General features: G+C 69.3%; 53 protein-coding genes and 1 tRNA gene (1 of these 54 running past the window's edge). 36 read left to right on the top strand and 18 right to left on the bottom strand.

Features of this window, described 5'->3' with window-relative positions; genetic code table 11:
• Positions 1–466: 466 nt before the first annotated feature.
• From ACFWN2_RS25070 to ACFWN2_RS25050, 5 genes are all read right to left on the bottom strand, one after another.
• Complete coding sequence (locus ACFWN2_RS25070; RefSeq protein ID WP_382431173.1) at positions 467–1,702, bottom strand: beta-ketoacyl-[acyl-carrier-protein] synthase family protein; 1,236 nt, start codon at positions 1,700–1,702, stop codon at positions 467–469.
• Positions 1,699–1,935 (bottom strand): acyl carrier protein, encoded by a 237-nt coding sequence (locus ACFWN2_RS25065; protein ID WP_030465146.1) that lies wholly within the window; start codon positions 1,933–1,935, stop codon positions 1,699–1,701. The genes ACFWN2_RS25070 and ACFWN2_RS25065 overlap by 4 nt, the downstream gene beginning before the upstream one ends.
• Positions 1,936–1,981: 46 nt before the next feature.
• Positions 1,982–2,959, bottom strand: coding sequence for a beta-ketoacyl-ACP synthase III (locus tag ACFWN2_RS25060; RefSeq protein WP_382431171.1), 978 nt, complete (start codon positions 2,957–2,959; stop codon positions 1,982–1,984).
• Positions 2,956–3,885, bottom strand: coding sequence for an ACP S-malonyltransferase (locus ACFWN2_RS25055; protein ID WP_382431169.1), 930 nt, complete (start codon positions 3,883–3,885; stop codon positions 2,956–2,958). The genes ACFWN2_RS25060 and ACFWN2_RS25055 overlap by 4 nt, the downstream gene beginning before the upstream one ends.
• Positions 3,886–4,079: 194 nt before the next feature.
• The gene (locus ACFWN2_RS25050) at positions 4,080–5,279 is read right to left on the bottom strand and encodes a PucR family transcriptional regulator (protein ID WP_382431167.1); all 1,200 of its coding nucleotides are present in this window, start codon (positions 5,277–5,279) and stop codon (positions 4,080–4,082) included.
• A 121-nt stretch (positions 5,280–5,400) separates the two neighbouring features.
• Here ACFWN2_RS25050 and ACFWN2_RS25045 point away from each other — a divergent pair, with 121 nt between their 5' ends.
• The 4 genes from ACFWN2_RS25045 to rfbB all read left to right on the top strand — a co-directional run bounded on the left by ACFWN2_RS25045 (position 5,401) and on the right by rfbB (position 10,104).
• Positions 5,401–6,957, top strand: coding sequence for an alpha/beta hydrolase (locus ACFWN2_RS25045; protein WP_382431165.1), 1,557 nt, complete (start codon positions 5,401–5,403; stop codon positions 6,955–6,957).
• A gap of 220 nt (positions 6,958–7,177) precedes the next feature.
• On the top strand, positions 7,178–7,948 hold the full coding sequence (locus ACFWN2_RS25040) for a hypothetical protein (RefSeq protein ID WP_382431163.1): 771 nt from the start codon (positions 7,178–7,180) through the stop codon (positions 7,946–7,948).
• Positions 7,949–8,077: 129 nt separating this feature from the next.
• Positions 8,078–9,133, top strand: coding sequence for a glucose-1-phosphate thymidylyltransferase (locus tag ACFWN2_RS25035; protein WP_382431161.1), 1,056 nt, complete (start codon positions 8,078–8,080; stop codon positions 9,131–9,133).
• On the top strand, positions 9,130–10,104 hold the full coding sequence (gene rfbB / locus ACFWN2_RS25030; RefSeq protein ID WP_382431159.1) for a dTDP-glucose 4,6-dehydratase: 975 nt from the start codon (positions 9,130–9,132) through the stop codon (positions 10,102–10,104). The genes ACFWN2_RS25035 and rfbB overlap by 4 nt, the downstream gene beginning before the upstream one ends.
• Here the strand turns inward: rfbB and ACFWN2_RS25025 are convergent.
• Together ACFWN2_RS25025 and ACFWN2_RS25020 are read right to left on the bottom strand one after the other, a co-directional pair.
• Positions 10,094–11,134: a winged helix DNA-binding domain-containing protein gene (locus ACFWN2_RS25025; protein WP_382431157.1), complete on the bottom strand. Its 1,041-nt coding sequence runs from the start codon at positions 11,132–11,134 to the stop codon at positions 10,094–10,096. The genes rfbB and ACFWN2_RS25025 overlap by 11 nt on opposite strands.
• 9 nt (positions 11,135–11,143) lie before the next feature.
• Positions 11,144–12,226 (bottom strand): phytase, encoded by a 1,083-nt coding sequence (locus tag ACFWN2_RS25020; RefSeq protein WP_382431155.1) that lies wholly within the window; start codon positions 12,224–12,226, stop codon positions 11,144–11,146.
• Between the two features lie 54 nt (positions 12,227–12,280).
• Between ACFWN2_RS25020 and pnuC the strand changes: the two genes are divergently transcribed.
• The 3 genes from pnuC to ACFWN2_RS25005 are packed head-to-tail and all read left to right on the top strand — an operon-like array spanning position 12,281 to position 14,856.
• Positions 12,281–12,904, top strand: coding sequence for a nicotinamide riboside transporter PnuC (gene pnuC, locus ACFWN2_RS25015; protein WP_382431153.1), 624 nt, complete (start codon positions 12,281–12,283; stop codon positions 12,902–12,904).
• Positions 12,901–14,070 (top strand): M14 family zinc carboxypeptidase, encoded by a 1,170-nt coding sequence (locus tag ACFWN2_RS25010; RefSeq protein ID WP_382431151.1) that lies wholly within the window; start codon positions 12,901–12,903, stop codon positions 14,068–14,070. Before pnuC ends, ACFWN2_RS25010 begins: the two co-directional genes overlap by 4 nt.
• 21 nt (positions 14,071–14,091) lie before the next feature.
• A complete protein-coding gene (locus ACFWN2_RS25005; protein WP_382431149.1) occupies positions 14,092–14,856 on the top strand; it encodes a GNAT family N-acetyltransferase in 765 nt (254 codons plus the stop codon).
• Here ACFWN2_RS25005 and ACFWN2_RS25000 read toward each other — a convergent pair.
• The 3 genes from ACFWN2_RS25000 to aceE all read right to left on the bottom strand — a co-directional run bounded on the left by ACFWN2_RS25000 (position 14,841) and on the right by aceE (position 20,389).
• On the bottom strand, positions 14,841–16,121 hold the full coding sequence (locus ACFWN2_RS25000; protein ID WP_382431147.1) for a helix-turn-helix domain-containing protein: 1,281 nt from the start codon (positions 16,119–16,121) through the stop codon (positions 14,841–14,843). The two genes, ACFWN2_RS25005 and ACFWN2_RS25000, sit on opposite strands and share 16 nt — an antisense overlap.
• Positions 16,064–17,209: a TIR domain-containing protein gene (locus ACFWN2_RS24995; protein ID WP_382431145.1), complete on the bottom strand. Its 1,146-nt coding sequence runs from the start codon at positions 17,207–17,209 to the stop codon at positions 16,064–16,066. The genes ACFWN2_RS25000 and ACFWN2_RS24995 overlap by 58 nt, the downstream gene beginning before the upstream one ends.
• A gap of 420 nt (positions 17,210–17,629) precedes the next feature.
• On the bottom strand, positions 17,630–20,389 hold the full coding sequence (gene aceE / locus ACFWN2_RS24990) for a pyruvate dehydrogenase (acetyl-transferring), homodimeric type (protein WP_382431143.1): 2,760 nt from the start codon (positions 20,387–20,389) through the stop codon (positions 17,630–17,632).
• 320 nt (positions 20,390–20,709) lie between these two features.
• Here aceE and ACFWN2_RS24985 point away from each other — a divergent pair, with 320 nt between their 5' ends.
• The 3 genes from ACFWN2_RS24985 (at position 20,710) to ACFWN2_RS24975 (ending at position 21,790) form a co-directional block, all read left to right on the top strand.
• A complete protein-coding gene (locus tag ACFWN2_RS24985) occupies positions 20,710–21,141 on the top strand; it encodes a DUF3052 domain-containing protein (protein ID WP_191305365.1) in 432 nt (143 codons plus the stop codon).
• Between the two features lie 72 nt (positions 21,142–21,213).
• Positions 21,214–21,678 (top strand): peroxiredoxin, encoded by a 465-nt coding sequence (locus ACFWN2_RS24980; protein WP_382431141.1) that lies wholly within the window; start codon positions 21,214–21,216, stop codon positions 21,676–21,678.
• A gap of 37 nt (positions 21,679–21,715) precedes the next feature.
• Positions 21,716–21,790, top strand: a tRNA-Val gene (locus ACFWN2_RS24975).
• 20 nt (positions 21,791–21,810) lie between these two features.
• On the opposite strand, the gene ACFWN2_RS24970 is transcribed toward ACFWN2_RS24975, so the two are convergent.
• Complete coding sequence (locus ACFWN2_RS24970) at positions 21,811–21,993, bottom strand: GNAT family N-acetyltransferase (protein ID WP_382431139.1); 183 nt, start codon at positions 21,991–21,993, stop codon at positions 21,811–21,813.
• Between the two features lie 91 nt (positions 21,994–22,084).
• Between ACFWN2_RS24970 and ACFWN2_RS24965 the strand changes: the two genes are divergently transcribed.
• The 6 genes from ACFWN2_RS24965 (at position 22,085) to ACFWN2_RS24940 (ending at position 26,524) form a co-directional block, all read left to right on the top strand.
• A complete protein-coding gene (locus ACFWN2_RS24965) occupies positions 22,085–22,930 on the top strand; it encodes a hypothetical protein (protein WP_382431137.1) in 846 nt (281 codons plus the stop codon).
• 71 nt (positions 22,931–23,001) lie between these two features.
• Positions 23,002–23,364 (top strand): hypothetical protein, encoded by a 363-nt coding sequence (locus ACFWN2_RS24960; protein ID WP_382431135.1) that lies wholly within the window; start codon positions 23,002–23,004, stop codon positions 23,362–23,364.
• 47 nt (positions 23,365–23,411) lie between these two features.
• The gene (locus ACFWN2_RS24955; RefSeq protein WP_382431133.1) at positions 23,412–24,614 is read left to right on the top strand and encodes a cytochrome P450; all 1,203 of its coding nucleotides are present in this window, start codon (positions 23,412–23,414) and stop codon (positions 24,612–24,614) included.
• 13 nt (positions 24,615–24,627) lie between these two features.
• Positions 24,628–25,095, top strand: coding sequence for a GNAT family N-acetyltransferase (locus ACFWN2_RS24950; RefSeq protein WP_382431131.1), 468 nt, complete (start codon positions 24,628–24,630; stop codon positions 25,093–25,095).
• Between the two features lie 99 nt (positions 25,096–25,194).
• Positions 25,195–25,488: a hypothetical protein gene (locus ACFWN2_RS24945; protein ID WP_382431129.1), complete on the top strand. Its 294-nt coding sequence runs from the start codon at positions 25,195–25,197 to the stop codon at positions 25,486–25,488.
• 10 nt (positions 25,489–25,498) lie between these two features.
• Positions 25,499–26,524: a saccharopine dehydrogenase family protein gene (locus ACFWN2_RS24940; RefSeq protein ID WP_382431127.1), complete on the top strand. Its 1,026-nt coding sequence runs from the start codon at positions 25,499–25,501 to the stop codon at positions 26,522–26,524.
• 97 nt (positions 26,525–26,621) lie between these two features.
• On the opposite strand, the gene ACFWN2_RS24935 is transcribed toward ACFWN2_RS24940, so the two are convergent.
• Positions 26,622–26,828 (bottom strand): CsbD family protein, encoded by a 207-nt coding sequence (locus tag ACFWN2_RS24935; protein WP_089922531.1) that lies wholly within the window; start codon positions 26,826–26,828, stop codon positions 26,622–26,624.
• Between the two features lie 199 nt (positions 26,829–27,027).
• Here ACFWN2_RS24935 and ACFWN2_RS24930 point away from each other — a divergent pair, with 199 nt between their 5' ends.
• From ACFWN2_RS24930 to ACFWN2_RS24890, 9 genes are read left to right on the top strand one after another with little or no spacing between them, the layout of a single operon-like run.
• Entirely contained in the window at positions 27,028–27,585 is a 558-nt protein-coding gene (locus ACFWN2_RS24930; protein ID WP_382431124.1) for an RNA polymerase sigma factor, read from the top strand.
• On the top strand, positions 27,576–28,118 hold the full coding sequence (locus tag ACFWN2_RS24925) for an Asp23/Gls24 family envelope stress response protein (RefSeq protein ID WP_382431122.1): 543 nt from the start codon (positions 27,576–27,578) through the stop codon (positions 28,116–28,118). The genes ACFWN2_RS24930 and ACFWN2_RS24925 overlap by 10 nt, the downstream gene beginning before the upstream one ends.
• A 4-nt stretch (positions 28,119–28,122) precedes the next feature.
• On the top strand, positions 28,123–28,470 hold the full coding sequence (locus tag ACFWN2_RS24920; RefSeq protein ID WP_253320815.1) for an Asp23/Gls24 family envelope stress response protein: 348 nt from the start codon (positions 28,123–28,125) through the stop codon (positions 28,468–28,470).
• Entirely contained in the window at positions 28,464–28,763 is a 300-nt protein-coding gene (locus ACFWN2_RS24915; RefSeq protein WP_382431120.1) for a hypothetical protein, read from the top strand. Before ACFWN2_RS24920 ends, ACFWN2_RS24915 begins: the two co-directional genes overlap by 7 nt.
• A gap of 57 nt (positions 28,764–28,820) precedes the next feature.
• The gene (locus ACFWN2_RS24910; RefSeq protein WP_382431118.1) at positions 28,821–29,264 is read left to right on the top strand and encodes an Asp23/Gls24 family envelope stress response protein; all 444 of its coding nucleotides are present in this window, start codon (positions 28,821–28,823) and stop codon (positions 29,262–29,264) included.
• An 11-nt stretch (positions 29,265–29,275) separates the two neighbouring features.
• A complete protein-coding gene (locus ACFWN2_RS24905) occupies positions 29,276–29,452 on the top strand; it encodes a hypothetical protein (RefSeq protein ID WP_089922533.1) in 177 nt (58 codons plus the stop codon).
• 2 nt (positions 29,453–29,454) lie between these two features.
• On the top strand, positions 29,455–29,823 hold the full coding sequence (locus tag ACFWN2_RS24900; RefSeq protein ID WP_382431116.1) for an Asp23/Gls24 family envelope stress response protein: 369 nt from the start codon (positions 29,455–29,457) through the stop codon (positions 29,821–29,823).
• Complete coding sequence (locus ACFWN2_RS24895; RefSeq protein ID WP_382431114.1) at positions 29,820–30,338, top strand: DUF6286 domain-containing protein; 519 nt, start codon at positions 29,820–29,822, stop codon at positions 30,336–30,338. The genes ACFWN2_RS24900 and ACFWN2_RS24895 overlap by 4 nt, the downstream gene beginning before the upstream one ends.
• The gene (locus tag ACFWN2_RS24890; RefSeq protein ID WP_382431112.1) at positions 30,335–30,874 is read left to right on the top strand and encodes an alkaline shock response membrane anchor protein AmaP; all 540 of its coding nucleotides are present in this window, start codon (positions 30,335–30,337) and stop codon (positions 30,872–30,874) included. Before ACFWN2_RS24895 ends, ACFWN2_RS24890 begins: the two co-directional genes overlap by 4 nt.
• 54 nt (positions 30,875–30,928) lie before the next feature.
• Here the strand turns inward: ACFWN2_RS24890 and lipA are convergent, their stop codons facing one another.
• The 3 genes from lipA to ACFWN2_RS24875 all read right to left on the bottom strand — a co-directional run bounded on the left by lipA (position 30,929) and on the right by ACFWN2_RS24875 (position 33,207).
• Positions 30,929–31,930, bottom strand: coding sequence for a lipoyl synthase (gene lipA, locus ACFWN2_RS24885; RefSeq protein WP_382431110.1), 1,002 nt, complete (start codon positions 31,928–31,930; stop codon positions 30,929–30,931).
• Between the two features lie 81 nt (positions 31,931–32,011).
• Positions 32,012–32,902, bottom strand: a complete 891-nt coding sequence (locus ACFWN2_RS24880; protein ID WP_382431108.1) for an oxidoreductase — start codon at positions 32,900–32,902, stop codon at positions 32,012–32,014.
• Positions 32,899–33,207: a hypothetical protein gene (locus ACFWN2_RS24875; protein ID WP_382431106.1), complete on the bottom strand. Its 309-nt coding sequence runs from the start codon at positions 33,205–33,207 to the stop codon at positions 32,899–32,901. The genes ACFWN2_RS24880 and ACFWN2_RS24875 overlap by 4 nt, the downstream gene beginning before the upstream one ends.
• 89 nt (positions 33,208–33,296) lie before the next feature.
• Between ACFWN2_RS24875 and ACFWN2_RS24870 the strand changes: the two genes are divergently transcribed.
• The 3 genes from ACFWN2_RS24870 to ACFWN2_RS24860 all read left to right on the top strand — a co-directional run bounded on the left by ACFWN2_RS24870 (position 33,297) and on the right by ACFWN2_RS24860 (position 35,545).
• Positions 33,297–33,887, top strand: coding sequence for a TetR/AcrR family transcriptional regulator (locus tag ACFWN2_RS24870; protein ID WP_089922434.1), 591 nt, complete (start codon positions 33,297–33,299; stop codon positions 33,885–33,887).
• A 66-nt stretch (positions 33,888–33,953) separates the two neighbouring features.
• A complete protein-coding gene (locus ACFWN2_RS24865; RefSeq protein ID WP_382431103.1) occupies positions 33,954–34,634 on the top strand; it encodes an SDR family NAD(P)-dependent oxidoreductase in 681 nt (226 codons plus the stop codon).
• Between the two features lie 305 nt (positions 34,635–34,939).
• The gene (locus ACFWN2_RS24860; protein WP_382431196.1) at positions 34,940–35,545 is read left to right on the top strand and encodes a DNA-binding response regulator; all 606 of its coding nucleotides are present in this window, start codon (positions 34,940–34,942) and stop codon (positions 35,543–35,545) included.
• A gap of 11 nt (positions 35,546–35,556) precedes the next feature.
• Here the strand turns inward: ACFWN2_RS24860 and ACFWN2_RS24855 are convergent, their stop codons facing one another.
• Complete coding sequence (locus ACFWN2_RS24855; protein ID WP_382431101.1) at positions 35,557–36,417, bottom strand: sensor histidine kinase; 861 nt, start codon at positions 36,415–36,417, stop codon at positions 35,557–35,559.
• 616 nt (positions 36,418–37,033) lie between these two features.
• Here ACFWN2_RS24855 and ACFWN2_RS24850 point away from each other — a divergent pair.
• The 3 genes from ACFWN2_RS24850 to ilvN are packed head-to-tail and all read left to right on the top strand — an operon-like array spanning position 37,034 to position 39,857.
• Positions 37,034–37,849, top strand: coding sequence for a BTAD domain-containing putative transcriptional regulator (locus ACFWN2_RS24850; RefSeq protein WP_382431099.1), 816 nt, complete (start codon positions 37,034–37,036; stop codon positions 37,847–37,849).
• A 29-nt stretch (positions 37,850–37,878) separates the two neighbouring features.
• On the top strand, positions 37,879–39,591 hold the full coding sequence (locus tag ACFWN2_RS24845) for an acetolactate synthase large subunit (RefSeq protein WP_382431097.1): 1,713 nt from the start codon (positions 37,879–37,881) through the stop codon (positions 39,589–39,591).
• On the top strand, positions 39,591–39,857 hold the full coding sequence (gene ilvN, locus ACFWN2_RS24840; RefSeq protein ID WP_382431095.1) for an acetolactate synthase small subunit: 267 nt from the start codon (positions 39,591–39,593) through the stop codon (positions 39,855–39,857). Before ACFWN2_RS24845 ends, ilvN begins: the two co-directional genes overlap by 1 nt.
• 197 nt (positions 39,858–40,054) lie before the next feature.
• Here ilvN and ACFWN2_RS24835 read toward each other — a convergent pair whose 3' ends face one another.
• Positions 40,055–40,543 carry an SRPBCC family protein gene (locus ACFWN2_RS24835; RefSeq protein WP_382431093.1) on the bottom strand — a complete coding sequence of 163 codons (489 nt, stop codon included), beginning with the start codon at positions 40,541–40,543 and terminating at the stop codon, positions 40,055–40,057.
• 152 nt (positions 40,544–40,695) lie between these two features.
• Between ACFWN2_RS24835 and ACFWN2_RS24830 the strand changes: the two genes are divergently transcribed.
• Genes ACFWN2_RS24830 through ACFWN2_RS24820 form a run of 3 tightly spaced genes read left to right on the top strand, consistent with a single transcriptional unit; the run spans position 40,696 to position 43,168 of the window.
• The gene (locus ACFWN2_RS24830) at positions 40,696–41,151 is read left to right on the top strand and encodes a nuclear transport factor 2 family protein (protein WP_382431091.1); all 456 of its coding nucleotides are present in this window, start codon (positions 40,696–40,698) and stop codon (positions 41,149–41,151) included.
• A complete protein-coding gene (locus ACFWN2_RS24825; protein ID WP_382431089.1) occupies positions 41,148–42,239 on the top strand; it encodes an acyl-CoA dehydrogenase family protein in 1,092 nt (363 codons plus the stop codon). Before ACFWN2_RS24830 ends, ACFWN2_RS24825 begins: the two co-directional genes overlap by 4 nt.
• Positions 42,236–43,168 (top strand): Gfo/Idh/MocA family protein, encoded by a 933-nt coding sequence (locus ACFWN2_RS24820; RefSeq protein WP_382431087.1) that lies wholly within the window; start codon positions 42,236–42,238, stop codon positions 43,166–43,168. Before ACFWN2_RS24825 ends, ACFWN2_RS24820 begins: the two co-directional genes overlap by 4 nt.
• Positions 43,169–43,218: 50 nt before the next feature.
• On the opposite strand, the gene ACFWN2_RS24815 is transcribed toward ACFWN2_RS24820, so the two are convergent.
• The gene (locus tag ACFWN2_RS24815; protein ID WP_382431085.1) at positions 43,219–44,637 is read right to left on the bottom strand and encodes an alpha/beta fold hydrolase; all 1,419 of its coding nucleotides are present in this window, start codon (positions 44,635–44,637) and stop codon (positions 43,219–43,221) included.
• 157 nt (positions 44,638–44,794) lie between these two features.
• On the opposite strand from ACFWN2_RS24815, the gene ACFWN2_RS24810 reads away from it, so the two are divergent.
• Together ACFWN2_RS24810 and ACFWN2_RS24805 are read left to right on the top strand one after the other, a co-directional pair.
• Positions 44,795–45,118 carry a 2Fe-2S iron-sulfur cluster-binding protein gene (locus tag ACFWN2_RS24810; RefSeq protein ID WP_253320801.1) on the top strand — a complete coding sequence of 108 codons (324 nt, stop codon included), beginning with the start codon at positions 44,795–44,797 and terminating at the stop codon, positions 45,116–45,118.
• Between the two features lie 13 nt (positions 45,119–45,131).
• A protein-coding gene (locus ACFWN2_RS24805; protein WP_382431082.1) for an SDR family NAD(P)-dependent oxidoreductase crosses the window boundary here: on the top strand, positions 45,132–45,199 show its beginning. It continues 709 nt past the right edge of the window; 68 of the gene's 777 nt are visible here — the first part of the coding sequence; the start codon lies at positions 45,132–45,134; the stop codon falls past the right edge of the window.

Genomic DNA, 45,199 nt, shown 5'->3' with positions numbered 1-45,199 from the left:
TTTTTTACTCCCCCCCCCCTCGCGGGGCCAACTTGGGTGTTGGGGTGACACGGGGACGAAGAGCGTGTCCGCTTGACACCCCTACTCGCATGCAGCAAGAGCTATGGCGCGACTCGTGACGGGACCCCACCGCCGGTTCCTCTTGGTAAGGGACGGCTCGCCTGCGGCATCGCGGATGAGCCGGTGGGCCCAGGCGCCGTCGCTTGGCGCTTCGCGCCGCCCCGCTTCGCGCCGCCCCGCTTCGCGCCGCCCGCCGCCCGCCCCGCCTCGCGCCGCCCGCCTCACCTCACCTCGCGCCGCCCCGCCCGCCTCACCTCGCGCCGCCCGCACTCCGTTCCCGCGTCCCGCCTCCCCCGCCGCGCGCCCGCTCATCCCGCCTGCCGCCTCGCGTGCGCGGCCCCGCCCCCGCACAGCACAACGCCCCGGTCCGCGATGCGGACCGGGGCGTCGGTGGAGCGGTGTGGGGCTAGGCCGGGGTGAAGGCCAGCGCCACGTTGTGGCCGCCGAAGCCGAACGAGTCGTTCACGGCCGCCTCCAGCTTGATCTTGCGGGGTTCGCCCGCCACCACGTCCAGCGTGACGGCCGGGTCGAGGTTCTCCAGGTTGAGCGTCTGGGGAACGATGCCGTCGCGGATCGAGAGGACGGTGACGATTGCCTCGACCGCGCCCGCTGCGCCCAGCAGGTGGCCCAGTGCGCCCTTCGGTGCGGTCAGGACCGGGTGGTCGCCGATCGCCTTGCGGATCGCCACGGTTTCCGCGACGTCGCCCACCGGGGTGGAGGTGGCGTGGCAGTTCACGTGGCCCACGTCTGCCGGGTCGATGCCGCCCGAACGCAGGGATGCTGCGATCGCGCGGGACTGGCCCACGCCCTCGGGGTCCGGGGCGGTGATGTGGTAGCCGTCGGCCGAGGTGCCGATGCCTGCCAGGCGGCCGTAGATCTTAGCGCCACGGGCCTCGGCGAACTCGCGGCGTTCCAGGACCATGACGCCCGCGCCCTCGCCGAGGACGAAGCCGTCGCGGCCCGTGTCGAACGGGCGTGAGGCCTTCTCCGGCTCGTCGTTGCGGGTGCTCATGGTGCGGGCCTGCGAGAAGCCCGCCACCGGGATGGCCGTGATGCACGCTTCGGCGCCGCCCGCGACGACCACGTCGGCTTCGCCGGACATGATCATGCGGTAGGCCCAGGCGATGGCCTCTGCGCCCGACGCGCAGGCGGAGACCGGGGCGTGCACGCCCGCCTGTGCCTTGAGCTCCAGGCCCACGTGGGCTGCGGGGCCGTTCGGCATCAGCATCGGGACGGTCAGCGGCGACACCTTGCGCAGGCCCTGCTGCTCCAGGAGGTCGTCCTGGGTCAGGAGGGTGATCGCGCCGCCGATGCCCGTGCCGATGATGACGGCGAGGCGCTGGCGGTCGACGGTGTCGTCGTTGTGGCCCGCGTCGGACCACGCCTGGCGGGACGCCACGATGGCGACCTGCTCGGAGCGGTCCAGGCGGCGTGCCTCGACTCGGGGGAGCACCTCGGTCGGGTCCACCACCAGCTGGGACGCGATCTTGACCGGCAGGTCGTACTTCTCGACCCAGTCGTGGGTCATGGGGCGAACCCCGCTCTTGCCGGCCAGAAGGGCGTCCCAGGTGGACGTGACATCACCACCGAGCGGGGTGGTGGCACCCAGCCCGGTGATGACGACCTCGATGCCCGAAGTCACTTGTTGCTGGTGATGTAGTTCACCGCGTCACCAACGGTCTTGAGGTTGGCCAGCTCGTCGTCCGGGATCTTCACGCCGAACTTGTCCTCAGCCTGGACGGCGATCTCGACCATCGACAGCGAGTCGATGTCGAGGTCGTCCACGAAGGACTTCTCAGCGGTGACGTCGTCGGCGGCAACGCCGGCGACCTCTTCGACGATCTCGGCAAGACCGGACAGGACGTTGTCGCTCACTGAAGTTCCCTTTCGATTGACACAGCGGAAAAACTCGGGGTGGGGCTCAGGGGCACCGGACCACCTGGCCCGCGTAGGACAGACCCGCGCCGAAACCGACCATCAGCACGACGTCTCCTGAGGAGATCTCGCCGGCCGACCTCATGTGGTCCAGTGCCATGGGCACCGAGGCCGAGGAGGTGTTGCCGGACTCGACGATGTCTCGAGCGATCTTCAGGTCCTCGCGCGCACCATTCTTGCGCAGGCGCTTCGCGATCGCCTCGATGATCCTCAGGTTCGCCTGGTGCGGGACGAACGCGTCCACGTCGGACAGTTCGACGCCCGCCAGTTCGGCCGCGCGGATCGCCACCGGGGCGACCTGCGTGGTCGCCCACCGGAAGACCGCCTGGCCCTCCTGGTGGATGAACGAGTCGCGGTCGTCGATCCTGATGACCTCGGACATCGAGCCGTCCGAGCCCCAGGCGACGGGGCCGATCTCGTTCGTGTCGCTGGCACCGACCACGACGGCACCCGCGCCGTCCGCGAAGATGATCGCGGTCGAGCGGTCGTCCTGGTGGGTCCAGTCGGTGAGCTTCTCGGCACCGACGACGAGGACGTTCTTCACGGTGCCCGCGCGGACGATGTCCGCGGCGGTCGCGACGGCGTAGCAGAAGCCCGCGCACGCGGCGTTCAGGTCGAACGCGGCCGCGGCCTTGATGCCGAGGCGGGTGGCGACCTGCGCGGCGGCGTTCGGGATGGTCGACGGCATCGTGCACGTCGCCACGATCACTCCGCCGATGTCCTCGGGGGTGAGGCCCGCGTCCTCGATCGCCTTCGTACCGGCGAGGACGGACATGTCGACGACGCCCTCGTCCTTCGCGGCCACGCGGCGGTTGACGATGCCGACGCGCTCGCGGATCCACTCGTCCGAGGTGTCCATGCGCTGGGCGAGGTCGTGGTTGCTCACCACGGTCTCGGGCTGGTAGCTGCCGAGACCGAGGATGCGGCTACCCGCGGATGCCTGCGGGGCCTGGAATGTCGTCACTTAGAAGCTCCAACGGTCTCGAAGAGTTCCGAGACCTTCTCAAGCTGGTCGGGGGTCTTCAGGGCGAGGGTCGAGGTGCCCTTCATCGCGCGCTTGGCGAGACCCGTCAGCACGCCGGCGGGCGGCAGCTCGACCGAGCCCGCGATGCCCTTCTCGACGAAGGTGGCCTGGCACAGGTCCCAGCGAACGGGGCTCGTGACCTGGGAGACCAGGCGCGACAGCACCTCGGCGCCCTCGGTGACGAGCTGACCGTCCTTGTTGGACACCAGCGGCAGCGACGGGTCGTGCGTGGCCACTTCGGCGGCACGCGCGCGCACCGCGTCCTCGGCAGGCGCCATGTACCTGGTGTGGAACGCGCCGGCGACGGCCAGCTTGCGGATCTTCGCCGGGCCGGGCGGGTTCTCCACGAGCGCGTCGAGCGCGGAGTGCGGACCGGCCGCGACGATCTGGCCGGCGCCGTTGCGGTTCGCGGGCACGAGACCGAGCTCTTCGAGGCGCGCGAGCACCTCCGGCTCGTCGCCGCCGAGCACCGCGGCCATGCCGGTCGGCTCCAGCGCGCACGCCTCGGCCATCGCGGCACCGCGCACGGCGGCCAGTGCGACGGCGTCGTCGGCGCTGATGACGCCCGCGACGGCGGCCGCGGCGAGCTCGCCGACGGAGTGACCGCCGACGATCACGGCGGAGGGCAGTTCGACGCGCTTGCGCAGCTCACCGAACGCGAGGACGGCGAGGGCCACGACCAGAGGCTGGGTGATCGCGGTGTCGACGATCTCGTCGGCCTCCGCGGTGGTGCCGAGACGCACCAGGTCGAGCCCCGTGATCTCCGACCACGTCCGGACCTGCTTCTCCGCCCCCTCCAGTTCGAGCCAGGGGGTGAGCATGCCGGGCGTCTGGGACCCTTGTCCGGGCGCGAGGAGTGCGATCACGCCGATTACTAAAGCTGGTGAACCCACCGGTACCCCATGCTGTAAAGAACGAAGTACGGCGATCGTATTTGTAGAGACCCTACAAAAGTGTCGGCGAGATGAACGCTCCGCGACGTAACCCCAGCTCAGCGCGATGCAGGGTCGTTTGGCTCTCACCCCAACGGCTGTGTGCGAAGTCCGTCACAGGCCGTTCGCTACCACAGGCCCCGGGAGCGCGCTAGGCGTCCTACAGACAATGCGACGCGAAGCACAAGGGCGTCTCGAGCGTCATGTGCATTTCTTCCCGTCATTTCCTGAACGCGCCGAAGGCGATATCTGACCGTGTTCGGGTGCACGAACAGTCTTTTCGCGCACGTCTCCAGCACGCCCCCGACCTCCAGGAAGGCGTCCACGGTCTCCAGCAGCGCGCCGCCCGCGTCCTCCAGCGGACGGGCGACCCTGTCCACCAGTTGCCACTCCGCTTCCGGGTCACCGGCCAGCGCACGTTCCGGCAGCAGGTCCAGCGACCGGACGGGCCTGGGCGCCGCGGGCCAGCCGACGACCGCGCGCAGTCCGCTCAACGAGTCGCTGGCGCTGCGGTGGGCCTCGGACAGGCTGGCGACCGTCGGCCCTGCCACGACCGGCCCCTCGCCGAAGCCCTCTGCGATGCGTCCCAGCACGTCTTCCCCGGTCTCCGTCGGCCCGCCGAGCACGACGACCAGCCGCGAGCCCTGCACGGACAGCAGCACCGGGCGGCCCGCGCGGGCGGCCTTGCTGCGCACCGAGTAGATGATCGCGGGCGGGTCCTCACCGCCGGGGTTGCCGACCAGCACGGTCGCCTCCAGCGCGGGGTCCCAGCCCAGCGCGGCCGCACGGGAGAGCAGCGACTCCTCGGGGTCGCCACGCACGATGCCGTCCACGACCAGCGCTTCCAGCCTGGCGTCCCACGCGCCGCGCGCCTCGGCGGCCGCCGCGTAGGAGGTGGCGGCGGAGAAGGCGATCTCCCGCCCGTACCGCAGCACGCCCTCCATCAGCAGCGCGCGCTCGGCCTCGTCGGCCGCCATCTCCGGCAGTTGCCCCTCGAACAGCTCCAGCGCGATCCGGACGAGCTCCACGGTCTGGCGCAGGCTCACCCAGCGGGAGATGTCCTTGGGGGCGCTGCGGAACGCGTCCGCGGTCAGCCGGATCGCCTGCTGCCGGTCGTGCAGCCACTCGCAGAACCCCGCGACGCCGTTCTGGATCAGCAGCAGCACGCTCGCCCGCTGGTCCGCGGGCATCCTGGCGAACCACGGCAGCCGCCGCTCCATCTCGGCCACGCTGGCGGTCGCGAGCGAGCCCGACGCGCGTTCGATCTTGCGCATGGTGCGGGCGGAGAGCTGCGGCGGGTGCTCCTCCTTCGCCTTGCTGCTGGTCATACCCGCAGCTTAGGGCCACCGGGCCGGCGTCACCGGGATGGGTGACAGAACCCATGGGCCTGTGTGAAGCGCCATACCTTCGGGCAGCAGAGGTCTTTCGGTCCGGCGCGGAGGTTCGATCTTGCACAGGTTCCCGGCCCTTGCCCTGAGCGCGATGATGCTGCTGACGTCGAGCGGGACCGCCTCCGCCGATCCACCCGACCCGCTCGCCGACTTCCACTCCCAACCGGCCAAGTGGGCGCCGTGCAGCGGAAAGCTCGCCGAGCTGGAGTGCACGACGCTCGTCGCGCCCCTCGACTACGCCAAGCCCGGCGGCGACAGGATCAACCTGACCGTCAGCCGCAGGAAGGCCGCGGCCGCCGACCGCAGGCGTGGTGTGCTCTTCACCAATCCGGGTGGACCTGGCGGTTCCGGGCTGGGACTGCCCCTGTTCCTGACGAAGTCGGAGCTCGCGCAGGTCTACGACGTGATCGGCATCGACCCGCGCGGCGTGGGCGGGTCGACGGCGCTGAACTGCCGCAGCGCGCCCGCGATCGCCGCGCCCGAGTCCCGGCCCGCGGACAGCGAGTTCGGCAAGTGGGCCGCCGAGGCGCGTGAGGCGGAGGAGGCGTGCCAGAAGTCGGGCGGCGGGATCCGGCAGTTCATCAGCACCGCGAACACCGCGCGGGACATGGACGTCGTGCGAGCTGTGCTGGGCGAGCCGAAGATCAACTACCTGGGCTACTCCTACGGCACGTACCTGGGCGCCGTGTACGGGACGATGTTCCCGAGCCGGCTCGACCGCAGCGTGCTCGACTCCGCGGTGCACCCGGAGTGGATCTGGCACGAGCAGTTCCGCCAGCAGGCCATCGCCTACCGCCAGGACGTCGAGGCGTGGGCGGCCTGGGTGGGGGAGCGCGGTGAGAAGTTCGGGCTCGGCAAGTCGCGGGACGAGGTGCTGGCCGAGGTCGAGAAGGTCGCGGCCAAGCTGCAGGCCGCGCCGGTCGGCGAGCACACCCGCTCGTCGTTCGACGGCGCCATGGGGGTCGGCGCCCGCTACCGTCCACTGTGGTCGGACCTGGCGTCGATCGTGACCAAGCTGCGGTCGGGGGAGAAGCCCGCGAACGCCGAGGGCGCCAAGGCCGGTCAGGTGCTCACGAGGACCGGGCTGGAGGAACTGCGCTCCGGCGTGTTCGACACGGTCACCTGCGAGTCGGACTGGCCGACCGACGTGAGCGTCTACTACGAGGACATGCGGATGTTCCGCGAGCGCTACCCGTACGGCTTCGGGATCGTGCGCGCCGCGCCGATGACGTGCACGTTCCGCTCGTTCACGCCGCCGGAGGCACCGGTCAGGCTCGCGCGCGCCGGCTACCCGATCGGTGTCGTCGTGCAGTCCGAGGGCGACACGCAGACGCAGTACGCGGGCGGCCCGGCGATGGCGCAACGGCTGGGGCACAACCTGATCACCGTCACCGACGAGGGCAAGCACGGCCTCTACAACGGCGGCAACAAGTGCGTCGACGAGAAGGTCAACCGGTACCTGATCGACGGGGCGCTGCCGGGCAGCAGTTCCGAGTGCACCGGCGACCCGCGGCCGGACGTGCCGAAGGACGGGCAGGGCGGGGCCGCGCCGACCCTGTCACCGGAGGGCATCCAGGCCTACCTGGACGGGCGCGGGTTCTCCGCCCGGCCGTAGCGATCGACGGGGGAAATGTGGAAGGGCCCGCCACGGAGCGTGGCGAGCCCTTCCCTCTCCCCGGTCCCCACCGGTCCTTCCACTCTGGACTGTATTGAGACAAAAATCCACGTCAGCCACCCTTTCGTGTAGCAGTGTCGAAGTTGTGGAGCGGTGTGATCCGCGAAACGATCAGCGCGTCTGATCTTCACTCACCGCAACTTTTGTTCTAGGAGGGCCCGTGGGCTCGCAAATCACCGAGGGCCTGGGCCAGGCGTGGGCGATGATCGCCACGTTCGTGCCGAAGCTGCTCGGCTTCCTGGTCGTGCTGCTCATCGGCTGGTTCATCGCCAAGGCGCTGGCCAAGGGTGTCCAGTTCCTGCTCAAGCGCGTCGGCTTCGAGAAGCTGGTCGACAAGTCGGGCCTCAACGGCGCGATGCGCCAGTCGTCGATGGACGCCTCCGGGCTGATCTCCAAGATCGTGTACTACTTCGTGCTGCTCATCGCGCTGCAGCTGGCGTTCGGCGTCTTCGGCGCCTCGAACCCCGTGAGCACGCTGCTCAACGAGGTCATCGCGTACCTGCCGCGCATCGTCGTCGCACTGGTGCTCGTGATCGTCGCGTCGGCGATCGGCACGGCGCTCAAGGGCCTCGTGACCGGCGCGCTCGGCCAGCGCTCGTACACGAAGCTCATGGGCAACATCACCTACGGCTTCGTGATGGCGCTCGGCGTCATTGCCGCCCTCAACCAGTTGGGCATCGCGATCTCGGTGACCATGCCGGTTCTGATCGCCGTGCTCGCGACCATCGCCGGCGTCGTCATCATCGGCGTGGGCGGAGGCCTGGTCCGCCCGATGCAGCAGCGCTGGGAGGGCTGGCTGACCCGCGTGCAGGACGAGGCGCAGGTCCAGTCCCCGATGCCGCGCGCGTCGCAGGAGATGCCCCAGAACGTGGGCGCTCGCATGAGTGACGCGCCGACGCCGCCGTCGGGCATGCCGATGACCGACCGGTAGGTCTGATCTCGACGGAAGGGCCCGTGCTGGTGCAGCGCGGGCCCTTCTTCGCGTCTGAGGTCGTTCTCCAGTTGCGGTCTACCGAGGGCGGCGAACCTCGGTTCCACGTGACGGTGGAGGAGACGTTCCATGAAAGCCCTGGTGCTGTCCGGAGGCGCGGGAACACGCCTGCGACCATTCAGCTACTCGATGCCGAAACAACTGATCCCGATCGCCAACAAGCCCGTCCTCGAGTACGTGGTGGACAACCTGCGCGAGATCGGGATCACCGAGATCGGCATCATCGTCGGCGACCGCGCTCACGAGATCTCCGACGTGCTGGGCGACGGATCCGCCCTGGGCGTGGCGATCACGTACATCCCGCAGGACGCGCCGCTGGGACTCGCGCACTGCGTGAAGATCGCGCGGCCGTTCCTCGGTGACGACGACTTCGTGATGTACCTGGGGGACAACATGCTCGTCGAGGGGATCTCCGAGATCGCCGACGAGTTCGCGGCGGTGCGGCCGTCCGCCCAGGTCGTCGTCTACAAGGTGCCGGACCCGCGTGCGTTCGGCGTCGCCGAGGTGGACGAGAACTCGCGCGTGACGCGGCTGGTGGAGAAGCCGCAGGAGCCGCGCAGCGACCTCGCCATGATCGGCGTGTACTTCTTCACCCCGCGCATCCACGAGGCCGTGGACGCGATCGAGCCGTCGTGGCGCGGCGAGCTGGAGATCACCGACGCGTTGCAGTGGCTGGTGACGAACGACCGCGACGTGCGCGCGCGGATCTACTCGGGGTTCTGGAAGGACACCGGGAAGGTCGAGGACGTGCTGGAGTGCAACCGCGAGGTGCTGCAACGGCTGCGCACCGACGTCCAGGGCATCGTCGACGAGGAGAGCACGCTCATCGGCGACGTCGTGGTCGAGGAGGGCGCCCGCGTCGTCCGGTCGTGCATCGTCGGGCCCGCGATCATCGGCGCCGGGACCCTGGTCGAGGAGTCGATCATCGGTCCGTACACGGCCATCGGCGCGGACTGCCGGATCACCGAGTCCGGGGTGTCCGACTCGATCGTGCTGTCCGGCGCCCAGGTGCACAACGTCTCCGGCATCGAGACCTCGTTGATCGGACGGAAGGCCCGGGTCGGGTCGGCGAAACAACACCGGCTGGTCGTCGGTGACGACGCACATGTGGAGGTGGCGGCGTGAAGCTGCTGGTCACCGGCGCTGCAGGGTTCATCGGCTCGCACTACGTCCGTACTCTGCTCGACGGCGGGTACGCGGGCTACGAGGACGCGGACGTCACCGTCCTGGACAAGCTGACGTACGCGGGCAACCGCGCGAACCTGCCCGAGTCGCACGCGCGGATGACGTTCGTGGAGGGCGACATCTGCGACCTGGAGCTGTTGCTGGAGCTGCTGCCCGGCCACGACGCCGTGGTGCACTTCGCCGCCGAGTCGCACGTGGACCGTTCACTGACGGCCGCCGCGGACTTCGTGCTCACCAACGTCCTCGGCACGCAGACGCTGCTGGAAGCCTGCCGCCGCACCGGTGTCTCGCGGGTCGTGCACGTGTCGACCGACGAGGTGTACGGGTCGATCGACGAGGGCGCGTGGACGGAGACCTGGCCGCTGCAGCCCAACTCCCCTTACGCCGCCTCGAAGGCGTCCAGCGACCTGATCGCCCGCGCGTACTGGCGGACGCACGGCCTGGACGTGTCGATCACGCGCTGCTCCAACAACTACGGGCCGTACCAGCACCCGGAGAAGCTGATCCCGTTGTTCATCACGAACCTGTTCAACGGCCTTCAGGTGCCGCTGTACGGGGACGGGTCGAACGTGCGGGAGTGGCTGCACGTGTCCGACCACTGCCGGGCGATCCAACTGGTGCTGACCTCCGGCCGGTCCGGCGAGATCTACAACGTCGGCGGCGGCAACGAGCGCACCAACCTGCAGATCACCGAGGCCCTGCTGGACCTGTGCAGCGCGGGCTCGGCCCTGGTCAAGCGGGTGGCCGACCGGCTGGGGCACGACCAGCGGTACGCGCTGGACGACACGAAGATCCGCGCGGAGCTCGGCTACGAGCCGCAGGTGTCGTTCGAGCAGGGCCTCGCGGACACCGTCGCCTGGTACCGCGACCACCCCGCGTGGTGGAAGCCGTTGCGGGACTTCACGTCCTGATCCAGTCCTGAAGGCGGTCGCACTCCTCGGCGACCGCCTTCTTCCTGCTCCGCGGCAGGTCGTCGATGTAGTCGACCAGCACGACGCGTTCCTTGGTGATGGACCAGGTGGCGACGACGTAGCCGTCGACGAGGACCGTCGGTTTGCCGCCGACGACCACGCCGAGCCGGTCGTCCGCGATCACCCGGCGGCGGTCGGCGTGGGCGAGCAGGACGTTGTCGAACTCGGGCAGGAGCCGCACCGGCACGTCGGTGTCCGGGTCGGGCCGCGGGGCGTCGGGGAGGTCGAACAGCTCCTTGCCCGCCTCGTTGCGGAACGTCACGAGCCGCGGCCTGAGCTCCTCGAAGACCTCGCCGAGTTTCGTGAGGCCGGACCACTGCTGGGCGTCCATGACGGTGGCGGGACCGAACGCGCCGAGGTAGCGCAGGACGAGTTCCTGCCGGTCCATGGCCTGCTGGGGTGCGCCGAGCCAGGTCTCGACGGTCGTGCAGACGGCCCTGCCGCTGCGGTGCCACAGGCCGCGCGGCGGGAGCTGGACGAGGGCGAGCTTGTTGCGCAGGGCGTTGCCGAGGACCGTGTGCTCGCGGTCGGACCAGACCTCTTTGAGCTGCTTGCCCGCGTCGGCGGTGCCCTGGGGCGCGTCTTCGAGGATCCTGCGGCCGGCTTCGGCGACGGCGTCGAGGTCAAGACCCTGGAGTCGTTTGGCGAACGGGCCGCTCTGCAGCTCGCGGTCGAGCCGGAGCTGCATGTGGGGGCGCAACGCGAGCGCGTCCCGTGCGCTGACCAGGTGGATCGTGCCGCGCATCAGCAGGATCCGCACCGCTTCACGGTTGGTCAGCAGGTCTTCGAGCTCTTTCGGGCGGAAGTCGTTCAGCCGCGTCCAGAGGCCGACGTACGGCGACTTCGGTTCCTGCGCCTGGATGCCGAAGAGGTGCTCGACGGTGGCGAGCGCGCTGCGGTCAGCGCGCTCGCGCAGCATCTGGCGTTCGATCAGTGCCCGGTTGAGGGCGTTCAGGCCGAGTGTCCCCATCGGGACAGACTAGAACCTGATGAACGCGAACCCGGTGCCGTCGGGGCGTTCGCCGTCGTGCACGACGAGAAGGTTGAGCTTGCCGAGGACGATGTCGGCGCCGTCGGAGTGCTCGACGTCCTTGACGCGGAAGTCCTTGAGCGGCTTCATGTCGGCCTTGCGGTAGGCGACGAACCGCGAGTCGCCCTGGCTGGAGGCGAGCAGCACGTCGTCCGCGATCGTGAGGCCCTCGGCGTCGGCTTCGAGCCACTGGCCGCCGAAGCCGGGGTTCGGGCCGTCGGGTTCGCACTCCTCCGTGTCGGGGTCGTACTTCTGCGGCGCGCCCCACGTGCGGACCTTGTCGACGAGCTGCGGCTTGCCGAAGCCGTTGGAACGCAACGGGATGCGCCAGATCCCGACGTCCTCCTGCGCGGCGTACAGGGTGTTCGTGCGTTCGTCGATCACCATGCCCTCGACCTGCGGGCCCTCGCCGGGCTCGCCGCACACGGTCCACTGCTTGCCGTTCGGCAGGGTGAAGGTGCTCGGGAGGTCCAGAGTGGACACCTTCCTGGTGTCGTTGTCCTTCGTGACCTGCAGGAGCGCGATGGTGGTCTCGCTTCGACGGCTGGTGACGACGACGTCCTTGCCGTTGATCCGGGCGGCTGCCAGGCCGTAGACGGTGTGCTGGTCGTCGACCTCCGCCTCGGTCTTGGAGAACACAGGCTTGGTCGCGGGGTTCGTGACGTCCCGTGCGCCGCGTTCGTCCACTTGGAACACCCGGATGCGGTCACGGCCGCGGTCGCTGACGAACGCCCGGTCGCCGAGCACGTCGACGTTGTTGTAGCGGCCGGGCTTGGCGTCCGGGGTCGGCGGGGCGGGGGCCGGGTAGACGCCGATGGTGCGGCCGTTCAGGTCGAACGCGGCCAGGCCACCTTCCTTGAGCGTGCCCAGGACCACACTGCGTTCGGTGTTGCGCGGGTTCACCCAGATGGCCGGGTCGTCCGCGTCGGCGGGTTCCTCGAACGTCTGCGTGACGACCGTCGGTGTGATGACGGGCGTCGCAGGCGCTGTCAGGAACAAAGGCACGAGCGCGAGTGCTAAGGAAGATGACATGGTGGGACCGTAGGAAACACCGGTGTACTGCGACTGAACCGCGGGGGAACAACCGTGTGGTACGAGCTGGGACTGACGATCTTCGGGCAGAAGATCGCGTACACGGAGCTGGTCGGGCAGGTGCTCGCGCTCGCGGTGGTGTTCCTCGCGCAGCGCCGTTCACTCTTGACCTGGCCCGTTCAGCTGGTGTCGGTCGCGCTGCTGTTCACGGTCTACATGTCCGCGCACCTGGGCGGACTCGCGACGCGGCAGGTCGCCGTGGGCGCGATCGCCGTCTACGGCTGGTACGCGTGGGTGCGTCGCCGTGACCCGGTCTTCGGCGTCGTGGTGCGCAAGGGTTCCTGGCGCGAACGGCTCGCGGTCGCGGGCGCCTTCGTCGTGGGCACTGTCGCGTTCGCGCTGGTGCTGGACGCGCTGGACGCCTCGTGGGCACCGTGGCCGGACGCCGCGATCTTCATCGGCACGGTGCTGGCGTTCGCGCTGCAGGGCCTCGGCCTGGTGGAGTTCTGGCTGGTGTGGCTGGTGGTCGACGCCGTCGGCGTGCCGCTGCAGATCCAGTCGGGCCTGTACTTCAGCGCGTTCGTCTACGTGATCTTCGCGGGCCTGGTGATCCACGGTTTCATCGACTGGAACCGCACCGCCCGCCGGTTGACACAGGCGGCAAAGTCTCCTCTATGAGGGGACTGTTGATCGCTCTGCTGACCGCTGTCTCGTCGCTGGCAGCCGTTCCCGCCGTCGCCGCTCCAGAGCCGCGCACGGGGTTCGAGCTCACCGGCAAGTGGACCACCGAGTCCGAGGAACAGGCGTACCTGCGGGCCACCGGCCTGCCTGTTTCCCAGATCGGGACGACCGCCCAAGGCCGTCCCGTCCAGCTCGTGCGCGTGGGCACCCGCTCCGCGCGCACGGTGGTTCTCTTCATCTGCTCCCAGCACGGCGACGAACCCGCGGGCCGCGAGGCGTGCCTGATCCGCATGCGCTCGCTGCCGCGCTCGTCCGACGTGACCTACCTGTTCGTGCCGAACGCCAACCCGGACGGCCGCGTCGCCGACACGCGCGGCAACTCCGCCGGCATCGACATCAACCGCGACCACCTGCTGCTGCGCACCGCGGAGGCCCGCGCGATGGCCGCCGTGATCCGCGACTGGCAGCCCGACGTCATCCACGACCTGCACGAGTTCGGGCCCTCCGAGCCGTACTACGTGAAGGACGTCCTTTGGCTGTGGCCGCGCAACCTCAACGTCGCTGACGGCGTGCACGACCTGTCCGAGACGCTGTCGCGGTCGTTCGTGCGGCCCTCGGTGGAGGCCTCCGGTCGCACGTCCGGCGTCTACGGCATCTACGTCGACCCGGTGACCGGCGAGCCCATCCGGCAGGTGGCGGGCGACGGCCAGGAACGCATCCTGCGCAACACGGGCGGGTTGAAGCACGGCATGGGTCTGCTGGTGGAGACCAACGTCGACAACACTCCTGGGTTCCGCGTCGACTCGCATCTGAAGGCGCTGGACGGCACGCAGTCGTTCGTTCGAGTGAACCGTTCGGCCATCGAGGCCGCCAACGCCGCTTCTCGTGCCGTGCGGTCAGGGCCGATCTACTTCGGTGGAGCGGACAACCAGGCGCCGGATCCTGCCGATGTCGTGCCTGCGCCGTGCGGGTACGTGCTGACCGGTGCGCAGTACGTCGAGGTGCAGGACGAACTGGCGTTGCACGGCGTCAAGTCCCAGTACCTGCGCGGTGGTGACCGGATCGTGCCTTTGAAGCAGGAGGGCCGTGCGTTGGTGCCGTTGCTGCTGGACGCCCGCGCGGACGGACCGCTCGTGCAGGGGCAGCCGGTCGCTCAGTGCTGACCGGCGTGGTCGGATGGCGCAGTGATCGACCTGAACGCCCGGATGGCGCGCAACCTCGCGGAGCACGCGTGCCACCTCCACCGCCACCTGCCCGGAGCGACCGTCACCGAGACGGGTGATCTGCTCATCGCGGACAGCGGGCTGCCCGACGACACGTTCAACGTCGTCGCGGCGGCCCGCGTCACCGCCGACGTGGCCGGGGCCGTGCGCACGGCCCGCGCGACCGGCCGCCCGTTCTCGTGGTGGGTCGGTCCTGGTCAGGACGCCCTGGGGGAGCGGCTGACGGCGGCGGGACTCAGCCCGTCGGAGACCGAGACCGGCATGTGGCTCGACCTCGGCGGGGCGCTGCCCGAGACGAACGCCGTCCTCGACGTCCAGCCGGTCCGCACGCCGGAGCAACTGGACGACTACGCGGCCGTCCTGGCCGCCAACTGGGATCCGCCCGCCGCGACGGTCCGCCGCTTCTACGCCGACGCCGCTCCGCACGCGTTGACCAGCTCGGCGCGCTACCTCGTCGGGTACGTCGACGGCCGTGCGGTGTGCACGGCGGAAGTGTTCCTGCACGCCGATGTGGCCGGCATCTACAACATCGCGACCCTCGCCGCGGAGCGCCGACGTGGCTACGGCGGTGCGATCACGGCGGCCGCGTTGCGCACCGCACGCGCCGAGGGGTACCGCATCGCCGTCCTGCAGGCCTCGGCGGAAGGCGAGCCCGTGTACCGCCGGCTCGGGTTCTCGGCGTGCGGCCACTTCACCGAATACGCGATACCTCAGCCGTTGGTGTGACGCAGCGCCTTGATGAACTCGACGTTCAGGTCGCGCACCTGCGTCTGGTCCTGCCAGCGGCGCAACATCAGCGAAAGGGACCGCAGTTCGGAGCGGATGGTGTCCGAGGCGATCATCGGGGTCACCTCCAGCAGGCGCGCCGCGATCTCACAGGTGCGTTCCACGTTCCCGGCGGCGGCGTGGGCGAGTGCCTGACGCGTGCCGAACCTCGCCCACGCGCGCGTCGCCGTGCCGGGGATGAGCGCCACCTCCTGGTCGAGCACGGCAGCGGCCTCGGCGGGACGTCCCAGGTCGTAGAGGCACCAGCCGGTGGCGACCCCGATCGGGTCGGAGATGGTGCTCGTGCCCAGCACAGGGCCCTCGCGAGGCTGCTCGGCGTCCTTCTGGAGATGATCGCGGGCGCGGTCCAGCGCGCGCATGCAGTTGTCGTAGTCGGCGGCGAGGGCGTGACCCTGGGCCTCCCGTTGAGCGGCCAGGCCGAGGACCCGGTGCGGTGCGCCGGCGGTGGCCTGCGCGTGACGTGCCAGATCGATGGTCGAGGCCGCGTCACCCTGGTACATGGTGATCAGCGCCTGCCGGACCAGCGAGTAGGCGTTCAGGTCGTGCTCGCCCACCTCGGCGGCGATGGCGACCGACTTGGCGGTCCACCACCGCGCGGCCTTCAGGTCACCGGCCTCCTGCGCCATCCACCCCGCGTACTCGGCGTGACGCGCCGTCAGCACGGCGATCCTGGTGCGCTCGGACTCCGTGGCGTGGGGGAGAAGGCTGCGCAGGCCGTGGGCGTGCGCCACGACCATCGGCAGCACCAGCGTTGGCGCGCTCTTCTGGCCGAGCGTGCGGGTGGCGTCGAACGCCGGCCGGAAGTACGAGATCGAGTCGCTCACACCCGGCGTCGACCTCATTGGTGAGCCGAGTGCCAGCCCGGCGACCGCGGCGGCGCTGAACATCAGCACCTCCCGCCTGTTCATGGGCTGGAACACGCTTCCTCCGTCGGGGCCGAGCGCGACGACCCAGATGTCGTCCTCCTGTCTCCGCGTGGTCGCCGTCGCCGGGGGCCGCTCAGGGGTACCCGCGAGGGCGAGCAACGCACCGTTCGCCTCCAGCAGCGAGTCGCACATGCGCGCCAGGTACTCCGACGGCTGCCGATGCCCGTTCTCGATCTTGCTGAGCTGTCCCTTGGAGTAGTGCGTGTGCCGGACGAGGTCGGTCAGCGAAAGGCCTCGCTCGTGACGGCGGCGGCGCAGCTCCGGGCCGAATGCGGACATCTCGAACTCCTCACGCGTACAGGGTCGGGTTGGCCCCAGGCGAGTTCCGGCAGTTTGTTGGACCGTCCGCTGATCGCCATGACACCGGCGAGCATCGGGTGCTCGGTCGTGCCGGGGCGGTAGGCGACCAGTTCGAGCCGCAGCACCGTCGACACGTTGAGGTCGATCACGCAGGGCCTGCCCTGCGACGCCGTGTGCTCCGCGAGCACGATCCCGTCGCCGATCACCTGGAAGATCCCGGTCTGACCCCCTTCGACGGCGTCGTCGAGCACGCCCGCGGTGGTCTTGAACGAGCGGAACCGGCGTCCGAGGTCGAACCCCACGCGGCCGCGGACCGCGGTGGCGAAGTCGGTGCAGCGGTACACGATGCTCTCGCTGTAGTGCCTGCCGTTGACGTTCGCGCCGCACAGCTTGATGTCCGCCGAACGGCTCGTGGTGCCGAGGCTCGTGAGCATCGTGACCTGCGTGGGCGGTGGAGGCAGCACGCCGTTGTTCGAGCTGACCAGGGCCCGGACGGAGTCGGCGATCTGGTCGAGGGAGTACCGCGCACTGCGGTGGTGCAGGCGGATGTACTGACGCCCCGCCAGTTCGCTGATCGTGTCGGGCAGCTCTTCCTTCGACGGCATGGAGATGTCGCCCACGAGGATCGGGATGACCTTGGCGTTGTTGTGGAGGGCGAACTCGATCTCCATCCGCACCCAGTCGGCGGGCGCCTTGATGCTCGGCCCTCCTCCCTTCGTGATGGTGAGCCACCGCGGGCCGATCACGACCAGCATCACCTCGCAGGTCGACGCCGCCTCGACCAGTCGTGGCTCGAAGGCGGTGCCCGGCGTGATGCCGGTGCTGGACCGGAACACGCTGTCGCGGCCGAGTTCGGTGACGAGGCGTTCCTCGATGAGGACAGCACTGTCCTGCGCGTCGCCAACTCGGAAGTTGATGAAGACCTCGTTGATGGCGCACCTCCTCTTCCCGTCGAGTGTCCACTGCGAGTGGCAGGTCGCGACACCTGTTTCCCGTTGCCAGTCGATTGTTCGCGACTCGGACCGGTATTGGCCCTTCGTTGTTGCGATTGTCCACTTCGAGTCCACTTAAATGGGCATTTTTTGTCCACTTTTCCCGTGTTCTTTAATCTGCGCTGTTCAGGTCGCCGATTCTGTCGGCGTGCGAGATGGAAAGTGGCGTTCAAGGGGCTCTGCCAGTGGCTCGTGCAGAACGCCCCGCCTGCATGGGATTCATGGACGACCAGGAGCGAATGCGTTCCGTGGTGGCCGTCCGAACATCGCACGCCAGTTATTGATTCGACGAGGACGCGGTGGCGCACATTGCGGGCAATGAGTATCTGCATTCGCTTTCGTCGTCGACTTCCGCCTGCCACGACACCGACCTGCCGGCCAGTCCGATGACGACCACGACGACGTCCCGCTGACCCTGCAACGGCCGAGGGGCCGCTCCGCAGTGGCGGAACGGCCCCTCAGATCGCCGCAGAGCGGCTCAGTCGGTCTGGTCGGCTACGCGAGGCCCGCGTCCGACGTGGACGGCCCAGCGGCCTGCACGTCGTTGATGCGGTACTTGCGGGCCGCCTCGACGACCTTGGCCTGCTCGACCTCGCCGCGGCGGGCCAGTGCGGCCAGCGTGGCGACGACGACGGACTCCGCGTCCACCAGGAAGTGGCGGCGGGCGGCCGGGCGGGTGTCGGAGAAGCCGAAGCCGTCCGTGCCCAGGGTCGTCATGTCGGTCGGGACGTACGGGCGGATCAGGTCCGGGATCGCCGACGCCCAGTCGGACACGGCGACGACCGGGCCCTGCACGTCCTTCAGCACCTGCGTCACGTACGGCACGCGCGGCTCGGCGTCCACGTGCAGCAGGTTGTGGCGGTCGGTCTCGACGGCGTCGCGGCGCAGCTCCGAGTACGACGTGGCGGACCACACGTCCGCGGAGACGCCCCACTCGTCGGCCAGCATCTGCTGGGCCTTGAGCGCCCACGGGAGGCCCACGCCCGAGCCGAGGAGCTGGGCACGCGGGCCACCGGTCTGAGGGCCGTCCTGGTACTTGTAGAGGCCCCGCAGCAGGCCTTCCACGTCCAGGCCCTCGGGCTCGGCCGGCTGCACGTACGGCTCGTTGTAGACCGTCATGTAGTAGAAGATGTTCTCGGCGTTCTCGCCGTACATCCTGCGCAGACCGTCCTTGACGATGTGCGCCACCTCGAACGACCACGCCGGGTCGTACGCGACCACGGCCGGGTTCGTGTGCGCCAGCAGGATCGAGTGGCCGTCGGCGTGCTGCAGGCCCTCACCGGTCAGCGTGGTGCGGCCCGCGGTGGCGCCGAGCACGAAGCCGCGCGCCATCTGGTCCGCCGCCGCCCACAGGCCGTCGCCCGTGCGCTGGAAGCCGAACATCGAGTAGAAGATGTAGATCGGGATCATCGGCTCGCCCTGCGTGGCGTAGGACGTGCCGACCGCCGTGAACGACGCCGTGGAACCCGCCTCGTTGATGCCCTCGTGCAGGATCTGGCCCTGCTCGGACTCCTTGTAGGCGAGCATCAGGTTGGCGTCCACCGAGGTGTACGCCTGGCCGTTCGGGTTGTAGATCTTCTGCGTCGGGAACATGGAGTCCATGCCGAACGTTCGTGCCTCGTCCGGGATGATCGGCACGATGCGCGGGCCGATCTCCGGGTCCTTCGCGAGGTCGCGGACGAGCCGGACGAACGCCATCGTCGTGGCGACCTCCTGCTTGCCGGAACCGCGCAGCACGCCTTCGTAGACCTTGTTGCCCGGCAACGTGAGCGCCTTGGACTTGGTGCGGCGCTCCGGTACGAAACCGCCCAGCTGGCGACGGCGTTCCTGCATGTACTGGATCTCCGGCGAGTCCTGCCCGGGGTGGTAGTACGGCGGCAGGTACGGGTCAGCCTCGAGCTGCTCGTCCGTGATCGGGATGCGCAGGCTGTCCCTGAAGCCCTTGAGGTCGTCCAGGGTCATCTTCTTCATCTGGTGCGTCGCGTTGCGGGCCGCGAAGTGCGGGCCGAGCGAGTAGCCCTTGATGGTCTTGGCGAGGATCACGGTCGGCTGGCCGACGGTCTCGGTCGCCGCCTTGTAGGCCGCGTAGACCTTGCGGTAGTCGTGGCCGCCGCGCTTGAGGTTCCACACCTCGTCGTCGCTCATCGCGTCGACGAGAGCCTTCGTGCGCGGGTCACGGCCGAAGAAGTGCTCCTTGACGTACGCGCCGTCGTTGGCCTTGTACGTCTGGTAGTCGCCGTCCGGCGTGCTGTTCATCAGGTTGACGAGCGCGCCGTCGCGGTCGGCGTGCAGCAGCGAGTCCCACTCGCGGCCCCAGACGACCTTGATGACGTTCCAGCCGGCGCCGCGGAAGAACGACTCCAGCTCCTGGATGATCTTGCCGTTGCCGCGGACCGGGCCGTCGAGGCGCTGCAGGTTGCAGTTGACCACGAACGTCAGGTTGTCGAGCTGCTCGTTCGCGGCGAGCTGGAGCAGGCCGCGCGACTCGGGCTCGTCCATCTCGCCGTCGCCGAGGAACGCCCAGACGTGCTGGTCGGACGTGTCCTTGATGCCGCGGTCGCGCAGGTAGCGGTTGAACCGCGCCTGGTAGATGGCGTTCATCGGGCCGATGCCCATGGAGACCGTGGGGAACTCCCAGAAGTCCGGCATGAGGCGCGGGTGCGGGTACGACGGAAGGCCGCCGCCCAGACCGGCGTGCGAGTACTCCTGGCGGAAGCCGTCGAGCTGGTGCTCGGAGAGGCGGCCTTCGAGGAACGCGCGGGCGTAGACACCGGGGGAGGCGTGACCCTGGATGAAGATCTGGTCGCCACCGCCGGGGTGGTTCTTGCCGCGGAAGAAGTGGTTGAAGCCGACCTCGTAGAGCGACGCGCTGGACGCGTACGTCGAAATGTGTCCACCGACACCCACGCCGGGTCGCTGCGCGCGGTGCACCGTCATCGCGGCGTTCCAGCGGATCCACGCACGGTAACGACGCTCCACCTCCTCGTCACCGGGGAACCACGGCTCCCGCTCGGTGGGGATGGTGTTGACGTAGTCCGTGCTCGTCAGCGAGGGCACGCCGACGTGGTTCTCACCAGCGCGTTCGAGCAGACGCAACATCAAGTAGCGCGCCCGCTGCTGCCCGCCGCCCTTGAGCACCTCGTCGAACGACTCGAGCCATTCCGACGTCTCCTCGGGGTCGATGTCCGGCAGGTGGGCTGCCAGACCGTCGCGAATGACACGCACCCGCTCGGGGCCGGTGTTCTGCGGGCTCAAGGTGTCTCCTCGGCTTCGTTGGCGGTACACGCGCTGGCCCGGAGAACCGTGCCACGCGCTCCTATCGTTGTCCTTGCGCGGCGACTTCCGCATCGCTACCGGTCGGTAATTCTGGATCGTGTCGCTCACGCGCGCGCGATAAGAGGTATGTAGAGCATGCGTCATGCCAGTGTAGGTGTCTTCACGGGGGTGCCTGTTACGGCGTGTCACGTGGTCAACAGTTGCGCCGGAGGTAGCTGACAGTGTTCGCTAGCCCGAGTAACGGACTTCAGCGGCAGTCTCAGGGCTGTCGCTCTTGCGTAGTTGGAGGAGTGAAAACCGTGGTCGCCGCGGAAGACGCCGGCAAGATCGGCGTCGCCGAGAAGCTCGGGATCGAATCGGGCATGGTCGTCCAGGAACTCGGCTGGGACGAGGACGTTGACGACGCCTTGCGTGCCGCTGTCGAGGAGCGGATCGGGGGCGATCTCCTCGACGAGGAGGCCGACGAGACGGTGAGCGTCGTCCTGCTCTGGTGGCGGGAGGACGACGGCGACCTGGTCGACGCCCTCCTGGAGGCCACCGGAGTGCTCGCCGAGGACGGCGTGATCTGGGTTCTCACCCCGAAGACCGGCCGCCCCGGCCACGTGGAGCCGAGCGACGTCGCCGAAGCGGTCCCCACCGCCGGCCTGTCGCAGACCTCCAACATCAGCGTCGCCGACGACTGGGCGGGCATCCGCCTGGTGTGGCCGAAGTCGGCCAAGGCCAAGCGCTGACGTTCCGCTGACATAGGGTTGAACCACGGGCGCTCTGAGCGCTCGTGGTCCTGTGTCTGCCTGGAGGGGTTCATGGCTGTCGAGGTAGGTTCGGAAGCTCCGGACTTCACGCTCAACGACTACAACAAGCAGTCTGTGACGTTGTCGTCGTTCCGCGGCTCCAAGGCCGTGCTGCTGGTCTTCTACCCGTTCGCGTTCAGCGGCACCTGCCAGGGCGAGCTCTGCCAGTTGCGTGACGAGATCTCGACCTACGAGGACGAGAACGTCCAGGTGCTGGGCGTGTCCGTGGACTCCCCGTTCGCGCTGAAGGCGTGGGCGACCCAGGAGGGCTACCAGTTCCCGCTGCTGTCCGACTTCTGGCCGCACGGGGCCGTCGCGCAGTCCTACGGCGTGTTCAACGCGGCCGTCGGCATGGCGTTGCGCGGCACCTTCCTGGTGGACGTCTCCGGCGTGGTGCGGTTCGCCGAGGTGAACGCGCCCGGTGAGGCCCGCGATCAGGACGCCTGGAAGAAGGCCGTAGCCTCGCTCAGGGCATGATGTAGCAGTACCCCGTGCGTCTCTTGGCGCCGGGTCGGGGCGTGTAGCTCAGCGGAAGAGCACTCGGTTTACACCCGAGCGGTCGCAGGTTCGATCCCTGTCGCGCCCACCATCCAGCACGGCGCCTCCTGGTCAGACCTCCAGAACGTGCGCGAGGAGCATGGTGGCCGGGCCGAAGCCGGCTCGCTCGTAGAAGGACACCGAGCGCTCGCTGGGCGACAGGACGATCCGGGCGCAGCCCCGGTCGCGGGCGTGCGCGACGGCCGTGTCGAGCAGCGTGGTTCCGACGCCCCGGTTGCGGTGAGCGGCGAGCACGAACGCGTTGCCGCGTGGAATCGCGTAACGCCTTCATGATCTCAGTCGAAGCAGCAAGGGCGTAGAACCCCGCTGCGGCGCAGGAGGTCCGGTGCAGGACAGACCCGAGCAGAGACCGGCGTTCGAGACCACCAACACCGTCGAGGGCGGCGTGGGCACCGCCACGCAGATCGGCAACATCTTCCGCGGCAACAACTTCATGTTCAACCTCGGGCCGCGGTGGGCTGTTGTGATCGTCGTCTGCCTTCTTGCGGCGGCGAGCGCGGTCGCTGTGGTGTTCGTCCGGAGTGCGCCCTCCGAGCACTCTGAGCCGCTTGCGGTGGCCGTCACGCCCAACGTGAAGACATGCGATCTCCGCTGGGTCGTGCCGAAACCGCTGGCGGAGGTCAAGGCGGTGGCGGATCCGTCGGTCGGGCCGGACCGGTACGCCACGTGGGAGCACTCCAAGGACGGCGTGCAGGCGAGCACGGCGAGGTTCACCATGACCGTGCAGGGGCATGATGCGACCAGCAACGTGGTGATCACCGGCATCCGGGCCAAGGTGTTGGAGAAGAGGCCGCCGCTGACCGGGACGCTGCTCACCGGCGAGTGCGGAGCGCCGACCGTCGCGCACTACGTGCGGGTCGACCTGGACAGCGAGCAGCCTGTGAGCTTTCCGGACGAGCTCGACGCGGATACCGCGGCCGACATGGTGAAGCGCGGGTTGAGGGCGGATCCGGTCCGGCTTCCCTACAGCGTCTCCTCCACCCAGCCGGAGGTGTTCACCGTGGTCGCCGGCACGGAGTTGTGCGACTGCACGTGGGTGATCGAACTCGACTGGTCGGCGGGCGGTGAGAGCGGTGTGCAGACGGTCGGTTACGACGGGAAGCCGTTCCGCACCACCGGCACGAGCAACACGGTCGCCTGCATCATCGACGACGCCGACTGGTGCGTGTGATCGCTGGAACGAATTGAGACGGTGCCGTACCTTGTTCGAGGTTTGCCGCCTCCGAAGGACGACTCAGATCTGTGAAGCGCAAGGGCAAGGCCCCGAAACCCGTTCCCACCACCGTGACGCAGGAGCAGGTCAAGCTGCTCGCACTGGTCGAGCAGGGTGGTGTGCACCGCGGCGCCACCCGGTGGTACCTGGAGCACCGGCCTGCCAAGGAGTGGGACGCGGACGATCTGGAGGTCCTGCGGCACAGGGGCTGGATCATCTGGGAGCAGCCGACGGACCACGGGATGGCGGCGCCCGTCGACATCACGGCGCAGGGGCGGACCGCGCTCAGGCACCACCTGCCGGAGTGGGTGCTGGGGCGCAAGGCGATCGCCGCTGAGCCGCCTCGGTTGCCCTCTGTCGAGACGATCGGCGCGTTGGACTCGCTCGGGTAGAGCGGTAGAACGGTCTTAGTCGAATCCAAACGGAGGCGAAGACCGGCATGTCGAACTTGTTGACCGGCGGCGATTTGCGCGCACGCGAGCACCACCGGATCGAGGACGACGCACGGGACAGAGGGCCGCTGCACGCCGTGACGTTGCCCAACGGTGTGGAGATGCAGGTTGTGACGGTTGGGCTGGAATTGACCCGTCAGCTGCTCACGGACCAACGGCTCTCCAAGGACAGTGCGGCCCTGCAGCGCGAGATCAAACGTCAGCTCGTGGCGCGGGGCAGTGCGCAGGAGAACCTTGCCGGGCTCTTCGGGCCGAGCATGCTCAACAGCGACAACCCTCAGCACGCGCGGCTCAGGGCGCTCGCGGTGAAGGCGTTCAACGGCAAGGCGGTGCTGCGGCTCGCGCCGCGCATCGAGGAGATGAGCGCCGCGCTGGTCGACGGGCTTGTCGTGGGCGAGGAGGTCGACCTCGTCGCGGAGTTGGCCGTGCCGATGCCGATGCACATCATCGGTGAGGTCCTCGGGTTGCCGGCCGAGGATCGCGCGCACGTCCGCGTGTTGATCGAGACGATGATGTCGATGGAACCCGAGGTGTCGCAGCCCGCGAGCGACGAGCTGGGCGGCTACTTCCACGCCCTGCTCACGGGCAACGCGCTGGACCCGGGGTCGCTGTTCGGCGTGCTGACCACCGCCGTCGACGACGACGGCGACCGGTTGAGCCACGACGAACTGATGGCGATGGCGTTCCTTCTGGTCGTCGCGGGCCACGAGACGTCGGCGAGCCTCATCGCGAACGTGGTGCACGACGCGTTGGACAACGGCCTGTGGCAGAAGGCCGCCGAGGATCCCGGTCTGGTGCCCCAGCTCGTCGAGGAGACGCTGCGTCACAACCCGCCGGTCCGCAGCGCCACGCACCGCATCACCACGGAACCGGTCGAGATCGCCGGTACGACGGTGCCGGAGAACACGCTGCTGCTGATCAACCTCGGCTCTGCCGGACGGTGCCCGCGGGCGCACGCGCAGGCGGACGAGTACCGGCTCGACCGCGAGACGACCGGTCACGCCACGTTCGGGCACGGACCGCACTTCTGCCTGGGCTCGGCGCTCGCCCGGCTGGAGACCGAAACCGTGCTGCGGCACCTGACGAGCCGGTTCCCGCGCACGACCCTCTCGGGTGACGGGCTGCCCGGGGTGACGCACAACGACATCATGGCCAGCCTTAAATCGCTTCCGGTCGTGCTCCGGCGGTGACACGCTGGCCCGCGTGGAGATCATTCGAGGCGGACCGGAAGACGTCGACACGGCCGCGTTGATCTGGGCGCACGCGGTCAGCCGGCGGGACGGCTACGAGGTGCCGTCGCTCGACGAGGCGCGGCCCGGTGTGGAGAGCGCTCTCGCGAACGAGCCCTCGTTGTTGCTGATCGCACGGGATGGCGGCGTGGCGGTGGGTTTCCTCGCCGCAGGTCCACAAGGGACGGACATCGCCCACGTCAACTACGTGGGCGTGCACCCCGACGCGTGGGGCAAGGGCGTGGGGGAGGCGTTGCTGCGGGCGCTGCCGGACGCGTTGACCGAGCACGGCTACGCGAGGGCGGAGCTGCTGGTCTACGTCGACAACGTCCCAGGCGTGCGGCTCTACGAACGCCTCGGATGGATCAAGGTCGGCGGCCCTGTGCCGCATCCGCGCCACGGCCGCCTGGAGCAGCGCTACGCGTTCGCTCCCACATCGTGAGCAGTGGGGCGCGAGGCGGTTAGCGGGGGATTAGGGGATCAACCCCAATGCGTCTGACCAGGGCTATCCCCGAGTCCATTTGAGACGTAACTTTTGCTCATGTCAGTGCGCACGTTCGCCGTCGTGGTCGGCCTCGCGTTCTTGCTCGGCGGGGGTGCGATCCTGTTCGTGATGCTGGCCGTCGAGGCCCCGAGCGGGTCGCTGATCCCGTGCGGCAACAGCCTCGGCCTCGGGTTCGACGAGCCGGCGGCCTCCGCCGTCAGTCAGGCCTATGTGGACATCTGCGCCGACCTCAGGCAGCGCCGGCTGTTCTGGGGGCTGCCGGTGATCGGGCTGGGCGTGGTCCTGCTGCTCGGCTCGTTGTTCGGGTCCCGGAGGGCTACTCGCCGGTAAGGTGCGCGGCATGACGTGGATGGTCTACGGCGCCAACGGCTACACCGGACGTCTCATCGCCGAGCTCGCGGTCCTGCGCGGGGAGCGGCCGATCCTCGCCGGGCGATCGGCCGAGAAGGTCGAGCCCATCGCCGCCGCTCTGGGCTTGGAGCACCGGGCGTTCGACCTGAACCAGGCGCGGGAGCACCTGGAGGACGTCGACGCCGTCGTGCACTGCGCGGGCCCGTTCTCGCAGACCTCCGCCGCGATGGTCGACGCCTGTCTGAAGGCGAGCACGCACTACCTCGACATCACGGGCGAGATCGACGTCTTCGAGGCCGTTGCCCTGAGGGACGACGAGGCGCGCGAGGCGGGCATCGTGCTGTTGCCCGGCGCGGGGTTCGACGTCGTCCCCACGGACTGCGTCGCCGCGATCCTGAAGAACGCCCTGCCGTCCGCGACGCACCTCGACCTCGCGTTCGTCGTTGGGGGAGGGGCGAGCGCGGGCACGACCAAGACGTCCGTCGAGGCCGCCGCCGTGGGTGGGCGGATCCGCGTGAACGGAGCGTTGAGGAGCGTCCGCATCGGGCACCGCAGGCGCACCGCGGGCTTCCGGTCGGGGCCGCGCGAGGTCGGCAGCATCCCGTGGGGTGACGTCAGCACCGCCTACCGCTCGACCGGCATCCCGAACATCACGACGTTCACCACCGTGCCGGGCCTGCTCGGGCGGCTCCAGGAGATCTTCGCGCCCGTGCTGCGGACCTCGTTCGTGCAGAACGCGGCGCTGACCCTCGCCGGCAAGGTGAAGGGCCCCGACGAGCGCAAGCGCGCGAACACCAGGGCCGAGGTCTTCGGGGAGGCGTGGGACGCGCAGACGAGGGTCGACTGCGCGATCACCACCCCGAACCCCTACAGCCTCACCGCGGACTCCGTGCTCCGCGCCGTCGCCAAGATCGGCGGCGTGGCGCCCGGTTCGCACACGCCGTCCAGCGCGTTCGGCGCCGACTTCGTGCGCGAGCTCGACGGCGTCGTCGTCGGCGAGATCCGCTTCACATGAGTTAGAACTTGTAACGAAACACCAGTTAGAGGCTCTTGCATCACGAACGTGAGAGCCTCTAACTCCAGGCGCGTCACGTTGGTTAGAGCGTCTAACGCTACTTCTTGAGGTGCTTGGCGACGCTGTCGACGACTCCACCGACGGCGTCCTTCACCTTCTCCACGCCGTCCTTGACGGCGGCCTTCGCCTGGTCGGCGCGGCCCTCGTTCGCGAGCTGCTGGTCGCCGGTGGCCTCGCCCGCGGTCTCCTTGACCTTGCCGCCGAGGTCCTCCGCCTTGTTGCCGATCTTGTCCGACAGCGACATGTCGTCCTCCTGAGTCGAGTTCCTGAGCCGGTGTTCGTCCGACGCCTGTTCGATACCCGCCGCCGCACCTTCGTCACGCCACTGTCGGGTGAAAAACGGGTGAGGGTGATCACGGGAGGGAAATCGGGGAACCGCGTGACGTTCCGCGTTCGAACGTGTCCAACGGGCGACGAAGCAAAAAGTGGGCGGGGGTGTGCGCATGAGCGTGGCCGAAGCAGCCGCACTCGACGATGCCACGCTGGTGGCAAGGTCCCGTGACGGCGACATGAGGGCGTATGAGCAGCTCGTGCGGCGTTACCAGGGGCCCATGTACCGGCTGGCGTTGCGCATCGTGGGCAGCACCGGCGACGCCGAGGACGCGGTGCAGGACGTGTTCCTGACCGCGTGGCGGCGTCTCGGGCAGCTGAACGACGACGGGGCGTTCCTCGGCTGGCTCTACCGCACCACCACCAACCAGTGCCTGAACGTGCTGCGCAAGCGCAAACCGCACGCCGACACCGAGCTCGACGAGCACGAGTCGCCGGCGCCGCGGACCCGGCCCGACCGCGCGGTGGAGGTGAGCGCGCAGCTCGACGCGCTGCAGGCCGCACTGCGCGGCCTCACCCCGGAACAGCGGGCGTGCTGGGTGCTGCGCGAGGTCCACGGCCGGTCGTACGACGAGATCGCCGAGGCGATCGGCACGACCCAGCAGTCGGTGCGCGGCAGGCTCGCGCGGGCACGGGCACAACTCGCGGAGGTGATGGCGCCGTGGCGGTGACGTCCGACTACGTCCTGCCGTGCGGGCGGGACGTGGAAGAGGTGTGGGAGGCGATCGACCTCTCCGACGAACACACGCGGTCGTGCCCGCACTGCGCGGCGGTCCGGGAGAGCCTCCTGGTGCTGCGCGAAGCGACCGCGGAAATGGTCTCCGAGGAGATCGAACCGCCGTTCGACCTGGTCAGTCGTGTGATGTCCGCGGTGCGCGCCGACGTGCGCCGCTCGGACGTCGTGCCGCTGCCCGGCGACGGCCTGGCCCGCATCAGCACGAAGGCGATCGCGGCGGTCCTGCGGTACGCGGCGGACGGTGTCGACGGCGTGCGCGCACGGGGGTGCCGTGTCGTCGAGGCACCGGAGTCGACCGGCGCGGATCCGGTGATCGAGGTCGAGCTCAGCATCGCGATCACCGCGCTGCTCGTCACGCACGAGGCGTACGACGAGGTGCGGCGCCGGGTGCTGGCCGCCGCGTCCGCGCGGATCGGTGTGCGGCTGGCCCGCCTGGATCTCGTCGTGTCCGACGTTCTCGAGGGATGAGCGAGTGATCGAAACAGTCGTGTCCGCCCCGGCGGTGGCGGCGGTCGCGGTGCACGCGGCCGAGAGAGTCGCGGGCGTGCGCGTGCAGCCCGGCCTGGCGGGTCTGGTGAGTTCGGTGGTGAGGGTGGCGCGGCAGCAGATCAAGGGACTGCAGCCCGCGCCCGTGGAAGGTGTGCGGGTGCGGTGGACGGGGTCCGTCGCGCTGCTGGAGGTGGACGTGGCGATCTCCGGACTGGACCAGGCCGCGGCCGTGGCGGCTGCGGTGCAACGGTCCGTGCGCGCGGTCGTGCCGGAGCTCACCGGCGTCGAGGTGGAGTCGGTAGTGGTCACGGTGGTGGACGTCGAATGGTGATCGTGACGGAGTTGTTGAAGGCGCTGGAGAAGGTCGAGGGGCTGCGTCCGTCGACGCCCGCGTCCGCGCCGGCGCGTTCGTGGATCCCTTGGGACGTCGACACCTTGGCCATCGACGTCGAGGACGGTCTGGTGTGCGTGCGCGTCGTCGCCACGCGTCTGCCGTTGTCGCTGGACGAGGCGGGCGCGTCGTTGCGCGCCGTTCTCCTTGGCACGCCGTGGGAAAAGGCGGTGCTGCGGATCGTGGTGACCGATGTGGACAAACGTGCGCTCGATCACCTGAATGGTGCGTGACGTTTCCGCGACTGACCGTGTCGATCTGATGTGAACGCTTCGAAGGAAGGGGTTGCGATGAGCACGCAGGCAGTGGAGAAGGTCAACGTCGCGAACGGGAAGCTGGTGACCGACAAGGGATCCACCACCATCGCGGACGTCGTGGTGCAGAAGGTCGCCGGCCTCGCGGCGCGGGAGATTCGCGGCGTGCACGCGCTGGGCGGCGGAGCCACGCGGGCGCTGAGCGCGTTGCGCGACCGCATCCCCGGTGCCACCGCGAGCGCGGGCCAGGGCGTGTCGGTCGAGGTCGGCGAGAAGCAGGCCGCCGTCGACCTGGAGCTCGTCGTCGAGTACGGCGTGCCGATCGCGGACCTCGCGAAGTCGGTGCGCACCAACGTGATCACCGCGATCGAGCAGATCACCGGGCTCGAGGTCGTCGAGGTCAACATCAACGTCAACGACGTGCACATCCCGAGCGACTCCGAGGGCGAAGAGAAGCCCGAACCCGCACGCGTGCAGTGAGAGGAAACGCCATGAGCACCACCGCACTGGGCCTGCTGACCGGGCTCGCGCTCGGGCTGGCCGCCGCGTTCGGGGGCTTCAGCGCGTTCCTGCTCGTGCTCGTCTTCGGCGCGCTCGGCCTGATCGCGGGCCGGGTCGCCGAGGGCAAGCTCGACCTCGCGCAGTTGCTGGGCAGGGATCGGGACTGACCATGACCACACCGCTCGTTGCCGCCCAGCCGGGTACGGCCGGATCCGCGCCGGCCCGGCCGGATCCGTTGCCGCAGCCAGGGTTGACCACCGTCGCGGACCGCGCGGTGGGCCGCATCGCCGGACGCGCCGCCATGGAGGTGCCGGACGTGCTCGACTGCGCCGTCACCGCACGGGTGACCGGGGGAGTGACGACGCTCGACGCGCGCCTGGACCTGCGTTACCCGGCGCCCGTCGCGTCGACCGCGGCTCGGGTGCGTGCACACCTGGTCGCACGGGTCGCCGAGCTCACCGGTCTGCGGGTGTCCGTCGTGGACGTGTCGGTCGGCGTGCTGCGGGCGGACGCGGTGCCGGTGAGGAGGGTCCTGTGACTCGCCGTTCCCGCCGGGCGCTGCCCGCCGTGCTCACGGCACTCGTGCTGCTCGCCGCGTGCGTTCTGGTGGCGGTGTGCGCGATCCAGCTCGCGCTGGGAGAGACGCCGTTGCTGTCGTACGAGTCGGTGGCCGGTCGTCTGCGCGACACGACGTGGTCGGCACTGGAGGTGGCCGTGACGGGCGGGGTCGTCGCGGCCGTCGGACTGGTGCTGCTCCTCGTCGCGATCGTGCCCGGCAGGGCGCGGACCGCGACGCTGGACCAGCACACCGCGGTGTCGGTGCGCGGCCTGCGCAACGCCCTGCGGTCCGCCGCCGTCGTCGACGGTGTCGAGTCCGCCGCGGTGAAGGTGCGCCGCCGCCGGGTCCGCGCGGTCGTGCGCACCCGGCGTTCCGTGGTCGACGGCCTCGGCGACACCGTCCGCACGGCGCTCGAACACCGCGTCGGAGAGTTCGCCCTCGCCCGGCCTCCCCAGGTCGTCGTGCGGGTCAAAACCCTCAGGAGCACACCGTGAACCGCTTCCTCCTCGGCCTGCTGGGGCTGGTCCTGCTGCTCGCCGGCGCCTTCGCGGTCGTCGTCCACTTCGGCCTCGTGCCCTGGGTGGACCGCGACGCCTCGTTGGTGCCCGGCACGGCGATGCCGCCGACCTGGGTGCTGTGGGTGGTCGCGGCCGCCGCGGTCGTCGTCGCGCTGCTGTGCCTGCGCTGGCTCACCGCCCAGATCCCGCGCCGCAAGGTCACGGCCTGGCGCTGGGCCGAGGAGGCGGGCACCACCCGCATCACCACGGCGACGGCCACCGCACCGTTCGCAGACGAGGTCACCGGCTACCCCGGTGTGCGCAAGGTCGAGGCCGCTCTGACCGGCCCGCACGCCGCTCCGCGCCTGGCCCTCGTCGTCCGCGCCCACGGCGACGCCGATCTGCGGGGGATCCGCCGCCGCATAGACGACGAGGGCCTGCCACGCCTGCGCGAGGCACTCGGCACGCCCGACCTCCACGCCACCGTGGAGTTCCGGATGACGCCCTCCAAGGCCGACGCCCGAGTGCGCTGAGAAACAGCAGAAGCCCAGGTCGGAAGACCTGGGCTTCTGTGCTGTCCGGAGTGACTAGCGCGGGGCGAGCAGGCTCGTGATCTCCTGGGACGCCGACACCGTCAGCAGGTGCTGGAGGTTCTCCGCGAGGTCCTCGCCGCGCTTCTGCTTCGCCTGCGCGTAGAGGCGGCCCGCGCGGTACGAGGAGCGCACCAGCGGGCCCGCCATCACACCGAGGAAGCCGATCTCCTCGGCCGTCTCCTTGTGCTGGACGAACTCCTCGGGCTTCACCCAGCGCTCGACCGGGTGGTGCCGCGGCGACGGGCGCAGGTACTGGGTGATGGTGATGATGTCGCAGCCCGCGTCGTGGAGGTCGGAGAGCGCCTCGGTGACCTCGTCCGGGGTCTCGCCCATGCCGAGGATCAGGTTCGACTTGGTGACCAGGCCGAACTCGCGGGCCTGGGTGATCACGTCGAGGGACCGCTCGTAGCGGAACGCAGGGCGGATGCGCTTGAAGATCCGCGGGACGGTCTCCAGGTTGTGCGCGAGCACCTCGGGGCGGGACTCGAAGACCTCCGCCAGCTGTTCGGGGACCGCGTTGAAGTCCGGGATCAGCAGCTCGACGCCCGTGCCGGGGTTCATCTCGTGGATCTGGCGGACGGTCTCGGCGTACAGCCACGCGCCGCCGTCGGCCAGGTCGTCGCGGGCGACGCCGGTGACCGTGGAGTAGCGCAGGCCCATCGCCTGGACCGACTCGGCGACCCGGCGCGGTTCGTCGCGGTCGAGGTCGGCGGGCTTGCCCGTGTCGATCTGGCAGAAGTCGCAGCGCCGGGTGCACTGCTCGCCGCCGATCAGGAACGTGGCCTCGCGGTCTTCCCAGCACTCGTAGATGTTGGGACAGCCGGCCTCTTCGCAGACCGTGTGCAGGCCCTCGCGTTTGACCAGACCCTTGAGCTCCCGGTATTCGGGGCCCATCTTCGCGCGCGTCTTGATCCAAGACGGCTTCTTCTCGATCGGTGTCTGGCTGTTGCGGACCTCGAGCCGCAGCAGCTTCCGACCCTCAGGTACCACAGTCACGTCATCACCCTACGCCCCGCGATCAAGTGTCCGGGGTCACGCCAGCCCTGGTCAGGAGCCCTGACCGAGGACGCCGGTGCCCTACGGAAGGTCTGGAGCGATTCCGGTGAGCTTGGTCGTGAGCTCCCAGAGGCGGTTCGCGGCCAGCTCGTCGCGTGCGGCGGCGCTCGTCTTCGCGGTGGTGGGGTGGCCGCGGAACTCGTTGAAGCCGCCGGGGCCGTAGTACTGACCGCCGCCCGCCTCGGGTGACGTCGCCGCGTAGAGCTGCGGCAACGCGCCCATCTCGACGGACTGCGAGAACAGGTGGCTGATCCTGCCGCCGATGCGGAGGACCACGGACCTGTGCGCCTCAGCCATGTTGTTGGTCAGCTCGGTGACCGTCAGGCCGGGGTGTGCCGCGATCGACGTCACGTCCGGCGCGCGGCGTTCAAGCTCGCGCGCGAACAGGATGTTGGCGAGCTTCGACTGGCCGTAGGAGCCGCGCAACGTGTACGGGCGGCGGTCGAAGTTCGGGTCCGCGAAGTCCATGTAGCCGTAGTGGTGCGCGAGAGAGGAGACGGTGACGACGCGTGCGCCCGGACGTTGCCTCAACGCGGGCAGCAGGAGCCATGTCAGCGCGGCGTGACCCAGGTGGTTGGTGCCGAACTGGCGCTCGAAGCCGTCGATCGTCCTGCCGTTCGGGACGGCCATGATGCCCGCGTTGTTGATCAGGACGTCGAGCTGCTCGACCTTCTCCGCGGCCGCGCGCACGGATGTGAGGTCGGCGAGGTCCAGTTCGAGCACCTCGGCCGAGCCCCGGACCGACTGACGCGCGGTCTCCCCGCGCTGGACCGAACGACAGCCCATGAGCACGTGGGCCCCCTTGGCCGCGAGCACCTGGGCGGTGCGCAGGCCCAGACCGGAGTTCGCGCCGGTCACCAGGACGGTGCGGCCGGTCTGGTCGGGGATGTCGGCTTCGGTCCAACGACTCATGGAGTCATTCCTACCGCCCGGTAACTGTCGAGCGGAAGGTGTGCGTCCAGCACCGCTCGCAACACGGGCTCGTCCGCGGCCAGTTCTGCGCGGACGCGGTCCTCGTCCACGGCGCCGTTCAGCCCGGCGTTCTCCATGCGCGCGGTCAGCTTGTTCTGCCAGCGGTGGTCGAGCGCCAGCAGCAGGTCCCGCAGCGAGCCGAAGACGTCCGGATCCACGATCAGCGGCGCGGACGGGTCGCGGCGGGCGTCGTTCAGGACGGCGTCGAGCGCGTCACGACGGCGGTAGTGGTCTGCCCAGCCCATGTCTCGTACCCCCGGTTTCTCGCATACCCTCGGTATGACACGACCATACCACCGGTACGTACCGCCGGTATGTGAGATACGTTTCGTGCGTGCGAACACGACGTTCCGAGTACTCGGAGTCGACCAGGCAGGCGCTCGTCGACAGCGCCGTCGACCTGTTCACCAAGCGCGGATATGCGGGCACCTCGCTCGACGAGGTCGTCAAGCGCGCTCGCGTGACGAAGGGTGCGCTCTACCACCACTTCAGCGGGAAGCAGGCGTTGTTCGAGGCGGCCTTCACCCAGGTCGAGACCAGGTCCATCGAGTCGCTGACCGCCGTCGTGACCGGGGAGGGCGACGCGTGGGACACCGCCGTCGCGGGTCTGCGCGCGTACGTCCGCAAGTGCCTGGAACCCGAGTACCAGCGGATCATCGTGCACGAGGCGCCGGTCGTGATGGGCTGGGAGCGCTGGCGCGAGGCGGAGGAGCAGTTCAGCTTCGGCCTCCTCCGCACGGCCGTGCAGCTGCTCGTGGACGCCGGCGAGATCGAGGAGGCGCCGGTGGAGATCATGGCGCGGCTGCTGTTCGGAGCACTGTCCGCGGGCGCGAGCACCATCGCCAGCTCGTCCGATCCGAAGCGCACCGGACGTGAGGTCGAACGCGCGATCCTGCGCGTTTTGGAGGGTTTGCGCAAGAAGTAGTCGAGTTCGGCCCTAGCGGCCGGGCGGAACGTCGATCACCACGCGGACAACGAGGTGGTCAGCATCATGATCGAACCTGTCAACACGCGCCTGGGACTCGACGGCAAGATCGCACTGGTCACGTCGGGAACGCACGGTCTCGGCCTTGCCATCGCGAGCAAGCTCTGCGACAACGGCGCACACGTCATCATCACCACGTCCCCCGGCGACGTCGACGCCGAACGCGCTCTGCTCGTGCTCGGCGGCAAGCCGGGTTCGGCGTCCGTGGTGCCGCTCGACGTCCACGACGAGCACGCGGTGCGGGTGCTGCTGGAGCAGGTGAAGCAGGACCGCGGGCGGCTCGACCTCTTCGTGCACCACGCGGTCTCGCCGGACCTGACGCCGCTGCTGAACCTCGTGGAACCGCTCGCGAAGGCGTTCGTCGACGGCGGCCGCGTCGTCGTCGCCGGCTACACGGTGACGCCGGTGCACGGCGTGATCCGCACGCTGGCGCTCGAGATGGCCTGGTACCGGGTGGCGGTGAACGCGGTCGTGACGACCGTGGTCGACAACGGCCCGATGAACATCGACCCGGAGCTCGTGGACCGGCTCGCGATCAAGAGCCCGTCCGGCCGCGTGACGCTGCCCGAGGACGTGGCGAACGCGGTGGCGCTGCTGTGCGCGGACGAGGCCGCGTGGATCCAGGGACAGGTGATCACCGTGGACGGCGGTCTCGAACTGCTGGAGCGGTGGGGCGAGACCCGCTGAGTGAATCGCGGGAGTCCCGGCCCGGCCGATGTCCATCGGCCGGGCCGGTTGTCCTGTTCACGGTTGTGATGCGCGGAGGTTATTGCGGCTATGCCGGTTCGCTGGAGTTCCGCTCGTGCGAGGCCGGAGTCGTGTCTATCTGTCAGCGCGCAGTGACTGGACGTCATCAGCCTATAGGTGTTGCAAATTGGGAGTAGCGCATTCGGAGTAGTAAAAAGTAGGCTCAGCTCAAATGCTTGTCCGGCGCGGTGACCGAGTGTAAAACTCGGAAAGTCGGCAGGGGGGACCGCGCAAGGGGGCTGATGATGATCAGGGTCTTACTCGCCGAGGACGTGCAAATGGTCCGCGGTGCATTGGTTGCCTTGTTGAACCTTGAACCGGATATTGAGGTCGTCGCCTCGGTGGCTACCGGGGACGAAATCGTGCCCGCGGTGGCAAAGAGCCAACCGGACGTGGCCGTGCTCGACATCGACCTTCCCGGTATGGACGGCCTTTCGGCGGCAACGGTCATCCACGACACCGCGCCCGGCACTCGGACGCTGATCCTCACGAGTCTCGGCCGCCCGGGAACACTGCGCCGCGCGCTCAACGCCCGCGTGAACGGATTCATCCTCAAGGACGCTCCGGTGAACGAACTCGCCGACGCGATCCGCGGGGTGTCCATCGGCCGCCGGGTCATCGATTCGCAACTGGCGTTGTCCGCGTGGGACACCGACGAGTGCCCGCTCACGCCGCGCGAGCTGGAGGTGCTCCGGCTGGCCTCCGACGGCGCCGACGCCATGGAGATCGCCTCGACGCTCTTCCTGTCCGTCGGCACCATCCGCAACTACCTGACGGCGGCGACGGCGAAGCTCGACGCCCGCAACCGGGTCGACGCGGTCCGCATCGCGCGCAAGGCCGGCTGGTTCTGATTCCGGCTGGTTCAGGCGGCGGCGGTCGCCGTCGGGATCGACGCGTGGACGTGGAAGCGGTCGGAGCCGACGTGGTGGGCGAGGAAGACGCCGCCCGCCGCCTGGACGCGTTCGGCCTGGTTGCGGACGCCGTTGCAGTCAGACGAGATCGGGCGGTCGGCGGCGCCGTCGTTGACGACGTCGAGGTTCACCGTGCCGTCGGCCTGCCGGACGGTGATCGCGCAGTTCTCGGCGTCGCTGTGGCGCAGGACGTTGGTGATGGCCTCGCGCAGGACCGTGGCCAGGACCGTCTCGATCTCCTCCGGCAGCGGAGTCTGGTCGAGCTCGACGCGGACGTCGATGTTCGCGGCGGCCAGCATGGTCTTCGCCGAGTCCGAGGTGTCCGACAGCGACAGGCGGCGGTAGCTGCGCGCCAGTGAGCGCACGTCGGACAGGGCCCTGCCCGCGATATCCAATATATCGGCGAGGTGCTCCTGGGCGCGGTCCGGCTGCGACGGGGTCAGGCGGTGGGCCAGTTCGCTCTTCAGCTTGATCGCGCTGAGGCTGTAGCCGAGCAGGTCGTGCAGGTCGCGGGCCAGGCGCTGGGGCTCGTCCACCGGGGGAGAGGGCTGGGCGACGGGCTCGGGCGGGGCGTGCGGGCGGAACGCGTAGCCGGAGATGAGCAGGCCCGTCGCCGTCGTCGCGATCGCGGCCTCCAGTGGTGAGGACCCCAGTGACCAGGGCAGCAGGGCCGGGGTCTGCAGGAGGCACGTCGCCGCGACCGTCAGCCCGAACGCGGTCCAGCCCGCGAACCGGGGGAAGAGCGCCAGCGCGTTGCCGGCTACCAGGCCCGGCACCGCGGCCCACATGTGTCCGACCAGCAGGAACGGCACGAATGTGAGCACTGCTTGTGTTGCCAGTGCGAGGTGATGAGCGGACGCGTTCAGATGGCTGAATTGGAGTGCCTGCAGAGCGAGAACCAAGGTCAATGAGATGACATATATGGCGGAATGGGTCGCTTCCCGGTCGCTCAGAAGCAGATGCGCCAGATCGGCCAGGCAGATGCCCACTGCCGCAACCACTACGGGCGCCTGGACGATCCTGCCGGGGCGCGGCGGTTCAGGCGACTCATTCACGATTCCCCCAAAAGGAGCCGAGCTCGCTCGTCCGGCCACTCGGCGAACCCCAAGGCAAATGCTAGACAGCAACGACCCGGTGCGGATCATGTTCTGAATCGGTACAGGCGGAACTGCGGAAGTTACCGTTTTCGGCAAGCTTCGCTCAAAAGGACGAGTATTTTTCGTGCTGATCACGACGGGTGTTCAAGTGGTTACCGATAGGATTTGTTTGGGTGCGTCCGGCCCCGTGAATATCTCACGCGGGCAGCGGTAGTTCGCCATCTTCGACTCGTGCCGCGCTACGTGGCGTCCGATAGCCCGACTCAGGTGAACTTGATGTCACGACAACAGCAAGCCGCCGCTGAAACTGGAACTGGGGAGGGCTCCCACCATGGAGATCAAAGTTCTCGGACCGCTGGAGGCAAGGGAGAACGGCATCTCGATCACGCCGAGCGCGGTGAAGCCGCGTCAGGTGCTGTCTCTGCTCGCACTGCAGGCGGGGCACGTCGTCACCGTGCCGACTCTGATCGAAGAGCTGTGGGGCGTCACTCCGCCGCGAAGCGCCCTCACCACACTGCAGACATACGTGCTCCAGGTGCGTCGCAGGATCGAGGCGGCGCTGCCGGAGGGAAGTGCGGGCGCCGCCAAGAACGTGCTGGTCACCCGCTACGGCGGGTACATGCTCGACGTCGCGCCGGAGACCATCGACGTGCGCAGCTACGAGCGTCTCGCCGTCGCAGGACAGCGCGCGCTGGAGGTCGGTGACCTGGAGTCCGCGTCGCGGCTGCTGCGGTCGGCGACCGACGTGTGGCGCGGGCCGGTGCTCGTGGACGTGCAGATCGGTGTCCGGCTGGGCATGGAGGTCACGCGGCTGCAGGAGTCGCGGCTCGGCGTCCTGGAGTCCCGGATCGAGGCCGACCTGAGGCTGGGCAAGCACCAGTCGCTGCTGAGCGAGCTGTCCGTGCTGACCGCGCAGCACCCCATGCACGAGAACCTGTGCGCGCAGTACATGCTCGCGCTCTACCGGGCCGGCCGTCAGTGGCGCGCCCTGGAGGCCTACCAGTCGCTGCGCGACACCCTGATCGAGGAGCTCGGCCTGGAGCCGTCGGAGCGCCTGCGCCAGCTGCAGTGCGCGATCCTCAGCTCCGAGCCGACGCTGAACGGTCCGACGTCCGCACTTCAGCTGGAGCGTCAGCTCGCCGGTTGATCCGCACTCGATCGGGGAGAAGCCAGATCGTGGATACCGTCACCGGTGCGAGCTCGCTGGTCCGAGCGCTCGAGGACGCCGGGTGTGAAGTGATCTTCGGCATTCCCGGCGGGGCCATCCTGCCCGCGTACGACCCGCTGCTGGACTCGACGAAGATCCGGCACGTGCTCGTGCGGCACGAGCAGGGCGCAGGGCACGCCGCGTCGGGGTATGCGCAGGCGACGGGCAGGGTGGGGGTGTGCGTCGCGACGTCGGGGCCCGGCGCGACGAACCTCGTCACCCCGCTCGCGGACGCCTACATGGACTCCGTGCCGGTCGTGGCGATCACCGGCCAGGTCAACAGGTCGGTGATCGGCACGGACGCGTTCCAGGAAGCCGACATCCGCTCCATCTGCCTGCCGATCACCAAGCACGCGTTCCAGGTGACCGAGCCGGAGGACATCCCGGCCGTGATCGCCGAGGCGTTCGCACTCGCCGCCGGGGGCAGGCCGGGTCCGGTGCTCGTCGACATCCCGAAGGACGTCCTGAGCGCCACGACCACGTACACGCCGGCACCTCCCGTCCCCACCCCGAGAACGACGCCCGCGGCCGGTGAGATCAGGCGGGCGGCGAACCTGATCACGTCCGCGAGCCGCCCGGTGTTCTACATCGGCGGGGGAGTGGTCCGCGCCGGCGCCGCCGCGGAGCTGCGGACGTTCGCCGAACGCACCGGCATCCCCGTCGTCACCACGCTGATGGCCCGCGGCGCGTTCCCCGACTCGCACCGCCAGCACCTCGGCATGCCGGGCATGCACGGCACGGTGCCCGCCGTCGCCGCGTTGCAGCAGGCCGACCTGCTGATCGCGCTCGGCACCCGCTTCGACGACCGCGTCACGGGCGTGCTCTCCCTGTTCGCCCCGAACGCCGCGGTGATCCACGCCGACATCGACCCCGCCGAGATCTCCAAGAACCGCAAGGCGGACGTCCCGATCGTCGGCGACTGCAAGGACGTCCTCGTCTCGCTGAACGCGGCCGTGCGCCAGGCCCCGGTGCTCACCTCGTGGTGGGCGTACCTCGACGGCCTGCGCGACCGGTTCCCGCTCGGCTACGACTGGCCGCCCGACGGGAAACTCGCGCCACAGCACGTGATCGAGCGCATCGGCAAGCTCGTCGGGCCGGAGGCGATCTACACCTCCGGCGTCGGCCAGCACCAGATGTGGGCGGCGCAGTACGTGGGGTACGAACGGCCGGGCTCGTTCATCAACTCCGGCGGTCTCGGCACCATGGGCTTCGCGGTGCCCGCCGCGATGGGCGCGCAGTGCGGCGTGCCCGACCGGGCGGTGTGGGCGATCGACGGTGACGGCTGCTTCCAGATGACCAACCAGGAGCTCGTCACCTGTGCGCTGGAGAACATCCCGATCAAGGTCGCCGTCATCAACAACGGCAACCTCGGCATGGTCCGCCAGTGGCAGACCCTGTTCTACCAAGGCCGTTACTCCAACACCGGCCTGTCGACCCACCGGCGCGTGCCCGACTTCGTCGCCCTGGCCGAGGCGCTGGGATGCGCCGGGCTGCGGTGTGAGGAACGGTCCGAAGTGGACGACGTGATCCTGCGAGCCATGGAGATCAGGGACCGGCCGGTGGTGATCGACTTCGTCGTCGGCGAGGACGCCCAGGTGTGGCCCATGGTGGCCGCGGGAACCGGCAACGACGAGATCATGACCGTGCGGGACTTCAAGCCCCTGTTCACCGAGGACCTGTGATGACCAGACATGTGTTGTCGATGGTGCTGCGCAACGTCCCCGGCGCGCTGGCCAGGGTCGTGGTGCTGTTCTCCAGCCGCGGCGTCGACGTGGAGTCGCTGAGCCTCGATCCCACCGAGCGAGGCGACGTGTCCAGAATGGACGTGGTGGTGGCCCTGCCGGCCGGGCGTTCTCCCGACCAGTTGGTGAAGCAGCTTTCCCGGCTGGTCGACGTGAAGAGCGTCGTGGCCGTCGCCGACCACGCACGGAACCAGATCGGCGCCTGAGGAAGAGGCCCGCCACTCCCCGCCTCCGGGGGTGGTGGGCCTCTTCGTGTTGCCGCACAACACGAGTTGTGTGTGGAGGAGAGTCGTTGAGCCGCACAACGAGAGTTGTGCGGGCCACACGTCAGGAGTCGCGCACCCCGAACAACGACAAGGGCCCGCTCTCACACCGAGAGCGGGCCCTTCTCACGCGGGCGGGGTCACACCTTCGCGGGTGTGTGCTTCAGAACCGCCGTCGCGTACTTGGCGAGCGTGTCGCCGGGGCTGGGGCCGTTCAGCGCGCCGTAGATCTGCCCGGCCAGCGGCTGGCCGTGGCGGTCCAGGTCGGCGTGCGTCAGCGTCACCTTCGTGGTGTTCGGGCCGGTGGCCTCGAAGTCCACCTTGATGAACGACGCCTTGGTGTCCTCGTAGATCGGCTGCCAGCCGGGGCCGACGCGCCAGGTCATGACGAGACGGTTCGGCGGGTCCCACTCGGTGATCGTGCCCCAGGCGATCTCCTCGCCGTCGGCACCGGTCTCGTAGTAGCGGCCGCCCACGGCGGGCTCGATGGTGATGGAGCGACGGTCCTTCACGAACACGTGCTTCTCCGGCCACCAGTCGAGCGGGTGCTCCGCGAAGATCGCGAACGCCTGCTCGATCGAGCACTCGACCGTGACGGACTTGGCGACATCGGGAGTTGCCTCCGACATGAGCCCTCCAGGTGTGATGGACAAATCGGACCCAGCTTCCGCGAAACCACTGCACCGCAACTAGAAGCGGCCTCGAACGAGAAGTCCTCCACCGGGCTTCCACCACCTGTGTGGATCGTCGATGACACAGATCACAGGAGGAGGGAGTCGTAGTGTCCCCAGTCAGCGTGACCACCTACATCGAGGTGAAGACCTTCTACGCGCTGCAGATGCGGCTGCTCGATGCACTCGACATCGAGGGGTACGCGGCGACCTTCACCGTCGACGGCATCACCGACCACGCCCACCGCGGCGAGAAGGTCGTGGGCAGGGCCCAGCTCATCGCGGGCGCCAACGCCGCCCTGCCGCGCTACGCCAACGGGGCCGTGCGGCACTGGAACGACCACTACCTGATGGAAGAGGTCGACGAGAACACGATCAACGTCTCGTACTGCTCGCTGGTCACCAGGACCGACAAGGCCGGCAACGTCACGTTCGAGCCCACGTTCTTCATCGAGGACGTGCTCGTCCGCGTCGACGGCGGGCTGCAGGCGAAGTCCCGCACGATCCACCGCGACGAGCCCTCGCCGGTCGCCATCGCCGCGGCGGCGCAGAAGGGGGCCGCATGAGCGACACCGGTCTCGTTCCGGTCGCGGAGAAGGTGGGCGCGCTCGCCGCCGAGCACGCTCAGGAGGCCGACCGGACGCGCAAGCTCGCGCCCGAGGTCGTGGAGGCCGTGCGGGAGGCCGGTTTCGCACGGCACTTCGTCGCGAAGTCCCACGGCGGCAACGAAGGCGGGTTCGCGGAGCTCACCCAGGCCGTCATGGCGGTCGGTGAGGGCTGCGCCTCGACGGCGTGGTGCGCCTCGCTCACCGCGCTGTCCGCCCGCTACGCCACGCACCTGCCGCAGCTCGGCCACGACGAGCTGTGGGGCGCCGGTGAGGACACGTTCGTCGTGACCGCGCAGCCGCCGCTCGGCAAGGCGACGACGGCACCGGGCGGCCACCGGCTGAGCGGCCGCTGGGCGTACGTCAGCGGCGTCGACTTCGCCGACTGGGCGCTGGTCTGCGGCATGGTCGCGACCGGTGGTGAGCCCGAGGCGCGGTTCTTCGCACTGCCGCGCAAGGACTTCACGGTCGTCGAGGGCTGGGACAACGCGGGCATGCGCGCCACCAGCAGCCACAACGTGATCGTCGACGACGTCTTCGTGCCGGAGCACCTGTCGTTCCTGCGCGCGGACTTCATCTCCGGCAGGAACGCCACGAGCGACCTGCCGGCGCACAACGTGCCGTTCCAGGCGGTCGGCGGGCTCACGTTCGTCGGTCCTGCGGTCGGTGCGGCCTACGGGGCGCTCACCGCGGCCACGAACGCCATGAGCGGCAAGAAGGTCAACACGACCCAGGGCGTCGACCTGTGCCGGGCGTCCGCGCAGATCGACTCCGCGCGGTTCCTGGTGGAGCAGAACGCCCAGGTGCTCGACGAGCGCACGTTCACCCCGAGGCTGATGGCGCGCTGCGAGCGCAACGCCGCCTTCACCGCGGACAGCCTCGTCGACGCGGTCGGCACCCTCGTGCGGGCCGCCGGCACCAGCGGTTTCAGCGAGAACTCGCCGTTGCAACGGTTCTGGCGGGACATCGTCAGCGCGTCGAGTCACGTCGCGCTGCGGTACGAGACGGCGGTGGCGCGGACATGGCCAGCAGCGTTGATCGGCGAGTGAGACTCGGCGTGGTCGGTTGTGCCGACATCGCCCGGCGCAGGATGCTGCCCGCGTTCGCCGGGGTGTCCGAAGTGGACATCGTGGCGGTCGCGAGCAGGGACGCCGAGAAGGCCGGCAAACTCGCGGCCGACTACGGCTGCGAGGCGGTCACCGGGTACGAGAAGCTGCTCGGGATGGACCTCGACGCGGTGTACGTGCCGCTGCCCGCGGCGCACCACGCGGTGTGGATCGAACGCGCGCTGCGGGCCGGGAAGCACGTGCTGGCAGAGAAACCGGTCACGCCGTCGCTGGAGGAGACCGCCGACCTGGTCGCGCAGGCCAGGGAGTGCGGGCTCGTGCTGCGGGAGAACTTCCTGTTCCCGTTCCACTCCCAGCACCACGAGGTGCGCAGGCTCGTCACCGGGGGAGCGGTCGGCGAGGTGCGGTCGTTCGAGGCGGCGTTCACGATCCCGCCGCGTCCGTCCGGGGACATCAGGTACCGCAAGGACCTGGCCGGCGGCGCGCTGCTCGACGTCGGCGTCTACCCGCTCAAGGCGGCGATGCTGGTGCTCGGCCCCGGCCTGCGGGTGCTCGGCGCGAGCCTGAAGGTCGACAGCACGTACGGCGTGGACGTCTCGGGTTCGGTGCTGCTGGGTGCTCCCGGCGGCGTCACGGCCCACCTGACGTTCGGCATGGAGCACTCCTACCGGGCGAACTACACGGTGTGGGGCAGCGAAAGCCACGTGACCGTCGACCGCGCCTACGCCCCGCCGGCCGACCTCACGCCGATCGTGTCGCTCGGCGGCCAGGAGGTCGTGCTCGAACCGGACGACCAGTACACCAACGCCGCCCGCAGCTTCGTGTCCGCGGTCAGGACCGGCGGGCCCACCTCCGGTGAGTCGGTGGAGCTGGCCCGGCTCGTGGACGAGGTCAGGGAAGCGGCGCGATAAACGGGGAAACGAAGAAGGGGCCCGGTGATCCGGGCCCCTTCTCTTGCGTCTCACGCATCCGCGGGGATGTCCGGCCGCGGGGTCGAACCCGGCACGGTGACGCGCTCGCCCGGCAGCACGCCGTCGACGAGGTAGGCGTTGACGATGTCGTCGAGCGCCTTGTTGCCGACGAACGCGTACACCTCGTGGTCACCGGAGTCCTCGATGACGACCAGGTGGTGACCGAGGCGCTCGGCCATCGCGACACCGCCCTCGTAGCGGTCGTACTGGTCGCCGTCAGCCTGCACGCACAGCCCCACCGGGTAGCCGATCCGCTTGAGGTACGTCGGCTCCTCCAGGTTCTCGAACGTGCGGAACGCGCCGACCCACGGCTGGGCGCGCAGCACGCCGAAGCCGTACGGGTGGTGCTCGCGGTGGTGGCGCATGTCGTTGAAGTAGACGTCGAGGTCCGAGGGCCACTCCGTCTCCATCGTGATCGCCTCCAGCACACCGATCCGGAGCTCACCGGTCGTGTCCTGCGGGCGCCACGTGCCGTTGCCCGCGATCAGCTGCTGGGCGGTCGCCACGTCCTCGGCCTTGCGCAGGTCGCCGACCAGGTAGCCCAGCGAGTCCCACTGCGCGCGGTCGGTGGCGCGCGTGCCGACGGCGCCGTCGAACAGCGTGCGCAGGTGGATCGCGCCGAACTCCTCCAGCGCGGAGACCACCTCCTCGACGGTCTCCAGCACGGCGGCGGCGGACGTGCCGAGTCCGAAGTGGACGTTGCGCTCGGCGGTCCACTGCGCCCACTTCTGCACGTTGCGGTAGACGCCTTCGGCCTGCGTGACGAACTGCTCGCGCCACGTCCAGTTCGGGTTCACGCACGAGTCGAGCACGCTGCGGTCCAGGTGCGCGGGGAACATCGACCCGTAGACCGCGCCGACCAGCGTGCCGTAGGCGTAGCCGACGAAGCTGATCTGCTCCTCGCCCAGCACGCCGCGGATGACGTCCATGTCCCGTGAAATGTTGCGGGTGGTGATGTGCTGCCGCAGGTCGCCGCCCGCTCGTGCGCACGCCAGCTCGCGTTCGCGCATGTCGACGGCGATCTGCTCGAAGAGCGAGTCCGGCGGCCGCGAGTCGAACGGCGCCACCGGCACCGCGACCTCGCTGTAGAGCTTGGTGGACTCGCCGATGCCGCGCGGGTCGAAGCCGATCAGGTCGTAGGCCTCGCGCACCTCCGCCGGGAACTCCAGCGGCAGCCTGAGGCCCTCGCCGTTGTCGCCGCCGGGGCCGCCGTTGACCGAGAGCAGCACACCGCGGCGCTTGGCGGGGTCCGTCGCGCGCAGGCGGGAGACGGCGATGGTGAGCTGGACGCCCTGAGGGTCGTCGTAGTCGCGCGGCACCGAGATGGTGGCGCGTTCGAGGCCGTCCTCCGCCGACGGCGCCGACCATTCCGGTCGCTGTTCGTAGAACTCGTGCAGTGCGTCGGGCACGGTAAGACCTCCGCGTCGGTTGCGTCGGGTTGTGAGAGTCGCAAAGCGGCCTAGAGGAGGTCTCGAACGCGTTCGAGGGGAGTTCCAGGGGATCCCCAGACGCCATCGGCACTGTGATCGGAGTCCGGCGAGCCGATTTCCGTGGGGAGACACCGCGATGGCCAAGATCACCTATGTCCACCCGGACGGGACGTCGTCGGTCGTCGACGTCGAGCCGGGCAACTCGATCATGCGGGGTGCCAAGCTCGCCGGCGTCGAGGGCATCCTCGCCCAGTGCGGCGGTGGCGCGACGTGCGGTACCTGCCACATCTACGTGGACAAGGACAACACCAAGCCGTTGCCCGCCATGCACGACCTGGAGGACGGGCTGCTGTGCGTGACGGCCAGCCCTCGTCAGGACAACAGCCGGCTGAGCTGCCAGATCCCGGTCTCCGAGGAGCTGGACGGGCTCGTCGTGCACCTTCCCGAGAAGCAACTCTGAGGAGCGTTGAACCATGACTCGACGGGTCGCCTTCGTCACGGGCGCAACCAGCGGAATCGGCCTCTCCGTCGCGGAGTCGCT

It is taken from the genome of Lentzea sp. NPDC058436 (assembly GCF_042721515.1).
GTDB lineage: Bacteria > Actinomycetota > Actinomycetes > Mycobacteriales > Pseudonocardiaceae > Lentzea.
This window is presented reverse-complemented; position numbering and strand designations above follow the sequence as displayed.

Excerpts from the sequence above, each read along its gene's own strand:
- ACFWN2_RS24900 (WP_382431116.1), top strand. The coding sequence starts at position 29,455 with ATGACCACACCGCTCGTTGCCGCCCAGCCGGGTACGGCCGGATCCGCG.
- ACFWN2_RS24880 (WP_382431108.1), bottom strand. The coding sequence starts at position 32,902 with ATGAGTCGTTGGACCGAAGCCGACATCCCCGACCAGACCGGCCGCACC.
- ACFWN2_RS24825 (WP_382431089.1), top strand. The coding sequence starts at position 41,148 with ATGAGCGACACCGGTCTCGTTCCGGTCGCGGAGAAGGTGGGCGCGCTC.
- ACFWN2_RS25025 (WP_382431157.1), bottom strand. The coding sequence starts at position 11,134 with ATGGGGACACTCGGCCTGAACGCCCTCAACCGGGCACTGATCGAACGC.
- ACFWN2_RS25050 (WP_382431167.1), bottom strand. The coding sequence starts at position 5,279 with ATGACCAGCAGCAAGGCGAAGGAGGAGCACCCGCCGCAGCTCTCCGCC.
- ACFWN2_RS24860 (WP_382431196.1), top strand. The coding sequence starts at position 34,940 with ATGATCAGGGTCTTACTCGCCGAGGACGTGCAAATGGTCCGCGGTGCA.
- ACFWN2_RS24940 (WP_382431127.1), top strand. The coding sequence starts at position 25,499 with ATGACGTGGATGGTCTACGGCGCCAACGGCTACACCGGACGTCTCATC.
- ACFWN2_RS24810 (WP_253320801.1), top strand. The coding sequence starts at position 44,795 with ATGGCCAAGATCACCTATGTCCACCCGGACGGGACGTCGTCGGTCGTC.
- ACFWN2_RS24910 (WP_382431118.1), top strand. The coding sequence starts at position 28,821 with ATGAGCACGCAGGCAGTGGAGAAGGTCAACGTCGCGAACGGGAAGCTG.
- ACFWN2_RS24935 (WP_089922531.1), bottom strand. The coding sequence starts at position 26,828 with ATGTCGCTGTCGGACAAGATCGGCAACAAGGCGGAGGACCTCGGCGGC.
- ACFWN2_RS24930 (WP_382431124.1), top strand. The coding sequence starts at position 27,028 with ATGAGCGTGGCCGAAGCAGCCGCACTCGACGATGCCACGCTGGTGGCA.
- ACFWN2_RS25020 (WP_382431155.1), bottom strand. The coding sequence starts at position 12,226 with ATGTCATCTTCCTTAGCACTCGCGCTCGTGCCTTTGTTCCTGACAGCG.
- ACFWN2_RS25035 (WP_382431161.1), top strand. The coding sequence starts at position 8,078 with ATGAAAGCCCTGGTGCTGTCCGGAGGCGCGGGAACACGCCTGCGACCA.
- ACFWN2_RS24980 (WP_382431141.1), top strand. The coding sequence starts at position 21,214 with ATGGCTGTCGAGGTAGGTTCGGAAGCTCCGGACTTCACGCTCAACGAC.
- ACFWN2_RS25010 (WP_382431151.1), top strand. The coding sequence starts at position 12,901 with ATGAGGGGACTGTTGATCGCTCTGCTGACCGCTGTCTCGTCGCTGGCA.
- ACFWN2_RS24850 (WP_382431099.1), top strand. The coding sequence starts at position 37,034 with ATGGAGATCAAAGTTCTCGGACCGCTGGAGGCAAGGGAGAACGGCATC.
- ACFWN2_RS24835 (WP_382431093.1), bottom strand. The coding sequence starts at position 40,543 with ATGTCGGAGGCAACTCCCGATGTCGCCAAGTCCGTCACGGTCGAGTGC.
- ACFWN2_RS24905 (WP_089922533.1), top strand. The coding sequence starts at position 29,276 with ATGAGCACCACCGCACTGGGCCTGCTGACCGGGCTCGCGCTCGGGCTG.
- ACFWN2_RS25000 (WP_382431147.1), bottom strand. The coding sequence starts at position 16,121 with ATGTCCGCATTCGGCCCGGAGCTGCGCCGCCGCCGTCACGAGCGAGGC.
- ACFWN2_RS24865 (WP_382431103.1), top strand. The coding sequence starts at position 33,954 with ATGATCGAACCTGTCAACACGCGCCTGGGACTCGACGGCAAGATCGCA.
- ACFWN2_RS24915 (WP_382431120.1), top strand. The coding sequence starts at position 28,464 with ATGGTGATCGTGACGGAGTTGTTGAAGGCGCTGGAGAAGGTCGAGGGG.
- ACFWN2_RS24945 (WP_382431129.1), top strand. The coding sequence starts at position 25,195 with ATGTCAGTGCGCACGTTCGCCGTCGTGGTCGGCCTCGCGTTCTTGCTC.
- ACFWN2_RS24875 (WP_382431106.1), bottom strand. The coding sequence starts at position 33,207 with ATGGGCTGGGCAGACCACTACCGCCGTCGTGACGCGCTCGACGCCGTC.
- ilvN (WP_382431095.1), top strand. The coding sequence starts at position 39,591 with ATGACCAGACATGTGTTGTCGATGGTGCTGCGCAACGTCCCCGGCGCG.
- ACFWN2_RS24955 (WP_382431133.1), top strand. The coding sequence starts at position 23,412 with ATGTCGAACTTGTTGACCGGCGGCGATTTGCGCGCACGCGAGCACCAC.